We start from the raw sequence: 57242 nt of genomic DNA on the forward strand, positions 1-57242 counted from the left end.
ATCGCAGTGACCGTCCGGCCCGTGATGGTGAGCGCCGTCCGTTCAACAACGACCGTGGTGACCGTAAGCCCTTCGGTGATCGCAGTGACCGTCCGGCCCGTGATGGTGAGCGCCGTCCGTTCAACAACGACCGTGGTGACCGTAAGCCCTTCGGCGACCGCAATGACCGCGGTAACTCCTGGGAAGAGCGCCCGGCCAGGGTACCCAACGCCAAGGACATCCGCAGCTCAAACCGTCCTGACCGTGAGCGGTCTCCCGAGATCGATGAGGATGTCACCGGCAAGGAGCTCGACCGCGCCACGGGTCACCAGATCAAGACGCTCGAGGAGCAGAGCGCGGGCTGGGTCGCCAAGCACTTGGTCATGGCTGGCCGCCTGATCGACATTGAGCCCGAGTTGGCTTTCCAACACGCGTTGGCTGCAAGCCGTCGTGGCGGACGCCTTTCTGTTGTTCGTGAAGCCGTGGGCCTGACCGCTTATGCCGCGGGCCACTACGGGGAGGCGTTGCGTGAATTCCGTACGTACCGCCGCATCAGTGGATCCAACGTGCACCTGCCTGTGATGGCTGACTGCGAGCGAGGCCTCGGACGTCCGGACCGTGCGCTGGATATGGTTCGCTCTCCAGAAGCCCAGGACCTGGATGCTCCGGGCAAGGTGGAGCTCGCGATGGTGGCTGCCGGTGCCCGTGCGGATCTCAAGCAGTTTGATGCTGCTGTCACTGAGCTGGAGATCCCCCAGTTGGACATCAACAGGGCCTTCTCTTACAGCCCGCGGCTGTTCCGTGCCTACGCTGAAGCACTCAGCGCTGTGGGTCGCACGGAGGAAGCGGACAAGTGGGCCCGCCAGGCTTTGGTGGCTGAGAATGCTTTGGGCGTCGGCGACTTCGCTGAGCCGGAGATCCTTGACCTCGGGTGGGATGAGCAGGAAGAAGCAGCCGCGAGCAAGCCGCGCTTTGTCAAGTCGGCTCCGGAATCCGACGTCGTGAAGCCTGAGACCGAATCGGTTATTGCGGAAGCCGCAGCGGCTGACGTTGATCACGATGACGTTGAACTTGATGACGCCGAATCTGACTACTTCGAGTCGAACGACGCGGAGTCGGACATCGACTCCGCAGAAGACGACGCTGAGGAAGAAGAAGCAGAAGCCAAGGAAGAAGACGCCGCAAACCAAGGCACCGACTCCCAGCATGGCTGATTCACTCATCTCCTTCTTTGATGCCGTCCTCTCCGATCTGGATGGTGTGGTCTACGCAGGACCTCACGCCATCCCGGGGGCTGTGGAGTCGTTGCAGCGTCTCGAAACCGTCGGCGTGGGGCTTGGTTACGTCACCAATAACGCCTCACGCACCCCGGCCCAGGTCGCTGCGCACCTGCGTGAGCTCGGTGCGCCGGCAGAGGACCATCAAGTGGTCAGTTCCTCCCAGGCAGCAGGGGAGCTTCTGGCTTCCATGCTGCCTGCGGGGGCGCATGTGCTCATCACCGGCAGTGCGGCCCTGGCCCATGAAATCGAATTGGTGGGACTTAAGCCGGTACACAGTGCAGCTGAATCGCCGGTTGCGGTCGTCCAGGGATTCAACCCTGAGATCGGTTGGAAGGATCTCGCTGAGGCGTCCTATGTAGTGGCCGGTGGAGCCATGTGGTTTGCCACCAACACGGACATGTCCATCCCGCAGGCCCGCGGCATGGCACCTGGGAATGGAACGCTGGTTGCGGCCGTGGCGGCTGCCACGGGAAAGACTCCTTTGGTGGCGGGTAAACCTGAAGCGCCGCTTTTCCACGCCGCAGCAAAACGGTTGAACGCCGATCGTCCGCTGGTTGTGGGCGACCGTCTGGACACGGACATCCTGGGCGGGAATCGCGCGGGATTTGCGACGGCGGCCGTCCTCACCGGTGTGGACACCACCTACACCATCCTTGCGGCGCGGACCGACGAGCGCCCCACGTATCTTTTGGCCGACTTGGAGGGCCTTTACGCGCCCTATCCTGAGGTCACCAGCGACGACGGCACTTTCCGTTGCGGTGCAGCATCGGCAGTCGCCGGGGATGGGACCGTCACGGTCACCGGTGATGAGGGCGACCTTGACGCTTGGCGGGCGGCTTGTGCGGCATGGTGGGCCAGGCACCCCGACATCGCCGTTGCCCAGGCGCCGCAGGTGGAATGGCGAACTCACTAGACTGGTGCGATGACCGAGCCCATTAATCTACCGGCATCCGCGCCAGAAGCCCCGGAGGCGCCAGAAGCCCCGGAGAGCCTCGCGGGCCAAGACGGCCTCGTGCCGGAAAATATGGGGCAAGCGCGTCCGGAGGTCCAGTGGCCCGATGCAGCCAGCTCCACGGGGGACCCGCTGGTCGACAAGGCCCTCGACGTCCTGGACAACGTGCCTGCGACCTCCGTGGCAGAACACGGAGACCTGTACGCAGCCATCCATGACTCCTTGCTGGAGGCCCTGGACGCTGAACCCGGTCTCCCTGCCGCGCCACAAAGTACTCCCCGCCCGGAAGGCGACAGCTAGCGTATGGCACGACTCGACCAGGAACTCGTCACCCGTGGGTTGGCGAGGTCACGCACCCATGCAGCAAAGCTCATCAGCGATGGCAAAGTCAGCTCCGCGGGGACTGTCCTCGCCAAAGCCGCACTCCAGGTGGACTCGGCTACGGACTTGGACGTAGAGGCCCATCTTGAGGACATCTACGTCAGCCGCGCCGGGCATAAGCTGGCAGGCGCGCTGGAGGCGTTTCCCGCCGTCGTGGTCGCCGGAAAGCGGTGTCTCGACGCCGGCGCCTCCACAGGTGGCTTTACCGATGTCCTGCTGCGGCAGGGGGCGGCAAGTGTGGTGGCGGTGGACGTAGGACACGGCCAGTTGGTGCCACACCTGCGGGATGACCCGCGCGTGGACGTCCATGAGGGTATGAACGTCAGATACATGGCCCCGGAGCAGATCGGTGGGCTCGCAAACCTGACGGTTGCGGACCTGTCCTTCATATCGTTGACCCTTGTGGTGGCGCCGCTGGCTTACTGCACTGAACCCGGCGGGGACATGGTCCTGATGGTCAAGCCGCAATTCGAGGTGGGCAAGGAACGGCTGAGCCGAACCGGCGTGGTGTCATCGGACGATGAGCGACGCCGGGCCGTCGCCCAGGTTGCCCGGGCGGCGGTGGATGCAGGGCTCGTCCTGATGGACCTCGCGGCCAGTCCGCTGCCGGGCCAGGACGGAAATGTTGAATACTTCCTGTGGATGAAGCGCGGGATGTCCACGGTGTTGCCTATGATCGAAGAGCGGGACGGGGACGTTGCTGCATTGATCAAGAAATTCTGGCCAAACCACTAGAAAGCAGAACCCGATGAGCAGGCGTGTACTTGTCCTTGCCCACACAGGGCGGGAAGAATCGCTCCGCGCAGCGTGGGATGCCTGTACGCAACTGCATTCCTCCGGCTTGGTTCCTGTGCTGCAGAAGTCCGAACTTGCCGATATTGAACGGTTCTTCGGTGCGTTGGATACACCCATCGAGATCCTCAACGACCACGTCAACCTGGAGGACGTGGAGTTGGTGATGGTCCTGGGTGGGGACGGAACCATCCTGCGGGCCGCGGAACTCGTGCGTGAGGTGGACGTCCCGTTGTTGGGAGTGAACCTGGGGCACGTGGGCTTCCTGGCTGAAAGCGAGCGTGCCGACCTGGCACAAACAGTGGAATGGATCGCGAGTCGCCAGTACACGGTGGAAGAACGCATGACCATCGATGTCCAGGTGTGGGTCAAAGGACAGAAGATTTGGCACACGTGGGCGTTGAACGAGGCTGCCATTGAGAAGGCCAACCGTGAGCGCATGCTGGAAGTGGTCACGGAGGTGGACGAGCGTCCGTTGACCTCCTTCGGCTGTGATGGCGTGGTCCTCGCAACTCCCACGGGTTCCACCGCATACGCGTTCTCCTCGGGAGGGCCTGTGGTGTGGCCGGAGGTGGAAGCGCTGGTGATTGTTCCGATCAGTGCCCATGCCCTGTTCGCCAAGCCGCTGGTGGTATCGCCGAGGTCCAAGCTGGCCGTCGAAATCATGAACCGGACCGAAGCCATAGGTGTCCTTTGGTGCGATGGCCGGCGTTCCGTGGACCTGCCGCCCGGGGCACGTGTTGAAGTGACCCGTTCAGCCACGCCGGTGCGGTTGGCGCGCACCCACAAGACACCCTTTTCTGCGCGACTCGTCCGCAAGTTTGAACTCCCCATCCACGGTTGGCGTGGACCGGCTCCCCGGAGCGGGGAAGTCCACACGGGCCCGCTTCCGGTCATCCGGACCCTGTCACCGGCTCCGTTGCCCAGTCCTCGGGATGTAGAAGGTCCCCGGGACGGTGACCCTTCCGACCCCACGAATGCGAAGTGAACCATGCTTGAAGAACTCCGAATCCGTGACCTTGGCGTCATCACCGATGCCGCCCTGCCGCTGGGCCCTGGCCTGAGCGTTGTCACCGGCGAAACCGGTGCGGGCAAGACCATGGTGGTGACCGCCGTCGGGCTCCTTCTTGGTGCCCGATCAGATGCAGGTGCCGTCCGTAGTGGAGCCAAGTCGGCGTCCGCTGAAGCGGTCTTGAAGCTCGATCCGGCGCACAGCGCTGTTGAGCGCGCCAAGGAGGCAGGCGGTGAGGCTGAAGAGTTCGACGGCGTTGCTGAGCTCCTGCTGGCCCGTACCGTGGGTGCCGATGGGCGCAGTCGTGCCTACGTTGGCGGGCGCGCCGCGCCTGTGGGGGTCCTGGCTGAGTTGGGAGAGAGCCTGGTGGTGGTCCACGGGCAGTCGGACCAGATCCGGCTCAAGAGCGCCACTGCGCAGCGGCATGCCCTGGATCGGTTCGCCGGTGCGCCCCTTGCCAAGACGCTGGGGGAGTACCAGGAGCTGTACAACCACTGGAAGAACATCCAGTCCGAACTTGAAACGCTGCGCAGCGAAGCCCGGGAGCGGCTGCGGGAAGCTGAGTCCCTGGATGCGGCCCTGAAGGAAATCGACGAGGTGGATCCCCAGCCGGGGGAGGACGAAACACTCAAGGCCGAGGCGGTGAAGCTCGCCAACGTCGAAGAACTCCGATTGGCCGCAGCTGCAGCCCATGAGTCCCTCATCGCCGAGGAATTCGGGGACGCCGGCGACGCAACCACCATGGTGGATGCTGCCAAGAGGACACTGGAGCACGTTGCCGATCACGACGAAGAGCTGCGTTCCGCCGCTGCCCGGCTCGCGGAGGTCGGGTTCCTCCTCAACGACATTGCAACAGAGCTGTCCAGCTATCAGGCCGCCCTGGATACCGAAGGTCCGGAGCGGCTCTCCGAAATCGAGGAGCGCCGGGCCGCCCTTGCCAAGTTGATCCGCAAATACGCCCCCAGCATTGACGAAGTGCTGGAGTGGGCGGCGACCGCAAGGACCCGGCTGGACGAGCTTCAGGATGATTCCAGCCGCATCGAATCCCTGGATGCTGAGGTGGCTTCGACGGAAGCGACTCTTCGGAAGCAGGCCGCGGCTATCTCCAAGGCCCGCCTCAAAGCTGCCAAGGATCTCTCAGCCAGAGTCAGTGCTGAGCTCAAGGCGCTGGCCATGGCTGACGCCACGCTGGTCATTGAGGTCGATGGGAATGGATCGTTGGGCCCTTGGGGCACCGACGAGATCGCTTTCCTTCTCCAGCCGCACTCCGGGGCTCCGGCCCGGCCTCTGGGCAAGGGAGCCTCGGGCGGTGAACTGTCCCGGGTGATGTTGGCCATCGAGGTGGTTCTCGCCGCGGTGGATCCTGTGCCGACGTTCGTGTTCGATGAGGTGGACGCGGGCGTGGGTGGCCGGGCCGCCGTCGAAATCGGCCGGAGGCTGGCCATGCTTGCCCGGCACGTCCAGGTGCTGGTGGTAACTCACTTGCCGCAGGTTGCTGCCTTCGCCGATCAACACATCCGAGTGACAAAAACTTCCGTGCGCGGTGCTGACGGTAAGACAACCACCGGGTTCACCTCCAGCGACGTACAGTTACTGAGCGACGACGAGCGCGTCAAGGAGTTGGCCCGCATGCTGGCAGGGCAAGAGGATTCCGAATCGGCGCAGGCCCACGCCCAGGAGTTGCTGGACGACGCGAAGCTCCTGCCGCAGCGCGCATAGTGCTGTTGGCCGGAATGCGAGCACCATCACATCGGCACACTTAATCCCGCCCGGCTCTTGCTTGGAATGCGGTGGTGAGCAACTATTGACCATTTGGGGAATCCGAACAGACGCGTGGAAGGCGTAATTGATGATAAGCTCGAATTCCGTGGTGCAGCGATCAAATTCCCGTGTAAATTCCCGGTTCCCGGGCTCGTCCAAGACGACCAAACACATCTTCGTCACCGGTGGTGTGGCGTCCTCGCTCGGTAAGGGTCTGACGGCTTCCAGCCTCGGTCACCTGCTGCGGGCACGCGGTTTGTCTGTAACTATGCAGAAGCTCGATCCCTACTTGAATGTGGATCCGGGCACGATGAACCCCTTCCAGCACGGCGAAGTATTCGTCACGGACGACGGCGCCGAAACCGATCTCGACATCGGACACTACGAGCGCTTCCTCGATGAAAACCTCGAAGGTTCGGCCAACGTCACAACGGGCCAGATCTACTCCACCGTCATCGCCAAGGAACGCCGCGGCGAATACCTCGGAGACACCGTCCAGGTCATTCCCCACATCACCGATGAAATCAAGCGCCGCATGCGCCTGCCTGCCGAGGGCAAGAACGCTCCGGACGTCATCATCACCGAAATCGGTGGCACCGTGGGCGACATCGAATCGCAGCCGTTCCTTGAGTCGGCCCGCCAGGTCCGTCAGGATGTTGGCCGCAACAACGTCTTCTTCCTGCACGTGTCCCTGGTTCCGTACATCGGACCGTCCCAGGAACTGAAGACCAAGCCGACGCAGCACTCCGTGGCAGCCCTTCGCTCCATCGGCATCCAGCCTGAAGCGATCGTGATCCGCTCCGACCGCGAAGTGCCCGACGCCATGCGCGAGAAAATCGGCCGTATGTGCGACGTCGACATCGACGCCGTAGTCAACGCAGCTGACGCCCCCAGCATCTACGACATCCCCAAGACCCTGCACTCACAGGGCCTGGACTCCTACATCGTCCGCGCACTGGACCTGCCGTTCAAGGACGTTGACTGGAGCAAGTGGGACAAACTGCTCGAAGCAGTGCACAACCCCAAACACGAGGTCGAGGTTGCCCTGGTGGGCAAGTACATCGACCTCCCGGACGCGTACCTCTCGGTCACCGAGGCCCTTCGTGCCGGCGGTTTTGCCAACGAAGCCAAGGTCAAGATCCGCTGGGTCCCCTCCGACGAGTGCGAAACCCACGCCGGGGCTACCAAGGCCTTGGCCGGTGTGGACGCCATCTGCGTGCCGGGTGGCTTTGGTATCCGCGGCCTCGAAGGCAAGCTCGGCGCCTTGAAGTTCGCTCGTGAATCCAAGCTCCCGGTCCTTGGCTTGTGCCTCGGCCTGCAGTGCATGGTGATCGAGTACGCCCGCAACGTGGTTGGCCTCGAAGGTGCCTCCTCCAGCGAGTTCGAGCCCGACTCCAAGTACCCGGTCATCGCCACCATGGAAGAGCAGTTGGACATCGTGGAAGGCAAGGGAGACCTCGGCGGCACCATGCGCCTGGGCCTGTACGAAGCCAAGCTGGACGAGGGCTCGGTCATCGCCGAGACGTACGGCACCACCACGGTCAGCGAACGCCACCGTCACCGCTACGAGGTCAACAACAAGTACCGCGACCAGATCGCAGCAGAAGGCCTGGTGTTCTCCGGTACGTCGCCTGACGGCAAGCTGGTGGAGTATGTGGAACTTCCCCGCGAGGTCCACCCGTACTACGTGGCCACGCAGGCGCACCCGGAGCTCAGCTCGCGCCCCACGCGCCCTCACCCGCTGTTCGCAGGTTTGGTCAAGGCTGCCTTGGAGCGTCGCGAAGGTGCCCCCGTGGCCACCAAGACCGGTGCCCGCACGGTAGCTGCCAAGTAGACGCAAGTACTAACGAAGGACGGCGCGATGCCCGGTATTTCTGAAACCCCCCGCACATCAAGGCAGGTTTCGGACATGCCGAGCCCGCGCCGTCTTTTGTCTACCAGCAAGGTCTACGAAGGCCGTATCTGGGATGTTGTCAGCGACTCGTTCCAACTCAGCGATGGCACGGACACCCTTGTTCGTGACTACATTGACCACCCAGGCGCAGTAGCGGTGCTCCCCATGAACGTGGACGGTGAGATCCTGCTGCTGAAGCAATACCGGCATCCGGTCGGCATGGATCTGTGGGAAATCCCAGCCGGCCTTTTGGACGTCGAAGGAGAAGACTTCGTGGTGGGGGCGGCCCGGGAGTTGGCGGAGGAAGCTGACTTGGTCGCGGCTACGTGGAACGTCCTGGTGGACTTCTTCAACTCGCCCGGTTCGTCCAGCGAAGCAGTCCGGATCTATTTGGCGCGTGGCATCAGTGACGTTCCCGTGGCGGACCGCCACGTCCGCACCGATGAAGAGGCCGAAATTGAACTCCACTGGGTGCCGCTTGATGACGCCGTGAAGGCAGTGTTGGAAGGCCGCCTGCACAATCCGTCGGCGGTGCTGGGCATCCTGGCGGCCGCAGCTGCGAAAGCCGATGGGTTCACTGGGCTTCGTCCCGCCAATGCGCCGTGGCCGGCTCACCCGAGCCAGCGCTGAGCATGGCCGAGGCTGCCACCAGAACTCCCACTGGCATTGACCGCGCAGTAACCGACTACCTGCAGCATGTGGGTGTGGAGCGCGGCCTGGCAGCGAACACCCTTGCGGCGTACCGCCGGGATTTGTCGCGGTACTCCAACTTCCTCCAGGACCAGGGCGTGGAACGGCCCGGCGACATCACCCGGCATCATGTGACCGCCTTCGCCCAGGCGTTGTCGGATGGAAGCGATGGCGCCGCTGTGCTGGGTGTCCGCTCCGCTGCACGTACGGTGGTGGCGGTCCGCGGACTTCACAAGTTCTGGGCACTTGAAGGAACCACGACGGCGGACCCCGCCAGCGATGTCCACCCGCCCATGCCGGGCAAACGGCTTCCCAAGGCCATCAGCGTCGACGAGGTCACGCGGATCCTGGAAGCTGCCGGAGCCGACTCGCCCACAGGGCTCAGGGACCGTGCTCTCCTGGAATTCCTCTACTCCACAGGTGCCCGCATCAGCGAAGCCGTGGGGTTGGACGTCGATGACATTTCCCTCGAAGACACAGATGGGGATCCCGCGATCGTCAGGTTGTTCGGCAAGGGCTCCAAAGAGCGCTTGGTGCCCCTCGGCTCATACGGAGCCCGCGCCGTCGGAGCCTATGTTGTCCGAGGCAGGCCGCTGCTGGCATCCAAAGGCAAGGGAACACCGGCGCTGTTCCTCAACGCCCGCGGCGGTCGGATCAGCAGGCAGAGCGCCTGGACCATCCTCAAAGCGGCGGCTGAGAAAGCCAACATCACCAAGGACGTCTCGCCGCACACGCTCCGCCACTCCTTCGCCACTCATCTGCTGGAAGGCGGAGCTGACGTCAGGGTAGTGCAGGAACTGCTGGGGCATGCCTCCGTGACAACCACTCAGGTTTACACGTTGGTCACCGCAGACACCCTGCGCGAGGTCTATGCAGCGGCACACCCGAGGGCGCTGGGCTAAGAGGGCATTGGGCTAAGAGGGCGCTGACCCAAGCGTGTTCCGCGAACTACCCGAGCACGTCCAGCGTCAACTCCACGGCGTCCACGAACAGCGCCAACAGCGACGTCCCCAGGCCGGCCACCAGCAGGAGCCCCGGATGTGCCAGGCCCACCACAACGCGCTTGAGCCGGGGCCGTCCTTTGAGGAACTTCTTGGGAACCCTGGTCTTCACCGGCACCTGCCGCCAGCCGCGCAAGCGCCGCAGGAACCATGCACAACGCACAATGAAGGCCATCCAGAGGATGGAGAGCACCAGTGGAACGGCAGCCAGCATGAGGTTGAAGCCCAACGCCGTGACTTCCTTTTCGGAATCGCCGATCAGGGTTTGGACGGTGGTGGAGATTGAGGCGCTCATCACCACTGAGGCGGCCCACACCATGAACGCCGCCACGAGCGCCAGGAACCGTACAAAGAAGTGACCCAGTACTGTTGCGTCCACTGCCCTGAGATGGCTGCGGGGCGTGGCGTGCAGCACCGCCAGCGTGGAAATCAACGTGGGCAGTGCTGCCACGAGGACCAGCAGGTACCAGGTCCATCCGGCCAGGTCCACCACTTCGTCCAAAACGATCAGCCCGGCCCACACCACGGTCCAGGCCCACCCTGCGTAGAGGGGGTGTGCCACCAGCCAACGGGGTAGCCATGGGTCGCGTCCGGGCGTCGCTTTTGTGGCTGTTTCGGCAGCCGTGCTTCCGCCGGCGGACGGAGGAGCTGCAGCGTCATCGACGGCGGCCACATTGGCTGGCCGGTTACCCCCACCTTCAGTCATGGGCTCACTGTAGCAATGGCGGCAGTGGCAGGGGAGATCAGGTTAAGGTTGGCAGCATGACTGCAGCCCATGTGACTTTGTGCTTCCTCCTCCGTGACGGCGTGGACGGCGAGGATGTCCTCCTCGGAACCAAGAAGACCGGCTTCGGCAGGGGCAAGGTGGTGGGGGTCGGCGGGCACGTGGAGCCGGGGGAGACCGCCTCTGAGGCCGCATGCCGGGAGGTCATGGAGGAAATCAATGTGGTGGTTGCCGCAAAGGACCTGATTCCGGCAGGCACTGTTGACTTTGTGTTTCCGGCAAGGCCGGAGTGGAACATGGCCACCACTGTGTTCCTGACCCGTACGTGGGAGGGGGAACCTTCGGAAAGCGACGAGATCGCCCCCGACTGGTTCCCGGTGATGCACCTTCCCGTGGACCGGATGTGGGCCGACGCTGAACACTGGCTGCCGGCCATGATTGCCGGCCAGCGTATTGCGGTGCGGGTGGATTTGGCAGCAGATAACGAAAATGTGGCTGACGTCCACACCATCGATTGGGTGGACCAGCCGTAGCAGGAAACGTGGAAAAAACGACGCCGGGCCGGTCGCCTTTCGGTGACCGGCCCGGCGTCGTACGTCTCGTGGACTAACGGGAAACGTTAGGGAACGTGCCGTTCTTCCGGCCCGTTGTATTCGCTCAGGGGACGGATGAGGGAGTTGGAGGCTACCTGTTCCATGATGTGGGCGGTCCAGCCGGTGATGCGGCTGGCGACGAACAGCGGGGTGAACGTCTGGGTGTCGAAGCCCATCAGGTGGTATGTGGGGCCGGCGGGGTAGTCGAGGTTGGGCTTGATGGCCTTTGCCTCGTCCATGGCCTGCTCCAAGCCGTTGTACAGGCCCAGGAGTTCCGGCCGGCCGTAGTGCGCGATCATCTTGTCCAGAGCGGCTTTCATGGTGGGCACGCGGGAGTCGCCGTGCTTGTAGACGCGGTGCCCAAACCCCATGACCTTCTTCTTCTGGGCCAGGGCGTCTTCCATCCACGCCCGGGCCCGGGTGGCGGCTTCCTCCAGGGTCTCTTCGCTGCGGATGCCGATCTCATCGAAGGTGTGCATCACTGCCTCGTTCGCGCCGCCGTGCAGCGGGCCCTTGAGGGCGCCGATCGCGGCGGTCACCGCAGAGTGCAGGTCAGCGAGCGTGGAGGTGACGACGCGGGCGGTGAACGTCGAGGCGTTGAAAGAGTGCTCCGCGTACAGGATCATCGAGACGTTGAACGCCTCCACCACCTCGGGCACCTGCTCTTCGCCGAACGTCATCCAGAGGAAGTTTGCCGAGTAGTCCAGGTCCTCGCGCGGTTCCACGGGTTCCTGGCCGCGGCGGCGGCGTTGGTCATAGGCAACCACGGATGGCATGGCAGCCCAGAGGTCGATTGCCTTCTTCATGTTTGCTTCGGGTGATGAATCTTCAGCCAGTTCATGCCGGGCACCGAGCACGGATGCTGCCGTGCGGCACACGTCCATAGGATGCGCGGTGGTGGGCAAGGTATCCACCACTGACTTGACCACGGGGTCCAGCGCACGGCCAGCGCGTTCCCGGGCGGTGAATTCAGCAAGCTCTGTTTCGTTGGGCAGTTCGCCGTTCCACAGCAGGTAAGCGACTTCCTCGAAGCTGCATTTGGCGGCCAGTTCCTGGACCGGATACCCGCGGTAGAGCAGCGAGTTGGTGTCCGGGTTGACCTTCGAGACTGCGGTGTAGTCCACCACGACTCCGGCAAGGCCTTTTTTGATGTCAACAGCTGCCATGCTGCTCTCCTTCGTTCATAATGCAGGCGCTCCGGTGTTCCGGACTGCCTGCTTTCCCCTTGATTAATCCGGTGCCTAGCGGACGCCAGGAACCTGGAAGTTAAAAACGCCGGTATCGAATTGGTTATAGGCCTCGTAGTCGACGAGTTCGTAGAGGCGTGCACGCGTGAGCATGTTTTCCACTTCCGCCTCTTGGGTCCCCGCAGCCCTGATCGATTCCAGAGTACGCTCTGCAGCGCCCATGGCAATGCGGAGGAGGGTGACGGGGTAGATGACCATGTTCACGCCGACTCCTTGGAGTTGGTCCACGGTGAAGAGCTCGCTTTTGCCGAACTCGGTCATGTTGGCCAGGATGGGCACGTCCACTGCGTCGCGGATGGCTTGGAACTCGCTCAAATCACGCATGGCTTCGGGGAAGATCGCGTCGGCGCCGGCGTCCACCAGTGCTTTGGCACGGTCTTGTGCGGCCTGGATTCCTTCGACGGCGCGGATGTCGGTGCGGGCCATGATGAGGAAGTTCGGGTCGCGGCGGGCGTCTGCCGCAGCACGGATGCGTTTGGTGGCGGTGTCGATGTCCACGACGTTCTTGCCGTCCAGGTGGCCGCATCGTTTGGGGTTGAATTGGTCCTCGATGTGGCAGCCGGCCAGGCCCGCGTTCTCGAGTTCCTGGATGGTGCGGGCCACGTTCATGGGCTCGCCGAAGCCGGTGTCCGCGTCCACCAGGGAGGGCAGGTCCGTCATGCGGGCGATCTGTCCGGCCCGGGTGGCCACCTCCGTCAGGGTGGTCAAGCCGATGTCCGGGAGGCCGAGGTCGTTGGCCAGGACGGCGCCGGAGATGTAGACCCCGGCGAAGCCTTTTTCCTCGATTAGTCGTGCCGAGAGCGGGTTGAACGCTCCCGGGAACTGCTGCACAGTCCCGGAGGCCAGCAATTCCCGCAGCTTCAGCCGTTTCTGTTCCGGCGTGACTTTTGAGTACAGCATTTAGAACAGTCCCTTGGGTGCGTTGCTGAGGTCGATCACGCCGGGTGCTGCGGTGATGTTCAGCTGGTCCAGTTCGCCGTCACCGAGTTCGGTGACGCGTTCGACGGCGGCGAGGAACCTTTCGATTTCGGCTTCCTCCACCAGTCCGGCAGCGAGGGTGCGGAACTTGTTGATGTATTGCTCGCGGGCGAACGGCCGGGCTCCGAGCGGGTGGGCGTCGGCCACCGCGATGTCGTCGGTGATGACTGTGCCGTCGTTGAGGGTGATTTCAACAGTGCCGCCGAAGGCTTTCTCAGCGATGTCCAGGGAGTGGTACCGGCGGGTCCATTCAGGGTCTTCGACGGTGGTGACCTTGTGCCAGAGTTCCACGGTGTCCGGGCGGGCAGCGCGTTCGGGGGCGTAGGAGTCCACGTGGTGCCAGGCGCCGTCCTGCAGGGCGACGGTGAAGATGTACGGGATGGAGTGGTCCAGTGTTTCGCGGGACGCCGTGGGGGAGTACTTCTGGGGATCGTTCGCGCCGGAACCGATCACGTAGTGGGTGTGGTGGCTGGTCTTGATCAGCACGGACTTCACGTTGGCCGGGTCCGTGGTTTCCGGGTGCTCTTTGTTGAGCTTGCGGGCGAGGTCGATCCACGCCTGGGCCTGGTACTCGGCGGAGTGTTCCTTGGTATAGGTGTCCAGGATGGCGCGCTTGGCTTCACCGGGCAGGGGCAGCGGAACCTCGTAGGAGGCGTCCGGGCCGTCCAGCATCCAGGCGATCACGCCGTCTTCGCCTTCGTAGATCGGCACGGGTGAGGTCTGGCCGCGCATGGAGCGGTCCACGGCTTCGACGGCCATCTTGCCTGCGAAGGCCGGGGCGTGGGCCTTCCAAGTGGAGATTTCGCCCTTGCGGGACTGCCGGGTGGCGGTGGTGGTGTGCAGGGCCTGGCCCACGGACTGGAAGATCGTCTCCACATCCAGGCCAAGAAGGGTGCCGATGCCCGCGGCGGCGGAGGGTCCGAGGTGGGCCACGTGGTCGATCTTGTGCTTGTGCAGGCAAATGGCCTTGACCAGGTTCACCTGGATCTCGTAGCCGGTGGCGATGGCACGGACCAGGTCGGCGCCGCTGGAGCCGACGTGCTGGGCGACGGCGAGGATCGGCGGGATGTTATCTCCCGGGTGGGAGTAGTCCGCGGCCAGGAACGTGTCGTGGTAATCAAGTTCACGGACGGCCACTCCGTTGGCCCAGGCGGCCCACTCGGGGGAGACCTGATCGGTAATGCCGAACACGTGGGCGCCCTTGCCGTTGGCACTCGGGGAGTGGGTCAGTGCCTGCGCGCGGGCCGCGACGATCGGAGCGCGGTTCAACGAGGCGATGGCCACCGAGGCGTTGTCGATGATCCGGTTGATCACCATGTCAGTGACCTCGGGGGTGACGTCGACGGGGTCGGCGGCGACCACGGCGATCTTGTGCGCCAACTGCTCCGTGCGCGGGAGGTTCTCTTCGCTCTTGTAGACGTGGACGTGGTGGTTCTTAACCATGGTGCTCCTTCTAGTGAGGGGTGTGGGTGGCCTTGACGTGGGTGAGGCTGCGGTGCAGGTGGACTGTGGTGGCGGCTTCTGCCAGCCGGGGGTTGCCTGCGGCGATGGCCTCGGCAATGGCGGCATGCTCGGCGGCCGCGGCATGAAGCCGGGCGGTGTCGTCGGCTGCGAGGCGGCGGACTCTGACCAGATGGACGCGCAGGCCGCGCATGGCATTGGCCAGGTAAGAGTTGGAGATCGCGGCGTCAATGGCATCGTCCAGGCGGCTCACCAAGGCGTAGTACTCGTGCCGTGCGGGATCCTCGCTGCTGAGCAAATCAGGGGCCCGCAGCAATTGAGTGTGAAGCGCGGCGAACACCCCCGGCTCGCCTCGTTCGGCAGCGAGGGCGGCGGCCCTGACCTCCAAAGTTTCGCGAAGCTCGAACAGTTCGTCGATGCTGTCCAGCGAGATATCGGTGACGACGACGCCGCGGCCGCCTGCCGCCGTCGTCAATCCTTCCGCAGTGAGCCGGCTTAGGGCCTCCCGGACCGGTGTTCGGGACACACCGAGCCGTTCGGACTGCTCCACTTCCGCAAGGACGGTTCCCGGCCGAAGACGCCATTCAATGATGTCTTCACGGAGGGCGTTGTAGGCCCGATCACTGGCGCGCATATCCTCAGTGTATACACAGGACGGGCTTAGCGGCACTTAAAGGAACAAATATTCATCTTTTGTATACATTAAGTCTCTGCGACGTTGTACGCCAGGACGGGATCCCAGGGCGCAACTACTGCCTAAGCGCGGTTCCATCCATACTCGTTTTCCGGCCGGCCCGGGGTACCGTACCGGGGCGCCCTGGTGACCGTTCCGGCGTCGGCAAGGTATTCCAGATACCGGCGGGCGGTGACCCGGGACATGCCCAAGGCGTCCATGACTTCGCTGGCGGAGACTGCTTCATGCCGCGCCCGCATCAGGTCCTTCACCGCTTCCAGGGTGGACCCCGAAAGGCCTTTCGGCAGCGGCAGTTCCGTCGGCGCGCGAAGGCTGGCAAAGGCCTGGTCCACGTCGCTTTGGGAGGCTCCTGCCTTGGAGATTCCTGACATTGAACCGGCCAGCTGTTCACGGAATGCCCGGTAGCTGCTGAGCTTGTCCGCGAACGTTGCATACGTGAACGGCTTGATGAGGTACTGCACGACGCCGATGGAGACGGCGCTGCGCACGATGTTCAGTTCCCGGACGGCCGTGATGGCAATGATGTCGGCAAAAACTCCTGCAGACCTCATGCGGCGGGCCACATCGAGGCCGTGAAGGTCAGGGAGGTTCATGTCCAGGAGGACCAGGTCCACGGGGGAGCCCGACGCAGCGAACTCCCCGAGGATGCGCAGCGCCGACTGGCCGTCCGGGGCCGTGCCCACCAGTGAAAACCCGGCCAGACGGCCGACATAGACGGAGTGGGCGTCCGAAGCTATGGGCTCGTCCTCCACTACCAGGACACGGATGTCTGTCATGCCTTCTCTTCCTCGGGAACCGGCGCGGGCAGCACGACGTGGAATTGTGCTCCGCCGGGATTGCTGATGGTCATCGTACCGTTGAGCCGGTCCACGGCCTGGCGCACCAAGGCAAGGCCAACGCCTCGCCCGTGGGAACCGCGCGGATTCTTGTCCGGAGACTTCGTACTGAAGCCGTACTGAAGTACGTCATCAATGGACTCAGGATTGATGCCGCTCCCGGAGTCCCGGACCGTGAACTCGACGGCGGCAGGTCCGGCTTCCACGTCCAGCTCCACCTTCCGCGGGAAATCACCGGCCGCCGCAGCATCAATCGCATTGTCCAGCAGGTTGCCGAGAATGGTCACCAGGTCCTGGATCTCCAAGCCGCGCACACCGGAGCTCCCTGATGTCCGGACCTCCAACTCCACCCCGCGTTCGTGGGCTTCTGACGCCTTGCCCATCACCAACGCACTCATGACCGGCTCGTCCACCGATGCCACCATGTCGTCGGTGAGTTGCTGGCTGAGTTCAAGATCCTTGGTGGCAAAGTCCAAGGCCTGGGGTGTGCGGCCCAGTTCCAGCAGGGAGACGATCATGTGGAGCCGGTTTGCGTGTTCATGTGTCTGCGCGCGCAGCGCATCCGAGAGGGTTTTCATGGTCTGGAGTTCCGTGCCCAGGGATTCGATCTCGGTACGGTCGCGGATGGTGGCCACTGTGCCGTAGACGGCGGGTTTCTGTCGGCTGCGCTCAGGGACCGGCCCTACTGCAGGGGCCTGATTCACCACCAGGATCCGGGAGCCGGTCAGATGAATCTCGTCGTGTGCGGGTCTGCCCGATTCGAACAGCGCCCGCAGGCTGCCGTCGAAGGGAAGATCAGCGAGCTTCGGGGCATCGTCAGGGGAGCGGTCGGCGTCGGAAGGCTGCAGGCCCAGCAACTCGGCGGCTTGGTCGTTGTACATCACCGCCTTGCCGTGGGTATCGATCAGGATGACACCCTCACGTACCGAGTGCAGCACCGATTCGTAGTAGGCGAAAAGCTGAGCCAGCTGTTCCGGTCCCCAGCCTCGCGTCACCGATCTCAGATACCGCCCAAGGAGCCAGGAGGCCACGGACCCAAAGCTCAACACCACCAGGGCAATGCCGCCGATGACGCCCAGGCGCTCGGCCACATCCGTGTCTACTGTCCGGACGGTAACCCCCGCTGCCACGAGGGCTTTGACGGTCCCGTCAGCAGCTATGACCGGTGCGATGGTTCGGACCGACGGACCCAAGGTGCCCGCGGTGACCTCCGTGAACGTCTCGCCCCGCAGCGCGGGCTCAATCGTTCCGATGTAGGGCTTGCCGAGCTCCTCAACCCTTGGGTGCGTCCAGCGCGTCCTGTCGGGAGCCATGATGGTGATGAAATCGGCGTCAGCATCGTCCATGACCTCCAGCGCGTAAGGCTGCAATGCTGCTGTGGGCTCCGCAGCGGATGCCGCTTCCAGTACCAACGGATTGTCGGCAATGGATGTTGCCACGGCCAGCATTCGACCCCCGGCGTTGTCATAGGCCCTGTCCCGGGCCTCCACCACGGAAAAGGCTCCAAATACCGCCGTCAGGACCAGGACAAACAGCAGGTTTGCCACAAACAATCGGCGGGCGATGCTCCAGCTGTGAAACACGTGGACCTCCATGACCAATATGACCGCAACGGTGATGTGTGTCACCAACGGCTCAATGATGGATATCACACAAGGGCAGCGGAATGGACATCAGTGCAGGACCGCAGCGCCTTACACAGTATCCAAAGGAGAATCCCATGACCTCTCAACGAGGAGAGTCGGCAGTAGCTGCCAAAGCTGGACGCAAGGGGCTCGACAAGTCGCATTACTTGTACATCGCGGTCATTCTGGCCGTCGTACTCGGCGCCGTGATCGGCCTGGTGTTCCCCGAAGTTGGTAAGTCACTCAAGCCACTCGGCGATGGCTTTATCAAGCTCATCAAGATGATGATCGCCCCGGTCATTTTCTGCACCATTGTCCTGGGCATCGGCTCCATCGCCAAGGCTGCCACGGTTGGCAAGGTGGGCGGCCTCGCCCTCGGCTATTTCGTAGCCATGTCAACCTTCGCCCTGGGCATCGGCCTCGTCGTGGGCAACCTGATCCACCCGGGTGAAGGCCTCAAGCTGACCCCGTACGATCCCACCAAGAAAGCGGACACCAACAGCACCGTTGACTTCCTTCTTGGCATCATCCCCGGTGACATCCCGGTCCTGCCTACGCTGCTTGCTGCGATCCTGGTCGGGTTCGCCTTGCAGAAGATGGGCAAGCAGGGTGCTCCCATCCTTAACGCGATCGGACACGGCCAGCGCCTCGTCTTCCGCATCCTCATCATGATCATGTGGCTGGCTCCCGTTGGTGCGTTCGGTGCCATCGCCGCCGTCGTCGGCGCCACCGGTGCCCAGGCGATCCTCAGCATGTTCACCCTGATGCTTGCCTTCTACATCACCTGCGCACTGTTCATCGTGGTCATCCTCGGTACGCTGCTCCGCGCAGTGGCCGGCGTCAATATCTTCAGGCTCATGAAGTACCTGGCCCGCGAGTACCTCCTGATCTTCTCCACTTCCTCCTCCGAAGCTGCACTGCCCCGCCTGATCGCCAAGATGGAGCACCTGGGTGTGTCCAAGCCAGTGGTTGGCGTCACCGTTCCCACGGGCTACTCCTTCAACCTTGACGGCACGGCGATCTACTTGACCATGGCTTCGCTCTTCGTCGCCAACGCCATGGGCACCCCGCTGGATCTCGGCGCCCAGGTCTCCTTGTTGGTCTTCATGATCATCGCTTCAAAGGGTGCCGCCGGTGTCACGGGTGCCGGTCTTGCAACACTTGCCGCCGGTCTTCAGGCACACAAGCCGGAGCTCCTTGGTGGAGTCGGCATGATCGTGGGCATCGACCGCTTCATGTCGGAGGCCCGGGCCCTGACCAACTTCACTGGCAACGCAGTGGCGACCGTCCTGATCGGTACCTGGGTGAAGGAAATCGACAACGGCCAGGTAGAGCGCGTCCTCTCCGGCAGCGAGCCCTTCGATGAGCAGACCATGATCGCCCATGGCGGCGAAGAAGAGGCCGCTCCCGAGGCTGAAACCCGCGAAAAGGCAACCGTCTGACCCAAGCAGGGATCAACGCATCGCATCGCAGCCGAAGGCCGGCACCTCTCCAGGTGCCGGCCTTCGGCATGTGGCCGCCACTCAGCGGCTACGGGGCAACCTTCTACCTCAGCTAGAGGGTAAAGGCTCACGAACCGGACAAAGTCAAGTTCCCCAAATAACCGTGTCGGGCGCTGTAGCCTAGGTGGGTAGTAGCGCTGTAGCTGGGGGCCAGCGGCAGGGAAGATCGTCGTCGAAAGAGTGGTTAGATACGTGAGCATCGAACGGGGAACAGCTACGCTGGGAGGCACCGAGCTCGATCTGGAAGACGCCATCATGGGGCCAACAGGCCGCCCTTACCGCGAATTTCCGGAACCAGCTCCACTTGCTTCCCATGGCCCGGCAAGAGTCATCGCCATGGTCAACCAGAAGGGTGGCGTGGGTAAAACCACCTCCACCATCAATCTCGCTGCTGCGCTCGCCGAATATGGCCGGCGTGTCCTTCTGGTGGACTTTGATCCCCAGGGCGCCCTCTCCGCAGGTCTCGGCGCCAATCCGCACGAGCTCGACCTCACCGTGTACAACGTCCTGATGGACCGCAAGGTGAGTATCCGCGACGCCATCCAGCAAACCGGCGTCGAGGGAGTTGACCTTCTTCCCGCCAACATCGACCTCTCCGCCGCGGAAGTCCAACTCGTCAACGAGGTGGCACGCGAGCAGGTACTGGACCGCGCGCTCAAGAGCGTCGAGGACGATTACGACGTCGTCCTGATCGACTGCCAGCCGTCCCTGGGGCTGCTGACCGTCAACGCACTGACTGCCGCGCACGGCGTCATTATTCCGCTGATCTGTGAGTTCTTCGCCTTGCGGGCGGTGGCCCTTCTGGTGGAAACCATCGAAAAGGTCCAGGACCGACTCAACCCGCGGCTGCAGGTGGACGGCGTCCTGGCCACCATGTACGACGCCCGCACGCTGCACAGCCGCGAAGTCATTTCACGCCTCGTGGAAGCCTTCGGCGACAAAGTCTTCGAGACCGTTATCAAGCGCTCGATCAAGTTCGCGGATGCAACCGTGGCCGCCGAGCCCATCACCAGTTATGCGGGCAACCACATTGGCGCCGACGCCTACCGCCGGCTCGCCAAGGAACTGATCTCGCGCGGCGGCGCGCCCTAACCGACCGTGGGACCGTCTCTCGCTCCGGCTGCGGAAGCGGGCACTGCCGCTATTGCGGAAGCGCCCGACGCCGTTACCACCGAAGCCCGCAAACCCGGCTTTGAGGTACGGCTGGCCAACTTCACCGGCCCGTTCGATCTTTTGCTTGGCCTCATTTCCAAGCACAAGATGGACATCACTGAAGTGGCTTTGGCCACAGTCACCGATGAATTCATCAAGTACATCCGCCGGCTCCAGGAGTTGGGGGAGGACTGGGCGCTGGACGAAGCCAGTGAGTTCCTGGTCATCGCCGCTACGCTGCTGGATCTCAAGGCTGCGCGCCTTCTGCCCTCAGGCGAAGTCGAGGACGCTGAGGACATCGCGCTCCTTGAGGCCAGGGATCTGCTGTTCGCCCGCCTCCTGCAATACAAGGCCTTCAAGCAAATCGCCGGAATCCTCGGCGAAACGCTGGAACAGGAGGCGCGTCGTTACCCGCGCCAGGTTGCATTGGAAGGCCACTTCGCCGCGCTGCTGCCCGAACTCGTATGGCGCCATACACCGGAACAGTTCGCGGAACTTGCCGCCAAAGCGCTGAAACCCAAGGACTCCGCTCCTGCCGAGGTGGGCTTGGACCACCTGCACGCTCCGCCCGTAAGCGTCAAGGAGCAGGCCGAGATCATGGGCTACCGCTTGAAGCTGGGCGCACCTTTGTCCTTCCAGACGCTGATAGCCGACGCCGAAACCACGCTGGTGGTAGTGGCACGCTTCCTTGCGTTGTTGGAAATGTTCCGGGACCGTGTGGTGGCTTTTGAGCAGCCCGAACCCTTGGCGGAGTTGACCGTCCGCTGGACGGGCGACGACGACGGGTGGGACAGTTCCAGCCTGAGCGAAGAGTATGAGACCGGTGTGGTGCCGGACGGCAGGGAGAACAGCAGTGAATGAGCAGGAAACGGCACAGGATGGCTTGGCTGAGCTGGCAGCGATGCCCGGCGGCGCGCGGGCAGCCTTGGAGGCAGTGCTCATGGTCATTGACGAGCCCGCTACCTCGGAAGAGTTGGCCGCCGGACTCAACGTGACGGTATCCGTCGTCGAGGATTTGCTGCATGACCTGCAGCGGGAGTATAGCGGCTATACTGTTAAAGCCCCGGACGTGGATGCTGTCGGCTTTGCCGATGCCAGCACTGCACCCCGGGGTTTTGAATTGCGGAATGTCGCCGGAGGGTGGCGCATCTATTCACGGTCGGATTTCGCCGACATCGTGGGCAGGTTCGTGCTCGAAGGGCAGACCACCAGGCTCACTCAAGCAGCGCTTGAAACTCTGGCGGTCATTGCCTACCGGCAACCGGTCTCCAGGGCCCGGGTGTCTGCCATTCGCGGCGTCAACGTCGATTCTGTGGTCCGGACCCTCACTCAACGGGGTTTGATCGAGGACTCCGGAAACGATCCTGAATCCGGGGCTGTCCTGTACAGGACAACCTCGTACTTCCTGGAACGGATGGGCATCGGCTCAGTGGCTGAACTGCCACAGCTTTCACCGCACCTTCCAGGTCTGGAAGGGATTGACGAGTATTACGACGCCAGCCGGATGTAGCCACAGGCCGCGCCCGGCACCGCAAGAGAACTTCATATGGATTCACGGCACCTTCAGGGTGCACAGCGACAAGGGGCAGACGATGTCTGCCCGGCTGGCTAGTGTTGATTGCAGCACGGAAGCCGGCCATTACTACACAAGGACGGGTCATGACACAGGCGGGACGCCAGAGTTCACCACGTAACAGTTCGGGACGCAACAGTTCTGGACGCAATGAGGCCAAGGGTGGCGCAGGTCGCCCCAACGCCGGCGGCTTCCCTGGCCGCGGCGGCAGCGCCGGCGCTGGAAAGCGCAACTTCACCCAGGGCGAGGGCCGCCCTTTCAAGGCTCCGAAGCCGCGCGAAGCGGCACCTTTCGATTCTGACAACCCCACAACTGCGGGCGATTTCGACCGCGGCCAGGCAGCCAGGCCCGCGAAGCCCTTCCGTAAGCCCGGCTCCAACAAGCCCGGCTTTGGCAAGGCACCTGGTACGCCGGGCGCATTGAAGCCCAAGGCCAAGCCGGCCAGGCAGTACGGTTCCAAGGCATTCGGCAGCGAACGTTTCGGCCAGAACCTGGGACCCATCCGCAAGCCGGGCCGCAACCGCGGTCCGCGCCAGGAAGTCCCGCAGTCGGACCTTCACGATGTTGACGGCGTACGCCTGCAGAAGGTCATGGCCCAAGCCGGCGTGGCTTCGCGCCGCGTCTGTGAGGAAATGATCCTCGAGGGACGCGTCGAGGTTGATGGCGTAGTGACCACCGAGCTTGGCATGCGCGTGGACCCCACGGCTGCCGTGATCCACGTCGATGGCATCCGGATCCAGCTCGACGAAACCCTCGTCTACATGGTCTTCAACAAACCCAAGGGCGTCGTCTCCACCATGGAGGACCCCGAAGGCCGTCCCTGCATCAGCGACTTCCTCAAGAACAACAAGAACAAGGGCGAACGCCTGTTCCACGTTGGCCGTCTCGACGTTGCCACTGAGGGGCTGCTGCTGCTGACGAACGACGGCGAACTCGCCAACCGCTTGACGCACCCTTCCTATGAGGTACCCAAGACGTACCTCGTCCAGGTGCGTGGTCCGTTCCCACAGGGCGTGGGCGCGAAGCTGAAGAACGGCGTCGAGCTCGAAGACGGTGTTGCCGCAGTGGATTCGTTTCGGTTGGTGGACTCCACCCCGGGGCACGTCCTCATCGAGGTTGTGCTCCACTCAGGTAAGAACCGCATTGTGCGCCGTATGTTTGACGCCGTCGGGTTCCCTGTGGAGCGTCTTGTCCGCGTCAAGGTCGGCCCCATTGGTTTGGGCGACCAGCGCCAGGGCAGCATCCGCAACCTCGGCAGGCAGGAAGTCGGACACCTCCTGGCATCTGTGGGGCTCTAGGGCATGTCGGCATTCGGTACGCACGGCCGGGGCCATCTTGATGGCCCGGTCGTCGTTCTCGGTACAGGCCTGCTGGGGGCCAGCATTGGCCTCGGCCTGCGCGGCCGCGGCGTTCCGGTCTTCCTGTCCGATCCTTCGCCCACCAATCAGGCGGTCGCTGTGGATATCGGAGCGGGACGGCCGTTGGGCGAGTTGGGCGAAGAACCCCAGCTGGTAGTTGTCGCGGCTCCGCCGGACGTTACCGCCGACGTCGTGCAGAAGGCCTTGGCGGACTACCCGTCCGCCGTCGTGGTTGACATCGCGAGCGTGAAAGCGACCATTCAGGCGCAGCTGCGCGAGCGTGGTGTGGACCTGACCCGCTATGTGGGGACGCATCCGATGGCCGGCCGTGAGAAGTCAGGTCCAGTTGCTGCACGGGGTGAGCTTTTCACCTCCATGCCGTGGGTAGTTTGCCCGTCCGAGGAAACCTCGGATGGGGCGGTTCAGGCTGCCCGCTCGCTGGCCGGGGATCTTGGGGGCATCGTCTCCCAGTTCACGGCGGACGAGCACGATGAAGCTGTGGCACTGGTATCGCATTTGCCCCAGATCATGTCTTCCCTGCTGGCCAGCCGGCTGCAAGGCACGCCCCTGCATGCCCTTTCCCTGGCGGGCAACGGGCTTCGCGACACCACCCGCATCGCCGCCAGCGATCCCACCCTTTGGGTGCAGATCCTGGGCGGCAATGCGGAGAAGGTGGTTTCCATCCTGCACGGCGTCCGCGAAGACCTGAACCGCTTGATCGGAACGCTTGAAGAGCCGCTGGCGCCCGGCGCCCGGCTGGATCTTGCGCAGTTGATCAGTGAAGGCAATGCAGGGCAGGCGAGGATCCCGGGCAAGCACGGCGGACCTCCTCAGGCCTACTCGTGGCTCACCATCCTGGTGGACGACAAACCGGGCCAGATCGCTCACCTCCTCACGGAGATCGGCGAGATTGGCGTGAACCTCGAGGACCTCCGGCTTGATCACTCCTCGGGACAAAACGTGGGCATGGTGGAGCTCTCCGTGCTTCCCAGCAAGCACGACCTCCTTGTTGAAGCTTTGACTGACCGTGGATGGCGGGTACTCCAGTAATGACGCGTGAATTTTTTGGACCGGAGACGGTAGCCCGCCCGGGCAAGCCGCTGGTGATTGCCATCGACGGCCCTTCCGGATCGGGTAAATCCAGCGTCAGCAAGGAAGTTGCCCGGCGCTTGAAGCTGGCTTACCTGGATACGGGCGCCATGTACCGGGCCCTGACCTGGTACTGCCTCAAAACAGGCGTTGACCTTCAAGACGGCGCAGCAGTGGAGCAGGCTTCCAAGGCCATGCCTTTGGAGATCAGCACAAGCACCGCTACGGAGTATGTGGCAGTGGATGGCACCGACGTCACGGACGAAATCCGGGATCCCTTGATCTCCTCGTCCGTCAGCGCTGTTGCTACTACGCTCGGTGCCCGCACCGAGCTCATCCGCCGCCAACGCGAGCTGATCGACCAGCACCACCACCGCATGGTGGTCGAAGGCCGCGACATCACCACCGTCGTCGTGCCCAATGCCGAGGTCCGCATGCTCCTGACGGCCAGCGAGGAAGCCAGGCTTCGGCGCCGGGGTATTCAGCTGGGTGGCACCCAGAGCAAAGAACAGTTGGCAGCCCAGGTCATCCAGCGTGACGCCAAGGACTCCACGGTGGTGAACTTCACCCAGGCGGCTGACGGTGTGGTGACGCTCGATTCCTCGGACCTGAACTTTGAGGAAACAGTGGAGACCGCCTTGGCGATCGTCAGCAAGGTGATCTATGGCGACTAAGGAACAAGGACACGGGCTTCCCGCTCCGTGGACCAAAGTGTGGAGCCGCCCCGTCGGGTGGTTCCTCGATCACGTCATTTACCGGACCGTCGTGACGGGCAAGGGCAACATTCCTGCCGGCGGACCGGTGATTTTCGCTGCGAACCACATCAGCTTCCTTGATGGTCCCGTGATGTTCGGCGCCTCCCCGCGGTCCATGCACATCCTCGTCAAGAAGGAGATGTTCAGGGGTTTCCTTGGATCTGTCCTGCGGGGATCCGGACAGATTCCGGTGGACCGTACGGGGGACCGCGCCGCCCTGCACCTCGGCAAGCAACTGCTCGACGACGGCCGCTGTGTCGGGATTCTTCCGGAAGGCACGCGGGGGAGCGGTGCAGCCGAAAGCATCAGCAACGGGGTTGCCTGGCTTGCCATCAACTCCGGAGCAACAGTCATACCGGTCGCCATCCTCGGAACCCGCCAGGGCGACGAGCACCGCGACCATATCCCCAAACCACGCCGCAAGCTCCACGTGAGCTTCGGCGAACCCATTACGGTGAAGCGCCGGAAGGGCGAACCGGGGCGTGCTTCAATGGACAGGGCGGCTGCGGAAATCCGTGAAGCCCTGGCCGATCACGTCCAGGATGCCATCCGGGCCACAGGCCAGGGCCTTCCCCAGGATCCTGCGCCCGGAGAATCCACTCCGCAGCACCGCCATACAGCAGTAGCCGGGACGCCGGCAGACCACCCCTAAGGAAAGTGCAATGAGCGATACGACTCAAAAATCCGGCCTCCACGGAGCCGGCGACGACGAATACACGCCCACCGGCACCGACCAGGTGGCTGAAAACCTGGCTGCCCTGGACGATGACGAGGCCGAGCTCCGCGCGGCCACCCTCCGGGCCGGCTTGGACGACTACGATCTCGACGACGAAGATGCCGCACTTCTCAGCGGCGAATACGGCGACGAAGGCGACGAAGGTCCCCTCAAGCTGGACCCGGTCCTGGCCATCATCGGCCGCCCGAACGTGGGTAAGTCCACGTTGGTCAACCGCATCCTGGGCCGCCGCGAAGCCGTTGTCGAGGACACCCCGGGTGTTACCCGCGACCGCGTGATGTACTCGGCCCGCTGGAATGGCCGCAACTTCACCTTGGTTGACACCGGTGGATGGGAGCACGATGCCAAGGGCATCCATGCCCGCGTAGCCGAGCAGGCCGAGATGGCTGTTGAGCTTGCTGACGCCGTTCTCTTCGTGGTGGATTCCGCCGTTGGCGCCACGGCCACGGACGAAGGCGTCATGAAGATGCTCCGCAAGAGCAAGAAGCCGGTCATCATGGTGGCCAACAAGGTGGACGACTTCGCGCAGGAAGCTGACTCCGCAACGCTGTGGGGCCTGGGCTTCGGCGAACCGTACCCGGTGTCGGCACTGCACGGACGTGGCGTCGCCGACCTCCTGGACCACGTCATGGATACCCTTCCCGAGTTCTCCCTGGTGGAAGGCGTCGAGCGCTCCGGCGGTCCGCGCCGTATCGCCTTGATCGGCCGCCCGAACGTTGGCAAGTCCTCGCTGCTGAACAAGCTCGCAGGCTCCGAGCGCGTCGTTGTAGATCCGCTGGCCGGTACAACGCGTGATCCTGTGGACGAATTCATCGAACTTGGCGACCGCACCTGGCGTTTCGTGGACACCGCAGGTATCCGCCGCCGCCAGCACATGGCCCAGGGCGCTGATTTCTATGCTTCCCTGCGTACGCAGGCCGCGCTCGAAAAGGCGGAGGTCGCCGTCGTGCTTCTTGCGGTCGACGAGGTCCTCAGCGAGCAGGATGTCCGCATCCTCCAGCTGGCGATCGAATCCGGCCGTGCACTGGTCCTCGCCTTCAACAAGTGGGACCTCCTGGACGACGAACGCCGCCGCTACCTGGAGCGCGAGATCGAGCAGGACCTGGCGCACGTTGAGTGGGCGCCCCGCGTCAATATCTCGGCCAAGACCGGCTGGCACAAGGACCGTCTGGTTCCTGCCCTGGACATTGCACTGGAGAGCTGGGACCGCCGCATCCCCACGGGGCGCCTCAATGCGTTCCTGGGCGAGCTCGTCGCTGCGCACCCGCACCCGGTCCGTGGTGGCAAGCAGCCCCGCATCCTCTTCGGCACCCAGGCTTCCAGCCGCCCGCCGAAGTTCGTGCTCTTCACCACCGGGTTCCTGGATCCCGGATACCGTCGCTTCATCACGCGTCGCCTCCGCGAAACATTCGGCTTCGAGGGCACGCCCATCGAGGTCAACATGCGCGTTCGCGAGAAGCGTGGCAAGAAGCGCTAAGTGAGACGGGCATCACAGCCGAGTTTGGCTGTGATGGCGTCTCCGACCTCCAACTTCGTGTAAGCTTTTGGAGGTGGTTCGGCCGGACTGCTTAGGTGGGACTCTTCGGAGGAAAACTTAGGCGGAGAACGGTGGAACCAGCGGGCTGTAGCGCAGCTTGGTAGCGCACTTGACTGGGGGTCAAGGGGTCGCAGGTTCAAATCCTGTCAGCCCGACAATGAAGGACCGGAATCACGCGGAAACGCGGGATTCCGGTCCTTTTTTGTTTCCGGCTTTGTTCGTTTCACCCGGCGTTCAGCGGCGGGTGAAACGAACGAGGCCGGGGAAAAGGCTAAACCCTTTGCAGCGCGCCGAGTGCCCGCACCAGTGGTTCAAGCTCCGGGACGGATTCGGCGGCCTCAAGGGCGGAGGCCAGCGTCTCATCATGCACAGGCTTGGCGGCCTCGAGCAGTTTCTGGCCGGTCACTGTGAGCTCGGTGTAGATGCCACGGCGGTCGTCGGCGCACAGGATCCGTGTGAGGAGGCCGCGGTCCTCCAGTCGGTTGACCAGGCGGGTGGTGGCACTGCTGGACAGGGCGGTGGCGCGGGCCAGCTGCTGCATCCGCATATGCCAGCCGTCTTGTCGGCTCAGGGCATCCAGCACCGTGTACTCCACTACCGACAGGTCACTTGAGGCCTGGAGTGCCTTTTCCAGTTCCGCCTCGATGCTTCCGTGCAGGGCGGCAAGGGTCCGCCAACCCTGTGCCCGTACTTCTACGGCGTCATCCTTGATGCCCATTTTTGCTGTGCTCCTGCCTTGATGTCGTGTAGATCGAGACGCCGTAAACTAGTTGCTTGCGCAAGTATCTAGCGTGTGCAACTATATATAGAGCGTCTGCAACTATATTCTACGGTTCCTGGCGGCGCACTTCCACTTCACGCGGGAACCAAACCATCTAAGGAGCTCCACATGCCCGCAGGGTTGATTGCCCTTGCCCTCGGCGGATTCGGCATCGGACTGACCGAGTTCGTGATCATGGGCCTCTTGCCCGATGTTGCCGCCGATTTCCAGGTCAGCGAGGCTTCGGCCGGTTGGTTCATCTCCGGCTATGCCCTCAGCGTCACCGTGGGTGCCCTCCTGGTCACCGCCGCCGTCACCCGGCTGCCGCGCAAGCCCGTTCTCATCGGCCTCCTCGTCTTGTTCATCGCGGGTAACTTCCTGTCCGCAATCGCCGACAGTTATACGTCAATGCTCCTGGGGCGCATAGTGGCCGCGCTCTGCCATGGCGCGTTCTTCGGCATCGGTTCGGTGGTGGCGGCCAGCCTGGTTCCGCCCCACAAGAAGGCCGGGGCCATCGCCATCATGTTTACGGGCCTCACCGCCGCGAATGTCCTGGGGGTGCCGTTCGGAACCTTGCTCGGCCAGAACTTTGGCTGGCGTTCAACGTTTTGGGCTATCACCATCATTGGTGTGATCGCCCTGGTGGGTATCGCGGTCATGGTTCCCAAGGCCTCCACTGAGCCCACCAAGGGACTGCGCAGTGAACTCGGTGCCTTCAAGTCCGGCCAGGTGTGGCTTTCGATTGCCGTGACCGTTCTCGGATTCGGCGGCATGTTCGGCGCCTTCACGTACATCGCGTTCACGTTGACAGAAGTATCCGGATTCGAGTCCGGGGCTGTGCCATGGCTCCTGGTGCTCTTCGGCGGCGGCCTCTTTGCCGGCAACTTCCTGGGCGGCAAAGCTGCCGACAAGGCCCTCGACACCTCGCTCATTGCCATCCTCGCCGGACTGGTCGTGGTGCTGGTCTTCTTTGCACTCACAGCGTCCAGCAGTATTGCCACACTGGTATCCCTTGCGCTGATGGGCGGCTTCGGGTTCGCCACGGTTCCAGGTCTCCAGATGCGCGTCATGCACTTTGCGTCCACTGCACCTACGTTGGCGTCCGGCGCAAACATCGGTGCGTTTAACCTGGGCAACGCCCTCGGGGCGTGGTTGGGCGGCGTGACCATCACCGCTGGCCTGGGCTACACCTCGCCCATCTGGGCCGGTGCCGGCATAACAGTCGCTGCGTTGCTGGTGATGGTCTTCGCTGCCGCGGCCGCCAAGCGTGGGCGAGTTGCGTTGGCTGCTGCAACGCCCGACGTCGAGCGCGAGCCCCGCGAGGCCACCGTCGCCTGAGGTTTGCCGGAAGCAAAAGAAGCCCGCCACGGATTGTTCCGTGGCGGGCTTCGTGTTCTGTGGGTGGGTCTACGCGCTGGGCGCAGGGCCCTGCGTCTCTGTTGCAGCGGTCTTCGCGGCCTTGATGCGTTGGTTCTCCGCTTGCTTCAGGGCCTTCATTTGCTTGCCCCGCCGCCGCCAAAGAGCCCACAGGACTGTGACGGCGATGAATACCACCACTGCGGCAATGGCAGAAACGGCAGTCCAGGTTGTAAAGAAGCCGGCGTCCACGCTCAAAGTCCGCTGGCCCGCATGGGCTGATTCCGTGGTGCCAAAGGCAATGCCGGCCGTCAGGAGGTTCGGGGTGGCGATGGCAACTGCTACCAAAAGAATGGCGATCTTCCACGGCCAGGCGACTGCCTTCCGGGTGGCCTGCCAAGCCACAAGCAGTGGAATGAAGGTGAAAACAAAACCATAGAACATGCCTACCAGGACACTGGCTCCGAGATCCCGCTTGATCTGCCCGGCAATGACATCGGACCACCAGCGGGGGAGAATGGCCCCCAGAATAAAGTAGGCAGCCACAGCGACAAGCAATGCCACCAGGATCAGGATTATTTTGACGCCCCAATTGCGCTTTTTCTGAGCTGGTACTTGTGCTTGTTCAGTCATGGGTCAATCATGGCAGAGACCCCCCTTGGGCGCAGGGGAAATGTGCCTATACTTTCAGCGGTGGCCACCAGCACAGGCCGCCGTCGAGGTTCGTCATTGTCCCGATGAAAGGCCACCCGTGAGCAATATTCCAGAAGAACTTTCCTATACCGCGGAGCACGAGTGGGTTACCGCTCCCGATGCCGAAGGTGTTGTGCGGATTGGTATTACCGACTTTGCGCAGGACGCACTGGGCGACGTCGTCTACGCCCAAATGCCTGAGCCCGGGACAAAAGTCACCGGAAATGAGGTGGTGGGGGAAGTTGAGTCCACCAAGAGCGTCAGCGACATTTACGCTCCCGTGAGCGGCGAGGTCATTAATCGCAATGACGCTTTGGACACCGATCCTGCGCTGATTAACTCGGATCCTTACGGCGAAGGGTGGCTCATGGAGGTCAAGCTCGCAGAAGCAGATGCAGTGGATTCCCTGCTCAGTGCATCAGAGTACGAACAACAGGTAGGCTAAAGTTATCTGGCCCGCCAGGCTGAATTTCCTTAGCAGGAAAAGCGCGACGGCGGGCCAGCAACCGATTTGCCCGGCGGTACCGGGATGCGGAAGTGGCTGGCAGGTATGTGAACTGCCGGCAGATGAGGAGGAAATTCCATGGTTGGCGGCGAACAGAACCAAGCCAATGTCGGGAACGGCGCGGAGGAACAGCCTACGTCGGAGACCACCTCCATCAGCATCACGCCAACGTGGGACGAGCCAAGCATCGCCCCCAAGTTGGCCCCTGAAGAGCGCGCATCCGTGGAAGCACTTCCGCCCAACTCGGCTTTGCTCATTGCCCATAGCGGGCCAAACGCCGGAGCACGGTTCCTTCTGGATGCGGATACCACCACTGCGGGCCGGCACCCGGACGCGGACATCTTCCTGGACGACGTCACGGTGTCCCGCAAGCACGTCCAGTTCCTTCGCACGGCATCAGGCTTCGAACTGGTGGACATGGGCAGCCTTAACGGAACGTACGTCAACCACGACCGCGTTGACCGTGTACACCTGAAGAGCGGCAACGAGGTACAGATCGGCAAGTTCCGGTTGACCTACTACCTGAGCCCTGTCCGCGCAGCAGGCCAAGTCTGACGGGGAACCTGCCTGTGGCTATCGCCCAGCCGGACCGCCGCGGACCGCAGGTCCTGAACATTGGGGAAGTCCTCGCCCAGTTGAGTGACGACTTCCCGGGCATGACTGCGTCCAAGATCCGTTTCCTGGAGGAAAAGGGGCTCATCAATCCCAAGAGGACCGCTGCCGGCTACAGACAGTATTCGGACAGCGACGTCGAGCGCCTCCGTTTCGTCCTTGCGCTGCAGCGCGATCAGTACCTTCCGCTGAAAGTCATCAAGGATTACCTGGATGCCATTGATCGCGGAGAGCGCCCGGAGAATCTGCCACCGGGCATGACTGTGGCGCCTCAAGCTGTCTCGGCCGGAATGGCTGCCGAGATGCAGGGGCGGGCGCGGGCATTGACCGAGGAGCAGCTGCGCTCTGAGTCAGGTGCGAGTGTGCCCTTGCTGGAATCACTCCTGAGCTTTGGGCTGATCAGCCACATCGGCGGGCGCTTCGATGAACACGCCCTCCAAGTGGCGCGGGCCTGCGTGCAATTGGAAGGACACGGCCTCGAACCGCGGCACCTTCGTCCTTTCCAGGCTGCGGCAGACCGTGAGTTCGGCTTGGTGGAGCGGGTCGTAGCGCCTCTGACATCCCGCCGCGACGCCGCATCCCAGGCCCGCGCGGCTGAAGCTGCCCGTGAGATCAGTGAGCTTTGCCTTACCCTTCACAGGGCGCTCGTCCATGATCGCATCTCCCGGATGGACAGTTGATGATCGAAGTCGAAATCGTGGGCGTCCGCATTGAATTGCCGTCCAACCAGCCTTTGGTGCTTCTTCGCGAACTCAATGGCGAACGGCATGTGCCTATCTGGATCGGGACCCCTGAGGCCAGTGCCATCGCCTTGGCCCAACAGGGCGTGGTGCCGCCCCGCCCCATGACTCATGACCTCCTGGTGGACGTCGTGGAATCGCTGGGGCATTCCATCATCAGCGTCAACATCGTTGCTGTTGAGGACAACATCTTCTATGGACAACTGCAGTTCGACGACGGCACTGTGGTCAGTTCCCGGGCTTCGGACGCCCTGGCGCTGGCGCTCCGGGCCAAGTGTCGTATTTGGTGTGCGGACGCCGTGATGGAAGAAGCCGGCGTCAGGATTACCGAACACGACGAAGGTGAGGACTCCGAACCGGATCCCAGCGTGGACGAAGAACGGGAAATGCGCCGTTTTCGTGAGTTCCTGGACGACGTGGAACCCGAAGACTTCGAAGGCTGAGACACCCTAAGCCTAAAGTTGAGGGTGAAAGTTTCGACACGACTGGAAATTGGGGCCGAGGTCTTTGACCTCGGCCCTCGACGGGCCTAACGTCGAAGATATCAAGTTCCCGTTGCATACACTGCCTGCGCAAGTCACACTGGAAGGTGCGGACTTGTGGGAATTACACTGCTGCATTTCAGTGTTGTGCCAGAGTATGCACCGTCCCCAAGGGAACTGAGAACAAGGAGGTCACGTGAGTCCGAAAGGCGAAGCAGGCGAGCTGAAGCAGGCCTCGACCGGCATTGCTGCGCCCGCATCCGGCGCCCAAGGTTTACTCTTCACAGAGGACCTTCCTGTGCTGGACGAGGACGCGGGCTACCGCGGTCCCACTGCATGCAAAGCCGCAGGTATCACGTACCGCCAACTCGATTACTGGGCCCGTACGGGTCTGGTGGAGCCGGCTGTACGCGGCGCGGCCGGATCAGGGTCCCAGCGGCTCTACGGATTCCGCGACATCCTGGTTCTTAAAGTGGTCAAGCGACTCCTTGATACAGGTGTTTCCCTGCAGCAGATCCGAACCGCCGTGGAGCACCTCCGCGAGCGGGGCGTTGAGGACCTTGCGCAGATCACGCTGATGAGCGATGGCGCGAGTGTCTACGAATGTACCTCGGCTGACGAAGTCATTGACCTCGTCCAAGGTGGACAAGGCGTCTTCGGCATCGCTGTTGGGCGCGTATGGCGGGAAGTAGAGGGAAGCCTGGCCGCGCTTCCGAGTGAGCACGCCGTGGAGCAGTCCTTTCCCGACGACGAACTGAGCAAGCGCCGCGTGGCCCGCCGCATCAGCTAGACACCGGCACGCCGCAGCGAAAACTTAAAGAGAAAAAGCCTCTTCCCTTGAGGGAGGAGGCTTTTTCTGTTGCCGAAACTCTGCAGTTGTTCGGCCGTTCTGCTTCTCTTAGCGCTGGCGGCGGTCCCGCAAGGAAGGTTGTCCCGCCAGGAGGCTCTCCAGAAGCGCATCGAACAGCTTGGCGGAGTTCTTGGCCGAATCTCCGGGCCAGTGGTGCACAGCGTGGGCTGCACCCTGGATTTGCTGCCAATTCGCCTGTTCGGGAATGTGGGGAGTCAGCAGCAAGTCACCAAACATGGACTCCATCTCAGACAGGCGGAAGGTGTGCTCTGCGGACCCTGTCCGCACCCGGTTGGCTACGATGCCGGCGGGTGCCAGATGTGGAGCGAACTCCTGCCGGAAGAGTTGAATGGCCCTCATGGTGCGTTCGGTACCGGCAACGGAAAACAGCCCGGGCTCAGCCACAAGGACCACCCGGTCACTGGCGCTCCACGCCATGCGGGTTAACCCGTTGAGGGACGGCGGGCAGTCCACCAGGACCAGTTCGTAGTTGGTGGTGCCGGCCAGTACTGCTGACAGTCTGCGGAGGTCGCGCCGTCCCAGGTCCGGGCGGTCATAGATTCCAGTGAACGCCGACCCTACTGCGACATCAAGGGTGCCGCCGCTGGAACCGTTGGAGACCCAGCTGCTGCCCGCCACGTTTTCCTGGAGCCGGGCCTTACGGGGGCTTTTCAGCATCCGGCCGATATCCAGCTGTGCGCCCGGTTGGACACCCAGTGCCGTGGTGGCGTCGGCGTGGGGATCGAGATCGACCACCAGGGTAGGAATGCCGGCGGCAAGGGCCGCGGACGCCAGACCGGTGGTCACGGACGTCTTTCCCACTCCACCTTTGAGGCTGCTGATGCTGACTACTTGCACTTGAAAACCCAAAACCTAACGCCGGTTGCCGTATCGCGCTGATTCGGCTCCGGAAGCGCCGGAGCCGGGGCTTGCCGAAGCCCCCTCAACATCATATGGTGCATCGCGGCCGAATCCCGCTTTCTACGCGCCCGGCCGCGGGAGACAAGGCAGGCACTAGCATGCCGTCGGATCGCGCGCACGCATATACAGCCCAGATGACGATTCCTTTGTGATGGTTGCCACAAAGATTTGTGTTTGATGCTGGCGGCACTACACACTGTGACCACCGACCGATCCACCCGCAATGATGCAGGAGAAGTATGTTTTCGAAAATTCTGGTGGCCAATCGCGGCGAAATCGCGATCAGGGCGTTTCGCGCTGGTTACGAACTGGGCGCCAAGACCGTAGCCGTCTTTCCGCACGAGGACCGTAACTCGATCCACCGGCAGAAGGCCGACGAAGCTTACCTGATCGGCGAGGTGGGCCATCCCGTCCGCGCCTACCTTGACGTGGAGGAGGTTGTCCGCGTCGCCAAGGAAGCCGGCGCAGACGCCATCTACCCCGGCTATGGCTTCCTCTCGGAGAACCCGGACCTCGCCCGTGCTGCCAAGGCAGCAGGAATTACCTTTGTGGGTCCGCCCGCAGAGGTGCTGGAACTGGCCGGCAACAAGGTTGCAGCACTGGAAGCAGCCCGCAAGGCCGGCGTGCCCGTCTTGAAGTCGAGCAAGCCGTCCAAGGATCTTGACGAGCTCATCGCGGCCGCGGACGTCGTTGGGTTCCCCATCTTCGCCAAGGCTGTCGCCGGTGGTGGTGGCCGCGGTATGCGCCGTGTGGAGACGCGCGAAGCCCTCCCCGAGGCCTTGCAGTCCGCCATGCGTGAGGCCGACGCCGCGTTCGGCGATCCCACCATGTTCCTTGAGCAGGCTGTGTTGCGTCCCCGCCACATCGAAGTGCAGATCCTGGCTGACGCCGAGGGCAATGTCATGCACCTCTTCGAACGTGACTGTTCACTGCAGCGCCGCCACCAGAAGGTGGTGGAAATCGCTCCTGCGCCGAACCTGGATGAGAACATCCGCCAGGCGCTCTACCGCGATGCCGTTGCTTTCGCGAAGGCCCTCAATTACGTCAACGCGGGAACCGTGGAGTTCCTCGTGGACACCGAGGGTGAGCGCGCCGGCCAGCACGTATTCATCGAAATGAACCCCCGTATCCAGGTGGAGCACACTGTCACCGAGGAAATCACGGATGTGGACCTCGTGCAGGCGCAGATGCGCATCGCTTCGGGTGAGACCCTGGCGGACCTTGGACTGAGCCAGGAGACCGTTTCCATCAAGGGCGCCGCGCTGCAGTGCCGCATCACCACGGAGGACCCCGCCAACGGGTTCCGTCCGGACGTCGGAAAGATCACGGGTTACCGCTCTGCCGGCGGTGCCGGTGTCAGGCTCGACGGCGGTACCGTTTACTCGGGTGCCGAGATCAGCCCGCACTTTGACTCCATGCTGGTCAAACTGACCTGCCGTGGCCGGGACTACCCGGCAGCAGTGGCCCGTGCCCGCCGCGGCCTCGCAGAGTTCCGTATTCGCGGCGTGTCCACCAACATCCCCTTCCTGCAGGCTGTCCTTGCGGATCCGGACTTCAACGCCGGCAACGTGGCCACTGACTTCATTGACAAGCGCCCGGAGCTGCTGAAGTCGCACATCTCCGCCGACCGTGGCACCAAGCTGCTCACCTGGTTGGCCGAGGTGACTGTGAACAAGCCGAACGGTGAGCTCACGGTCCACTCGGACCCGGCCAGCAAGCTGCCGGCGATCGAGGGGCCGGTGCCTACCTCAGGTTCGCGCCAGAAGCTGATGGAACTCGGGCCCGAGGGCTTCGCCAAGGCACTTCGCGAGCAGCAGGCCCTGGCCGTCACGGACACGACCTTCCGTGATGCCCACCAATCGCTCCTGGCCACCCGTGTCCGCACCCGTGACCTCGTTGCGGCCGGACCGGCGGTTACTGCCCTGATGCCGGAACTCCTTTCCGTGGAAGCCTGGGGCGGTGCCACGTACGACGTCGCCCTGCGCTTCCTCGGTGAGGACCCCTGGGACCGTCTGGCTGCTTTGCGTCAGGCACTTCCCAATACCTGCCTCCAGATGCTCCTCCGCGGGCGCAACACCGTTGGCTACACTCCCTACCCTGAGGAAGTGACTGAGGCTTTCGTTAATGAAGCAGCAGCCACCGGCATCGATATCTTCCGTATCTTCGATGCCCTCAACGACGTCAACCAGATGGCTCCGGCCATCCGGGCAGTGCGGGCCACCGGAACCGCCGTTGCAGAAGTGGCGCTCTGCTACACGGGCAACCTCCTTGATCCCAACGAGGACCTGTACACCCTTGACTACTACCTGGACCTCGCCCAGAAGATCGTCGACGCCGGTGCACACATCCTTGCCATCAAGGACATGGCAGGCTTGCTGCGTCCGGCTGCAGCCACAAAGCTGGTCACGGCGTTGCGCGAGCGCTTCGACCTGCCGGTACATCTCCACACGCACGACACCGCCGGCGGGCAGCTCGCGACCCTCCTGGCCGCCGTCGAAGCCGGTGTGGATGCTGTTGACGTCGCAGCTGCCTCCCTTGCCGGGACCACCAGCCAGCCTGCCGCTTCCGCCTTGGTGGCAGCCTTGGCCAACACCCCGCGCGACACCGGCCTCAGCCTGACCAACGTCGGCGCCATGGAGCCTTACTGGGAAGCTGTCCGCCGCGTTTACGCGCCCTTCGAATCAGGACTTCCGGGCCCCACAGGCCGTGTCTACCAGCACGAAATCCCGGGCGGCCAGCTGTCCAACCTTCGCCAGCAGGCTATCGCCCTGGGGCTGGGGGAGCAGTTCGAAGCCATTGAGGACATGTACACCGCTGCCGACCGCATTCTGGGCCGGCTGGTCAAGGTGACGCCTTCTTCCAAGGTGGTGGGAGACCTTGCCCTGCACCTGGTTGGCCTGAACGCCGATCCCGCGGACTTCAATGAGAACCCGCAGAACTACGACATCCCGGACTCCGTCATCGGTTTCCTGTCCGGCGAACTTGGAAATCCTCCCGGAGGCTGGCCCGAGCCGTTCCGTACCAAGGCACTCCAAGGCCGCAGCGTCAAGGTCCGCGATGTGGACATCAGCGCCGAAGACAGCGCTGCGCTCAAGGGTGATTCCAAGACGCGCCAGCACACGCTGAACCGTTTGCTCTTCGCGGGCCCCACCAAGGACTACCTGAAGAGCGTGGAGACCTACGGCAACATTTCCGTGCTGGACACCCGGGACTACCTCTACGGTTTCCAGCAGGGCTCAGAGCATGTGATCGAGTTGGAGAAGGGTGTCCGCCTTATTGCCCAGCTTGAGGCCGTGTCCGAAGCCGATGAGAAGGGCATGCGCACGGTGATGTGTACGCTCAACGGCCAGTCCCGTCCGGTGGTTGTCCGTGACCGTTCGGTGGTCAGCAACGTCAAGGCAGCAGAGAAGGCCGACGCTGCCCAGCCCGGCCAGGTTGCAGCCCCGTTCGCAGGTGCCGTGACTGTCACGGTCAAGGCGGGCGACGTCGTCAACGCCGGCGATACCGTGGCCACCATTGAGGCCATGAAGATGGAAGCATCCATCACGACGCCGGTAGCCGGCACGGTCTCACGCCTGGCTATTTCGTCGGTGGAGCAGGTCCAGGGTGGCGACTTGCTGCTGGTGATCGGCTAGCAATCCGCCCATAAAAGTACCCCGTCCGGAAACGTCCGGACGGGGTACTTTTTTGTTGTGGATTTCTACGACGCGCGCGGAGCCGAGTACATTTCCTCGATCACGGCGTCGAAGTCCTTCATGACCTGTGCCCGCTTGACCTTGAGGGACGGCGTGAGGTGCCCTGAGGCTTCGGTGAAGTCCGCCGGGACAATCCGGAACGACTTGATGGCCTCTGCCTGGGACACTGACTGGTTGGCCTTGCTGATGAGTTCCTGGACCGCAGCTTTTACTACTGCGTGGTCTGCGGCCTGGCCCAGCGTGGTGCTTGATGGCAGCCCGTGGCGTTCCAACCAGCCGGGGAGGGCTTCCTCATCCAGGGTGACCAGGGCACCGATGAACGGGCGGTTGTCTCCCACCACCAAAACCTGGGAGACCAGTGCATCAGCGCGGATCTGGTCTTCAAGCAACGCAGGAACCACGTTCTTGCCCCCGGCAGTCACAATGATCTCCTTCTTGCGGCCGGTGATCTTGAGGAATCCGTTGCTGTCCAGCTCACCGATATCGCCGGTGCGGAACCAGCCGTCGGCGAAGGTTTCTGCCGTGAGGTCTTCGCGCTTGTAGTAGCCCCGCATGACGCAGACACCCTTGGTGAGGATTTCGCCGTCGTCGGCTATCTTGACGGAGTTTCCGGGCAAGGGGGCGCCCACGGTGCCAATCCTGATCATGGAGGGCGTATTGACGGAGATCGGCGCTGTGGTTTCGGTGAGACCGTAACCTTCCAGGATCTGCAGGCCGATGCCCTGGAAGAAGTGGCCAAGTCGCTCACCCAGCGGGCCGCCGCCGGACACAGCATGGGCCACCTGCCCACCCATGGCCGCGCGGAGCTTGCCGTAAACGAGTTTGTCGAACACTGCGTGCTTGATCTTCAAGCCGAGGCCCAGGGAACCTGACTCGCGGGCCTTGGAGTAGGCGATCGCGGTGTCCACTGCGCGGTGGAAGATGGCTCCCTTGCCTCCGTCTTCGGCCTTGGTCAGCGCCGAGTTGTACACCTTTTCGAAGACGCGGGGGACAGCGAGGATGAACGTCGGTTGGAAGCTTTGGAGGTCGGCCAGCAGGTTCTTGATGTCCGGGGTGTGGGCTACCTGGACGCCGCCGGCCACTGCAAGCACGGAGATGAACCGTGCAAAGACGTGGGCCAGCGGCAGGAACATGATGGTCTTTCCCGACTCATTGATGATCTCGGGAAGGGACGCGCGGGCATTCTCGGAGAGCTCCACAAAGTTGCCGTGGGTCAATTCGCAGCCCTTGGGCCTGCCGGTGGTGCCAGAGGTGTAGATGATGGTGGCGAGATCGGCCAGGCCAGCGGAGGAACGGCGGGACTCGAGTTCGTCGTCGGGCACCCCTGCACCGGCTGCCCGCAGGGCATCCAGCCCCGCACCCTCAAGCTGCCAAACGTGGGCCACAGAGCTGATGTCCTCGGCTGCCACTGCCTGGCGTATGACGTCCTCGTGGTGTGCTGCTTCGCCGAAGGCTGCCACGGCACCTGAGTCTCCCAGGTTCCAGGCCACCTGGGAGGGAGATGACGTTTCGTAGATCGGCACCGAGACTGCACCGGCGAACCAGATGGCGAAGTCCACCAAGGACCATTCGTATCGCGTCCGGGACATGATGCCCACCCGGTCGCCGGTGGCCACGCCGCTGGCAATCAGGCCCTTTGCCAGGGCCCTGACGTCAGCGAGGAAGTCCTTGGCCCGGATGTCCTGCCACTGCCCATTGCTGTCCAGCTTGGAGAACAACGCTGGGTTTGACGCCTTTTCAGCCTCCCGGATCACGAAGTCCGTGATGTTGGTTTCCGGGGCGATATTGACGAGGGGAGGAACACTGATTTCACGCACGGTAGCTCCTTTGATATCCACGGGCCACGAGGGGCTGCTTTCACTCTAGTATGCCCGCTCGCGGAGGTGTGTCCTATTTCACCTACTGGCGAGTAACTTTACGGATGTGCCGTCATTTCAAGCAACTCGGGGCCTCTCCGACCCGCCGATGCAGGGGCCCGCAGTCCAGCGGAATATGATGATGGGATGCCCGCACTACGGTCCACTTTTCGTGCCAGACCCAAGCCACCGGCCTCAGCATGGAAGGACGTGCCGTGGGCTGCCCGCCGCAGCCATTTGGGCCGTCGCGGCCTGGCGATTGGAATAGACATCGGCGGCACCAAAGTTGCGGCCGGAGTGGTGGACGCCGAAGGGCGGGTCCTCGCCGAAGCCCGCAGATCCACTCCCGGTGCCGACCCCCGGGCCGTGGAACAGACCATCGTGGAGCTGGTGGATGAACTCAGCGCTGAACACCGCGTGGCCTCCGTCGGAATCGGCGCAGCGGGATGGATGGATCTCGACGGCGGGACGGTGCTGTTCAGCCCGCACCTTGCCTGGCGCAATGAGCCCCTCCGGGCCAGCCTGCAGAAGCTGCTGCGGCGTCCGGTCCTCCTGACGAACGACGCCGATGCCGCCGCCTGGGCTGAATGGCGCTTCGGTGCCGGCCAGGGTGAGAGCCGGCTGGTGTGCGTGACGCTGGGTACGGGCATTGGCGGAGCCATGGTCATGGATGGCCGGGTGGAACGTGGACGTTACGGCGTTGCCGGCGAATTCGGGCACCAGATTATCTTTCCCGGCGGACACCGTTGTGAATGCGGGAACCGCGGGTGCTGGGAGCAGTACGCGTCCGGCAACGCCTTGGGTCGCGAGGCCCGCCAACTTGTCCGGACCAACTCACCGGACGGCCGGGCCCTTTTGGAAAAGGCCGGTGGAACGGCAGACAACCTCACAGGGGCAGCCGTTACGGCGTTGGCACTGGAAGGTGATGCGACCTCCCGCGAACTCCTGGCAGATCAAGGCGAATGGCTGGGATTGGGACTGGCCAACCTGGCCGCTGCCCTTGACCCCGGGATGTTCGTGATCGGCGGGGGACTCTGCGATGCCGGGGAATTGCTGGCCGGCCCGGCCCGGGAGTCGTTTGCGAAGAACCTCACCGGCAGGGGGTTCCGGCCCATGGCGGGGATTGAGCTCGCGGCCCTTGGTCCACGTGCCGGCATGATCGGCGCCGCGGACCTTTCACGTGTCAGCGGACGTGCCCACAGCTAAGCCGTTCGCCGCAGAGGGGGGCGTCGGCACTTAGATGCGGGCGCCGTCGTCGTCCTCATTCTTTTCCTGCGGAAGCCGCATGATGAGGAACACCACCGACGCCACAAAAGCGGCAACAATTCCCAGGATCGCAACAAGGGGAGCGGACCGCCAGAACATTGCGGTGAAGAGCAAGGCGATGGGTCCTCCCACTGCACCAACCCACGCCAGCATGGTCAAGGGCTCCGTGCCGGCAAGACTCGGAGGCTCCTCGGGAACGAAGGCGTCATCGTCGTCGTCCTCGACCTCGAAGTCACGTGGTCCCAAGGGGCGGCCGGCACCTTCGGAAGATTCGGGAACCGCGGCCGCTTCAGCGGGCGGTGTGGACAATCCCAAGGGGTCGAAATCCCTGAAGGCCTTGCTGGATTCACGCGGGGGCCTCCCGGCGTCGCCGGGAACCGGGTCCAGGGGACCTGTCGACGGCGGGTTCCCGGCTTCGGAGGTTCCTGTCCCCTCCAACCGGGCCACCAAGTCCAGCCACACGGCGTCGTCGTCCTTGTTGGCGCTCTGATCGGCAGAGTTGGCATCAGGCCTGTTCATGGGCTGTGTCCTTTTCGGGGGAGGGCCCGTGTCCGGCCAGGGTCGCTACGGTTTGTTGAATGAATTCCACGGTACCCGCGAAGATCTCCGGGGCATCGTTGTCAAGAGTCGCCACGTGGTAGCTGTTGTTGAGGTACCTGACGTCCACCGGTGCGTTGACCCGGGCGCGCAGGAAAGCCAGGCTCGCCTCCGAAATCACGTTGTCCACTGTGGATTTGTAGACCTGGACAGGGGAGTGGATGCGGGGCAGGATCGCGGCCGTGTCCTTGTACATCTTCTTCAATTGGTGCGCTGCGGCAACAGGTGTGCGGGCGTAGGCGCCTTCATTCTGGTCCGGTTTGAGGATGTCGTTGGCAATGGCCGGCGTTGTCTTCACCACATACTTAAGAGCAGCGACGATGACCGCCCGTGGATCATCGAGGACCAAACCGGGGTTGACCACCACGGTTCCTGCCACAGGGCGCGTCGCCGCGATGCGCAGCGCCAAAGTGCCGCCCATGGACAGGCCGGTGCTGAAGACGTAGTCGCATTCGGCGGCCAGTTCAAGGTAGGCGTCATCCACTGCGCGGTGCCACTCCTGCCAGGAACGCGTCGCCATGTCCTGCCACGTGGTGCCGTGACCGGGCAGCAAGGGCAGCCTGACCGCATATCCGGCTGCGGCCAGGTGCTCGGCCCACGGCCTGACGCTGTGCGGACTGCCGGTAAAACCGTGGGACATGACGACACCGACGCGGGGGCCTATCCCGTTCCAACTGCTGAGGAACGGCGAGAAATCCGGAAGCATTTTCATGATGACTCTGAGGCTACTCTGTCCCCGGCGTGCTGACGGAAAAACGAGGCTGATTGTTCGAAAATGGTGGGCGCATCGACATCCAGTGTGGCCACGTGGCCGCTGTGCGGAAGCGTCACCACTTTCAAGCGGGAGGACGCAATGTGGCGCTCAATGGCGGCTACGGAACTCGGTGGTATGACACCGTCCACTGAGGACTTGAACACTAATGCCGGAGCCTGCACCGTGGGCAATCCCCGGGTCGCTGCGCGGAAGAGCTTCTTGAGTTCGTGCACTGATTTCAGGGGCGTCTTGGAATAATCGCCGGTCTCAGCCGTGGCCGGGGCCGGCGAGTCCTCCACTATGGGTGTGGTGGTGCGCATGACGTACTTGAGGGCGCCCACATACCTCACGCGCCGGTCATAGAAGCTGAGGCCCGGATTGACCAGGACCAGTCCTGGAACATCATGCAGTGAGGCTACCCGAAGGGCCAGTGCGCCTCCCATGGACAGTCCCGCGACAAAACAGCTCTCGGTCCGAGCGGCGAGGTCCAGATAGCTTTGCTCAAAAGTCCGGTACCAGTCCTGCCAACGTGTGGTCGCGAGATCCTGCCAACTGGTGCCGTGGCCGGGCAGGAGAGGTACGGAAACAGCAAATCCCTGGGAGGCCAAGTACTCAGCCCAGGGGAGCATGCTCAGCGGACTGCCGGTGAATCCGTGGCAGATGGCCACTCCGGTGCTGGCATTGGGGCCGTGCCCGGCATGGTGGAAGGCAAGCGGCGCTGCAGGTGTGTGGCGTTCCGTCATGTGTCCCATCGTGTCACTGTTCCGGACATTTCTCACTGGAGTAGGGTTGCAGTTGAGTGCCGGCCGGGTTGCCGGAAGCATGCCAACCGTCGGCCGTGGGAGGACAACCGTGTTCTATTGGGTCATGAAAAGGATCTTCCTGGGTCCAATCCTCAAACTCCTGTTCAGGCCATGGGTCAAGGGCCTGGACAACGTCCCTGAAAGCGGCGCCGCAATCCTGGCGTCCAACCACCTGTCTTTTTCGGACTCCATCTTCCTGCCTCTGATGGTGCACCGGCCGGTGATCTTCCTGGCCAAGTCCGAGTACTTCACCGGCAAAGGCTTCAAGGGGCGGCTAACGGCGCTGTTCTTCAGGCTGAGCAACCAGCTCCCCATGGACCGTTCCGGAGGGGCGGCGTCCGAGATGTCGTTGCAGGCCGGCAAGGATGTCCTCGCCTCCGGGGGCCTGCTGGGAATTTACCCTGAAGGCACCCGCAGCCCTGACGCCCGGCTCTACCGCGGCAAGGTGGGTGTAGCGCGGCTCGCACTGCAAACGCGGGTCCCGGTGGTGCCGGTCGCCATGATCGGGACGGAGAAAGTCCAGCCCATCGGTAAGCGGCTGCCCAGCATCCGCCGGGTTGGCATCATCTTTGGACAACCCCTGGACTTCAGCCGCTACTACGGCCTAGAGGACGACCGCCTGGTCCAGCGGGCTGTGACGGACGAAATCATGTACGCCTTGATGCGTCTCTCCGGCCAGGAATACGTTGATGAGTACGCCGCCGTGGTCAAGGCCCAGCTGGCCGGCAAGGGCCCGGAGCCTGTCCACCAGCTCGAGGTGACGGAGGAGGCCACCGAAGACATTGCGGAGGACAGGGATGAACCGGGGGCCGGCGGGGACGGGGCGTCACGGAAACTGTGACGCGGGCGGCAGCATCGGTTACGGCCACTGTCCCGCAACCTTGCCGGAGGCTACTACTCTTGAAGGGTGACTGAGCTAACCGCGAACACCGCATCCCCCACAGCAGATCCCCTCGCCAGCACCGCCCAAAGCGGGGCTGCGAACTATCCCGGGCTCGACGCCTGGCGGGACCTGCCGATTTCCCAGCAGCCCACTTGGTCCGACGCCGGCGTTTTCGAGGCTTCCGTCAAGGAACTTTCCGTGGTGCCGCCGCTGGTTTTCGCCGGGGAAGTGGACGTTCTCCGCGAGCGTCTGGCCGCTGCGGCACAGGGCAAGGCCTTCCTCCTGCAGGGCGGCGACTGCGCCGAGACGTTTGAGGCCGCCACCGCGGACAAGATCAGCGCCCGCGTCAAGACCATCCTGCAGATGGCGGTGGTGCTCACCTATGGTGCTGCCATGCCCGTCATCAAGATGGGCCGCATGGCAGGCCAGTTTGCCAAGCCGCGCTCGTCCAATGACGAGACCCGCGACGGCGTGACGCTTCCGGCCTACCGCGGCGACATCGTCAATGGCTACGACTTCACCCCGGAGTCCCGCGCCCATGACGCAGGCCGCATGCTGAAGGCTTACCACACCTCTGCTTCCACACTGAACCTCATCCGTGCGTTCACCCAGGGTGGCTTCGCGGACTTGCGGCTCGTTCACCAGTGGAACAAGGGCTTCACAGAAAACCCGGCGCACGCCCGCTATGAATCGCTGGCACGCGATATTGACCGTGCCATCAGCTTCATGGACTCCTGCGGTGCCGACTTCGAGGCCCTGAAGCGGGTCGAGTTCTTTGCCAGCCACGAAGCGTTGCTGCTCGACTACGAGCGTGCCCTGACCCGCATCGATTCACGCACCGGCCTGCCTTATGACACGTCTTCACACTTCCTGTGGATCGGCGAGCGGACCCGTGAACTGGACCATGCCCATGTCGATTTCCTCTCCCGTGTCCGGAACCCGATCGGCGTCAAGCTTGGCCCCACCACCAGCGGTGACGATGCTTTGCGCCTGATCGACAAACTGGACCCCAACCGCGAACCGGGCCGCCTGACGTTCATCACGCGCATGGGCGCCACCAACATCCGCGAGAAGCTGCCCGCCGTCGTCGAGCGCGTCACGGCCTCGGGTGCGCAGGTGCTGTGGGTCACCGATCCCATGCACGGCAACACCGTCACGTCGCCGAACGGCTACAAGACGCGCAACTTCGACGACGTCATTGATGAGGTCCGCGGCTTCTTCGAGGTCCACCATTCGTTGGGTACTGTCCCCGGCGGCCTTCACGTCGAAATGACCGGTGACGACGTCGCCGAGTGCTTGGGCGGTGCCGATCCCATCGACCAGGACGCTTTCCTGGACCGTTACGAGTCAGTGTGCGATCCCCGCCTGAACCACATGCAGTCCCTCGAGATGGCCTTCCTGGTGGCAGGAGCCCTCTCCAAGCAGTAGGCAATGCATCAAAAAGGCGCGGCCCGGATTCATCCGGGCCGCGCCTTTTTCATGTATTCAGGTAACTGTAGTGGAATGCTAGACGACAGTCAGCGTGACAACGGAGTCTTCCGGCACTTCAGTATTGACGGGGCTTTGGTCACGGACGGTTCCGAAGAATCCGCCGAGGATCTTGTTGATCTCGACCTTGAACCCAAGCTTCTTCAACTCCCTTTCAGCTTCGTCGGCCTGTTTGCCAATGAAGCTGGGAACCTTCACCATCTTGGGCCCCTTGGATACGGTCAGCGTCACGGACCCGCCTCGGATGAGAGTGCCGTTGGCCGGGGCCTGGGAGACCACGGCGCCCTTGGGGACCGACTTGTCGTTGACGGTCTCCGGAGCTATCACTGCTTTGAGCCCGGCGTCCTGGAGGGCCTTGACTGCGGCGTCCTGCGCCATGCCGCGGACGTCCGGCACTGGAATCGGCTGCGGACCCTTGGAAACCACCAGCGCCACGGGGGTCCCGTGCCGCACTTCTTTGCCCTTGGCTGGGTCCTGGGAAATCACGACGCCGGCAGGAACCTTCTCGTCAAAGGCTTCGGTGACGTTCCCCAGGGCCATTTCAGCGGCATTGAGTGCCGTCTTGGCCTCGTCCAGGGTGCCGCCGGTCAATCCCGGCAGCGCGAAGAGCTGGGCCCCTTTGGAGACGAAAAGGGTGATGGGCTGGAACTTCCGCACCTCAGCACCGGATTCCGGCTCCGTTCCGACCGCGAGTCCGGCAAGGATGTCGTCGTCGAAGACATCGCGTGGCTCCGATTGGAAACCCGCAGTACGGAGAAGCTGCTGTGCCTCCGCGACGGTCTTGTTCTTGACGTCGGGTACGGTCCCGGGTGAGCCCGGCCCCATGCCGAAGAACCACCCGGCGGCTGCCGCGAGCATCGCCAGAATGATGATCACGACGGTCCAGATCACACCACGGCGGCGGGGATTGCCTTCCCTGAGGGGGCGGACAGGGGTCGCCGCAGCGCGTGCGCGGTCCTTGGTCTGTTGCCTTTCGAGCCTCTTCAGCTCACGCTTGCCGGGCTGGCGAAGATCCTGGTCAGCGTCCATGCCTGCCGCTGCCTGGGAGTGCTGAAGGGCAGAACCGCCGGCGGCCATGATGGTGGTCGGGTTGCTCTGGTGGCTGATGAACTCGGTGGGTGAGGCAGTGGTTGCCAGCGCTTCCGTGGGATTCCCGGCGCCGCTACCGGTCGCGGTGGTTGCGGGCGCGGCAGGGTAGGGGGCGGGTCCTGGGTTTTGCCGGTGGTCCAACTGCTCGTCGGTCAGTGTGGTTCGGATGTGGCGGAGTTCGGCCAGGAGGGCAGTGCCGTCCACGGGCCTGTTTTCTGCATCGGCTGCCGTGCACCACTGCACCAGTTCGTCAAGGTCTTCGGCCAGTCCGGGAACAACGTCCGAGGGGCGGCCCACCACTGCGTTGACGTGCTGGTAGGCCACCTGGATGGGGGAGTCGCCGGCGTAGGGCTGCTTGCCGGTCAGCATTTCGTACAGCATGATGCCCGCCGAGTAGATGTCGCTGCGGGCATCTGCGGGTTGCCCGAGTACCAGTTCGGGTGCCAGATAGGCCACGGTGCCGATCAGGGCGCCGGTACTGGTGTTGGCTGAGACCGCCCGGGCCAGGCCAAAATCGCCCACCTTGATCCTGCCGTCGTCGGCGATCAGGACGTTCTCGGGTTTGATATCCCGGTGGATCAAGCCGGAGCCGTGGGCGGCGGCCAGTCCTTCTATCACGGGATCAATCAGTGCCAAGGCAAGCCTCGGCGCCAGGACGCCTTGCTCGGTGAGGACGTCGCGGAGGGTGTGGCCCTTGACGTATTCCATGACCAGGTAAGCGATGTGTCCGTCTTCGCCTTGGTCCAGGACGCCCACAATGTGGGGGTGGGAAAGGCTGGCGGCGGCTTTTGCTTCGCGGCTCAGCCGCTGCAGGAAGGTGGGATCGTTTGCCAGGTGTGGGTGCAGGACTTTGAGGGCCACGTCGCGCTCAAGGCGCTGGTCCGTGGCCAGGTAGACGGTGGACATTCCGCCCTTGGCGAGGCGGGAACGGACCAGGTAGCGGCCGTCCACCATAGTCCCAATGAAGTGGTCCTGCGTTGGTTCTTGCACCATACGATCCTAAACGAGGCAGGGAAGGGGCCCGAATCCACATTGGTTTGGCCAATGGGATCCGGGCCCCTTCAGAGGTGCTGCTGAAGCCTAGCCGAACGTGCGCTGGCGGGCCTTGATCGATTCGACGTAACGCTTGGTGTCGTCGTACATGCCGTACTTACTGACTGAGTACTGGCCCTGGTAGTAACCGGCAATCGCGGTGTCCAGGTCCTTGCTCGTGGCAATCAGTGCGCGGATGATCGCGACACCTGCTGTGGCGTTGTCGTACGGGTCCAAAAGGTTCAGCTTGCGACCCACCAGGTCCGAGGCCCACTGGCCGGACGACGGAATGACCTGCATGGTGCCGATGGCGTTGGCAGGTGATACCGCCCGCTGGTCAAAGCCGGATTCCTGTTCCGCGAAAGCAAGTGCCAGGGAGGGGCTGACACCCATGCGCCTGGCCGTATCTGCCACGATGCTCTTCATTTCGGCCCGGCTGGGCACCGGCGACGCATTGAGGAGGGCCTTGTTCTCGTTGGCCGAGCTCACCACAGCCGCCGGGTAGGTGAAGCCCAGGAAGGTGCTGGGAACCAGCGGCTTGGTCTCACCGGCCGGCTGAAGTCCGGGGCCTGGGATGCTGAGCTTCTGGCCCGGGTAGATGACCGTGGTGGCAGAGACCTTGTTGGCGGTCATCAGCGCGCTCAGGGAGACGCCGTGGCGTGAGGCGATGGAGCTGAGGGTATCGCCGGCCTTGATGGTGTAGGAACCTGTGCTGGCCAAGGGGGCAGGCGAGGGCGCAGGGGCCGGCGCGGGAGCAGCGGGCGTGGAGGGTGCGGAACCGCCGCTGATCTTGATCTTCTGGCCCGGATAGATGATGGAGCTTCCATTGAGGTTGTTCCAGCTGAAAATGCTGGACAGGGGCACGCCATGCTTGGCGGCAATCGCGCCCAGGGTGTCACCGGAGACCACTGTGTAGATGGTGGCGTTGCTTGGGGCGCTCGGAGCCGCCGGCGCGGAGGGCTGGGCCGGCGCGGGCGTGGCCGCGCCCGTGAGTTTGATGGTCTGGCCCGGGTAGATCAACGTGGTGGCCGCGAGCTTGTTCAACTGGAGGACCGCAGCGGTGTCCAGATTGAAGCGGCGGGCGATCGCGCTGATGGTGTCGCCACGAACGATCGTGTACGTATCCGGAACCGAAGGGGCCATGGGGCGCAAAGCTGCGGGCAGCGTGGCCGCAACAGCCTGTGCGGGAATGACGGTGCCGGCATTGACGGCTTGCGCCTTCATTGCTGCAGCAAGCGTGGCCGGGACTTTGCGGGGCTGGGGTGCCGGGGAAGCCATGGTGGGCTGGGCCAGGGCAAGCGAGGACAAGACCACGGCGGGAAGCGCAGCCGTGGTTGCCGCGATGACCGGCAGGCTCATGGTTCGTTTCGGCGAGCGGGGCGTCGTCATGAAAGTGTCCTCATCTCAACAGCGGGTGTTGGGTGGCGCTGTTGTCAGTGTTGCCAATGTTACTGATGTTATCAATGGTGCAAGTGTGATCAGTGTGAATCTCTCACACTTATTCAATCGACACAACAATTCCTGTCGTTCGGGATTATGGGGACGGAATTATTGCCAATGAAATGGCGATTTAAAGCCGTTTGCCGGAAACCGCCGTCGAACCCGGCTAGGCGCCGGGCAGTGTGGCATGGCAACCTTGTTCCGTGAGTAATGTAGAAAGCCTTGTTTCCGACTGGCTCCCGCTGCCGGATGTCTCCGAGCTGCTGGAAGTTTCCATCACCAAAGTCCACGGACTTTTGGATGAACGTGCACTGGTAGCCATCAGGCGGGGAGAACGGAATATCCGCTCAGTCCCGGCCTTGTTTATCCAGGATGGGCATGTTGTTGACAGCTTGAAGGGAACCATTGCGGTTCTCAGCGATGCCGGCTACAACGACGAAGAGTTGATCATCTGGCTCTTCACCCCGGATGAATCACTCCGCGGCCGTCCCATCGACGCCCTGCGTGAGGGACGAAAAACGGAAATCAGGCGTCGCGCCCAGTCTCTGGCCTGGTAATAGTGCCGCCCCGGCTGGAGAAGTCCGCCGGGAACTGAATTAAAACGACGACGACGGCGGGTTCCCCCGCCGTCGTCGCGTCATGTCCTTTCGGAGCCGGTCCCCACCCGCTGAACCGCCCTGAAGATGCCGGGCGCTATGCTGCCCGGCTGACGGCGGCCTCGGCCAATTGCCTCAATGCTGTGAGCGGTACGTCATCGAGTGGCAGGCGTTCCAGCGCTTCAAAGGCCTGGTCGCTCAGCGCGGCAATTCGGGATTCCGTGGCATCCAGAGCGCCGCAATGCACCATGATGCGGCGGATACGAGCTACATCGTCGTCGCCCAGGTCCGGATTACCCAGCATTCGATCAAGGTATTCCGCTTCCTCGGCGGTCGCCTGGTTCAAGGCAAATCCAACAAGGACAGTGCGCTTGCCTTCCAACAAATCATCGCCTGCCGGTTTGCCGGTGGTCTCGGGATCGCCAAAGACTCCAAGGACATCGTCCCGCATTTGGAAAGCCTCACCGAGGGGCAAGGAAAACTCCGAGTACTTCTTCAGCAGCCCCGAAGGGGCGCCGGCAAGTGCTCCGCCCAATGCCAGCGGATGTTCCGTGGAGTACTTCGCTGATTTGTAGCGGATGATCGATTGTGCGCGATCCACCGAGCCGGCCCGGTCGCGAACAGGGCCGGCCACCTCCTCAAGGATGTCGAGGTACTGGCCGGCCATGACCTCGGCCCTCATGACATTGAAAATGCGGCGCGCGGGGGTTCCCGCCGCGGCCCTGATGCCGATTTCGGTAAAAGACTCCTCGCTGAAGGACAAGCAGAGGTCTCCCGTCAGAATGGCGGCGGCATCCCCAAAACGCCCGCTGTCCAGAGCCCAGCCATTCATCTCATGGAGTTGGCTGAAGCGTTTGTGCACGCTGGGTCCACCGCGGCGGGTATCGGATCGGTCAATAATGTCGTCGTGGATCAGGGCCGCTGCCTGGAACAGTTCCAGCGCGCAACCGGCAGTAACGATGTCAGGGTCTCCGGAGTGTCCGCCTGCGCCCCTCCAGCCCCAGTAGCACATCAGTGCACGAAGGCGTTTGCCGCCAGTGACGAGGTTGGAAATTGATCCGATCAGAGGTTCGACGTCCGGGGACACCGTAGCCATGACTTCCTGTTGCTCTGACAGGAAGTCTCCCAGCTTGCCCGCAACGCCGCTGATGAATTCCGTCTGTTCGGACGCCACTTGGGAAAATGCCGTCACTTGATGGACCCGGACGCCACGTTGGCGCCAACGGTGAAGGTGGACACGCCTTCCTTCTGCCGTATTGACACGTTCACGGTCTCGCCGTCGCCCCTGATGAAGTCCAGTGAGGTGACGTTGCCCACGGCTTCAGGGCCAGGAACAAGCTTAAAACCCTGCGCTTCCAGGGACGTCTTGTAGTAGTCCACCACGCCCTCCGGCGGGGCCTTGACGGTTCCGACCAGCGCGACAGTGGCCAGCGAGGTGCCCTTGTCAAAGCTGCTGGAACGGACGGAAGTCTTGGGCATGACGGGGATCAGCTGCTCAGGGAAGCCCGGAACAAGGGCGTTTACCGTTGCCGTTGCGCCGGGCGCCGGGGTGGCCGGCTCCGTCGCCGTTGCAGTCTCCGGCGCGGAGGCGGAGGCGGACCCTGAGGCGCCTGACGTGGACGGTGACGCCTGGGATGAAGAATCCGTGGGGGAGGGGGCGGCCGAGCCTCCAGGCGACGGTGTGCATGCCGAGGCCGCTACGGCGAGACTTGCTGCGAGCAGGGCAAACCCTCGCGATCGAGGAGTTCCAAAGAGCTTCACAGGGTATCCTTCCGGGGGCTGAGCCTGACAGTGCCTCCAGTTTAGTCAGTGGCCGGGCATAGTATTGCCGATGTGAGGCAGGAAGCATTCGGCAGCGGCCCAGGGGCTGGCCATGAACCCTCCCGCAGCGCTGGTGATGCCCTGCGGGAACTGAGGCGAACCAGCATACTCCACGTCGACATGGACGCGTTCTTCGTCTCCGTTGAACTCCGCAGCCGCCCCGATCTTCGGGGAAAACCCGTCATTGTCGGATTTCCCGCCGAACGGTCAGTGGTGCTCTCTGCTTCCTACGAGGCCCGGGCCACCGGAGTGAAGTCCGCGATGCCGATGTCCATAGCCATGAGACGCTGTCCCTCCGCTGTGATCATCAACCCGCGGCACACGGTGTATTACGAAGTGTCCGGCCAGATCATGGAGATCTTTGCCTCCATTACGGATCTGGTGGAACCCCTCAGCGTCGACGAAGCCTTCCTCGATGTTGGCGGCGCGATTCGCCGGCTCGGTCCGCCCTTGGACATCGGCCACCTCATTCGGCGACGGGTCCAATCGGAACTTGGCATTACGGCATCCGTGGGAATTGCAAGCACCAAATTCGTGGCCAAGATCGCGTCCACCCGGTGCAAGCCCGACGGCATCCTTCAGATCAACGCCGAGGACACCCTTGGGTATCTCCACAGCCTCCCTGTCAACGCATTGTGGGGCGTGGGTGGAAAGACCGGTGAAGTGCTTGCCCGGCTCGGCATACGCACCGTGGCAGATGTGGCTGCCACCCCCTTGGCCTCCTTGAAAAAGGTCCTGGGGGCCAGCGGCGAACACGTCCACCGACTCTCCATGGGGGTCGATCCGCGACCGGTGACCCCCACAAGGCTGGAGAAGAGCATCGGAGCGGAGGAAACGTTCTCCAACGACACCGGAGATGATGCCCTCTTGCACAAGGAACTGCTGCGCCTTTCGCACCGAACGGCGGGCCGGTTGCGGAGTTCAGGCATGCTGGCCAGGACCGTCGCCTTGAAGCTGAGGTACTCGGACTTTTCGACCGTCACGAGGAGCCGGACCGTCCACGCCCCGGTGGACAGCGCCCAGATGATCTACCAAGTGGCTGTGCAACTGCTGGAGTCCCTGGGCCCGCGGTCCATGAGTGTCCGCCTCGTAGGGGTACGGGCCGAGCAGCTCGAGCCTGCCGGACAGACGTCCCTGCAGCTGAGCCTGGATCGCCGGGACGACAATTGGAGGGCAGCGGAGCAGGCATTGGACCGCGTTTCTGAACGTTTCGGTTCCAAGACGCTTCTCCCTGCGAGGCTCCTGGAACCGGGAAAGCCCCCCACGGGTACGTGATCAGCTGTGAGCTTGGTCCCGCTGGGCCCCAGGCGTCTTTCAGAACGGCGTCGGACAAACTATCCTATTTATTACAGAGATTTAGATCGTCTGGACAAACTGTTTCCTGAACAGTCGGCCCTGAGATGCCCGCTGAACCACGAGGGAATTTTGGGAACGATTTTCTTGGTCCGATCGTTGTGGGAAACAGACGCACAGAAAGCGTTATGTCCAGACGCTGGCTGACTAAAGGAGGTCGCGATGCCCCTCTCGGAGCACGAACAGAAGCTGCTTGAGCAACTGGAAAAGCAACTTCATGAGGACGATCCGAAGTTTGCCAGCACCATGGGCTCGGATCCCATTCGCAGTTGGTCAACCCGGCATGTGATTATCGGCGTGCTCGGCGCCATTGCCGGCATCCTCCTCCTGCTCGTGGGAGTGTCGATGCAGGCGATACCTGTGGGTGTCTTCGGCTTCGTCGTCATGGGTGCTGGCGTTTACTTCGCCACGCTGCGCGGAGCAGCCTTTGGCAAAGCCGGCAAAGGCAAGCCCGCAAAGGGCAAACCCAAGAGTTCGTTCATGAGCAGCCTGGAAGAGCGCTGGGACGAGCGGCGCCGCGACGATTCCTAAGCGTTCGTTCCACTTTCCACCGGCTGTGCCGGCCACCCTGCTTCACGCACGTCCCTGACGCTTCATCGGGGATATCGAAAGACCCGCAAACTGCGGGTCTTTTTGCGTTGTACGCCCAGCATGGGCATTTGCTTGGAGGTGTGAGTCCTCTGAAGGAGAAGGTGGTTTAACTTCTAGCCAATGGCAACTGCGTCATCGTGAGGTGGGGTGGGAAGGAAGCCGGAGGCAAATCCCTGCACCGAGGGACACGAACCGCATAGAAGGCATGCTGGTTGGGGTAAGCCAGCAACGGATGGTGAAGCCCGTTCCACCGAAACGGCCAGTGTGTAAATGCGGCGGCGGCAGGGTGAAAGTGAATGTTCTTATCTGGGGAGATCTGTCCCAGTGCGTCACTTGTTTGTTGGGTGGAGCGGTGCGGCTCTAAGGGCCGTCACTGATGGGGCAGGAGTCAGCTGAGGTCATAGTACCGGCGGGAATCTTCATGATTGCCGGGAAGGGCTGAACGCTGGGAATTGATGGTTTGAAGCGGTGCTTCTCGTGTGTTCCACAAGAATCGCAGCCAACCCACGGGAGTGGTGGGACAGAGAGTGAAGGAGCGAACGGTGAATCCGGGATGGCCCCTGTCTGTGCGTAGTGAGGACCCGGCGGGTATCGGGGAGAACATCAGGGATGCATCGGACCGGTGGGAGGAAGTATTCTCCCGACGGAATCTGATGATCGCGTTGAAGCGTGTTGAGCGTAACCGGGGTGCTGCCGGTGCTGACGGGTTGCGCACGGAGGAACTCCGTGCGTGGTGCTTAGGGCACTGGGCAGAAACGCGGGAGGCGTTGGACGCGGGTACTTATGCGCCGGGCCCGGTTCGTCAGGTGATGATTCCCAAATCTGACGGCGGGGAACGGAAGCTGGGGGTACCGTCCGTGCTGGATCGTTTGATCCAGCAGGCAGTCGCGCAAGTCCTGTCTCCGGTCTTTGATCCGGGGTTCGTGCCGGTCTCGTATGGGTTCCGGCCGGCAAGAGCGCTCACGATGCGGTGAAGGTTGCCAGGACGGTGATCGGTCAAGGGTATCGGTGGGTGGTCGAGGTTGATCTGGATGCGTTCTTTGACCGGGTGAACCACGACGTGCTGATGGCCAGGGTTGCGCGGAAAGTGAAAGACAAGCGGCTCTTGAAGCTGATTCGGCGCTATCTCGAAGCGAGAATCATGGCTGATGGGGTGCGGCAACCGACGCAGGAGGGAACCCCGCAGGGGTCACCTTTGTCGCCGTTGCTGTCGAACATCATGCTGGACGATTTTGATCAGGAGTTCTGGGCTCGGGGGCACCGCTTCGTGCGGTATGCCGATGACATCAGGGTCTTTGTGAAGTCCAAGAGAGCCGCGGAACGGGTGCTGGACCAGGGCACGAAAGTTCTGGAGAAGGACCTGAAATTGAGGGTCAACCGGCAGAAGTCCACGATCAACCCGGCAAACGTAGCTACATTGCTGGGTTTCGGGTTCTACTTCGTCAAGGGCGGGGTGAAGACCCGGATCGCTCCGAAGGCGTTCAAACGCATGAAGGACCGCATCAGGGAACTGACCTCGCGCAAATGGAGCATCTCCATGGCTGACCGCATCCAACAACTGAACCGCTACATCCGGGGATGGATGGGCTACTTCCGGCTGTCACAGACACCGAAGAAGTTCGCCGCCCTCGATAAATGGTTCAGACGAAGGATGCGCCAAATCCGCTGGAAGGAATGGAAACTCCCGCGAACTCGGGTGGCAAATCTGCGGCGTCTTGGGATCAGGCCGGACCTGGCCTACCAATGGGGCAACAGCAGCCGAGCCTACTGGCGGGTCGCGAAGTCGCCCATTCTTCACAGAGCCCTGCCAGCCGAGTACTGGGCAGGGCACGGCCTCATTTTCTTTCGCGCTGCGTGGGATCGCTTTCAAACGACCTAGCGAACCGCCGTATGCGAGGCCCGCACGTACGGTGGTGTGAGAGGTGGGACGGGAAACCCGTCCCACCTACTCGATTAACCACGTGTGGGGGCAGTCCTCCACTTCCCACCCCCGGACCCACTTTCCACCACTAAACACCGGCAAACTGCGTCGATGTCCGGAGTGAATGCCTGGACCCCCTTCTGCACACCGACGCGCCGAACCGCTGGGGCGATCACCCCTCCACTTCCCGCCACGGGCCTGAAAGCCGCGCCATTTCGGTCATCTTAAAACTCAAGGTGGTGGAGAAACGCCCCATACTGCGTTGACTGTGGGGCTTTGTGGAGTAAAGTGGAGCGCATAAGAGGGTAGTGGCAGTGTTGGGAATGAACGGGCACCTTAACTGAGGGGCGGTGGGGCCAGATGTTTCTGGGCACTCACTCGCCGCGTCTCGATGAAAAGGGCAGGATCATCCTTCCCGCAAAGTTCCGTGAGGAGCTTGCGGAGGGGCTGGTCCTCACCAGGGGCCAGGAACGCTGCATCTACGTCTTCAGCCAGAAAGAATTCGAACGTATTCACGAATCGATGCGGGAGGCGCCACTGTCTTCCAAGCAGGCCCGTGACTACATTCGCGTTTTCCTGTCTGGAGCCTCTGATGAAGTACCTGACAAGCAGGGGCGCGTGACGATTCCGCCGGCGCTCCGGGCGTATGCAGGCCTCGGTAGGGAACTGGCCGTGATCGGTGCCGGTACCCGGGCGGAGATCTGGGATGCCGATGCCTGGAATGAGTACCTCAACGAGAAGGAAGCAGCCTTCTCGGAAACGGATGACGACAATCTGCCCGGATTCATCTAGCCGGTCGGAGGAAGCAGCATTACCGCTTCTTGAATGGGATCTCCAGCCGCCCATCGAACAGTCTTCCTGGCTCAACTTCCCCTGAGCCAGGCCGGCCGAACGATAGGCGCGGATGGGGATCCGATTCAAGAAACAACAGGCAAGCGATTGAGGAAAGAGGAGGCAGCGTGGAAGAGCAGGACGCGGCAAAGCCCACATCGGAGCGCCACGTACCCGTCCTCAAAGACCGCTGCATCAATCTGCTCGCCCCCGGCTTCGAAGCTGCCATGAAACGTGGAGCGACCCCGGTTGCCATTGACGCGACCCTGGGTATGGGAGGTCACTCCGAAGCCATGTTGCAGCGTTTTCCGGACCTGCACCTGGTCGGCATTGACCGCGACGAGGAAGCCCTTGCCTTGGCCGGCGCACGCCTGGAGCCCTTTTCGAACCGGACGGACCTGGTTCACGCCGTCTATGACGAAATCGAAGACGTCCTGGCAGATCTGGGGATCCCGGAGGTCCACGGCATCCTCATGGATCTGGGCGTGTCATCGCTGCAGCTGGATGAGCGCGAGCGTGGTTTCGCCTACTCCTACGACGCCCCCCTGGACATGCGGATGGACACCAGCCGCGGCCAGACGGCTGCCGATGTAGTCAACAACTACAGCGAAGACGAGCTGGTACGGATTATTCGTAAATGGGGCGAAGAGAAGTTTGCCGGGCGTATCGCCAACAGGATCGTGAATTCACGAACAGAGAAGCCTT

Annotated in this window: 52 protein-coding genes, 1 tRNA gene and 1 pseudogene (1 of these 54 running past the window's edge); 36 read left to right on the forward strand and 18 right to left on the reverse strand. The window is 63.0% G+C overall.

Annotated elements, in window-relative coordinates:
- The 9 genes and pseudogenes from RQH14_RS17235 to xerD all read left to right on the forward strand — a co-directional run.
- Positions 1 to 1193 (forward strand): annotated as a pseudogene (locus RQH14_RS17235) (hypothetical protein); the annotation flags it as partial.
- Positions 1186 to 2172 carry an HAD-IIA family hydrolase gene (locus RQH14_RS17240; protein ID WP_311214372.1) on the forward strand — a complete coding sequence of 329 codons (987 nt, stop codon included), beginning with the start codon at positions 1186 to 1188 and terminating at the stop codon, positions 2170 to 2172. The pseudogene RQH14_RS17235 and the gene RQH14_RS17240, both read left to right, overlap by 8 nt.
- A gap of 9 nt (positions 2173 to 2181) precedes the next feature.
- Positions 2182 to 2511, forward strand: a complete 330-nt coding sequence (locus tag RQH14_RS17245; RefSeq protein WP_311214373.1) for a hypothetical protein — start codon at positions 2182 to 2184, stop codon at positions 2509 to 2511.
- A gap of 3 nt (positions 2512 to 2514) precedes the next feature.
- Complete coding sequence (locus tag RQH14_RS17250) at positions 2515 to 3327, forward strand: TlyA family RNA methyltransferase (RefSeq protein ID WP_311214374.1); 813 nt, start codon at positions 2515 to 2517, stop codon at positions 3325 to 3327.
- A 13-nt stretch (positions 3328 to 3340) separates the two neighbouring features.
- Complete coding sequence (locus RQH14_RS17255; protein WP_311214375.1) at positions 3341 to 4372, forward strand: NAD kinase; 1032 nt, start codon at positions 3341 to 3343, stop codon at positions 4370 to 4372.
- Positions 4373 to 4375: 3 nt separating this feature from the next.
- The gene (gene recN / locus RQH14_RS17260) at positions 4376 to 6115 is read left to right on the forward strand and encodes a DNA repair protein RecN (RefSeq protein WP_311214376.1); all 1740 of its coding nucleotides are present in this window, start codon (positions 4376 to 4378) and stop codon (positions 6113 to 6115) included.
- 130 nt (positions 6116 to 6245) lie between these two features.
- Positions 6246 to 7991, forward strand: coding sequence for a CTP synthase (locus tag RQH14_RS17265; RefSeq protein ID WP_207597079.1), 1746 nt, complete (start codon positions 6246 to 6248; stop codon positions 7989 to 7991).
- 27 nt (positions 7992 to 8018) lie between these two features.
- Complete coding sequence (locus RQH14_RS17270) at positions 8019 to 8681, forward strand: NUDIX hydrolase (RefSeq protein ID WP_207597080.1); 663 nt, start codon at positions 8019 to 8021, stop codon at positions 8679 to 8681.
- Between the two features lie 2 nt (positions 8682 to 8683).
- Positions 8684 to 9643, forward strand: coding sequence for a site-specific tyrosine recombinase XerD (gene xerD, locus RQH14_RS17275; protein ID WP_311214444.1), 960 nt, complete (start codon positions 8684 to 8686; stop codon positions 9641 to 9643).
- Between the two features lie 46 nt (positions 9644 to 9689).
- On the opposite strand, the gene RQH14_RS17280 is transcribed toward xerD, so the two are convergent.
- Positions 9690 to 10448, reverse strand: coding sequence for a hypothetical protein (locus tag RQH14_RS17280; protein ID WP_311214377.1), 759 nt, complete (start codon positions 10446 to 10448; stop codon positions 9690 to 9692).
- Positions 10449 to 10504: 56 nt separating this feature from the next.
- On the opposite strand from RQH14_RS17280, the gene RQH14_RS17285 reads away from it, so the two are divergent.
- Positions 10505 to 10999 carry an NUDIX domain-containing protein gene (locus tag RQH14_RS17285; RefSeq protein WP_311214378.1) on the forward strand — a complete coding sequence of 165 codons (495 nt, stop codon included), beginning with the start codon at positions 10505 to 10507 and terminating at the stop codon, positions 10997 to 10999.
- 86 nt (positions 11000 to 11085) lie between these two features.
- Here the strand turns inward: RQH14_RS17285 and RQH14_RS17290 are convergent, their stop codons facing one another.
- The 6 genes from RQH14_RS17290 to RQH14_RS17315 form a co-directional block, all read right to left on the reverse strand.
- Positions 11086 to 12225 (reverse strand): bifunctional 2-methylcitrate synthase/citrate synthase, encoded by a 1140-nt coding sequence (locus RQH14_RS17290; RefSeq protein WP_311214379.1) that lies wholly within the window; start codon positions 12223 to 12225, stop codon positions 11086 to 11088.
- Positions 12226 to 12300: 75 nt separating this feature from the next.
- Complete coding sequence (prpB, locus tag RQH14_RS17295; protein ID WP_311214380.1) at positions 12301 to 13206, reverse strand: methylisocitrate lyase; 906 nt, start codon at positions 13204 to 13206, stop codon at positions 12301 to 12303.
- The gene (locus RQH14_RS17300) at positions 13207 to 14727 is read right to left on the reverse strand and encodes an MmgE/PrpD family protein (protein ID WP_311214381.1); all 1521 of its coding nucleotides are present in this window, start codon (positions 14725 to 14727) and stop codon (positions 13207 to 13209) included. It abuts the gene before it with no gap.
- 10 nt (positions 14728 to 14737) lie between these two features.
- Complete coding sequence (locus RQH14_RS17305) at positions 14738 to 15379, reverse strand: GntR family transcriptional regulator (protein WP_311214382.1); 642 nt, start codon at positions 15377 to 15379, stop codon at positions 14738 to 14740.
- A 122-nt stretch (positions 15380 to 15501) separates the two neighbouring features.
- Positions 15502 to 16215 carry a response regulator gene (locus RQH14_RS17310; RefSeq protein ID WP_311214383.1) on the reverse strand — a complete coding sequence of 238 codons (714 nt, stop codon included), beginning with the start codon at positions 16213 to 16215 and terminating at the stop codon, positions 15502 to 15504.
- Positions 16212 to 17858: a sensor histidine kinase gene (locus RQH14_RS17315; protein ID WP_311214445.1), complete on the reverse strand. Its 1647-nt coding sequence runs from the start codon at positions 17856 to 17858 to the stop codon at positions 16212 to 16214. The genes RQH14_RS17310 and RQH14_RS17315 overlap by 4 nt, the downstream gene beginning before the upstream one ends.
- Before the next feature lie 137 nt (positions 17859 to 17995).
- Between RQH14_RS17315 and RQH14_RS17320 the strand changes: the two genes are divergently transcribed.
- The 10 genes from RQH14_RS17320 to RQH14_RS17365 all read left to right on the forward strand — a co-directional run bounded on the left by RQH14_RS17320 (position 17996) and on the right by RQH14_RS17365 (position 27757).
- Positions 17996 to 19342, forward strand: coding sequence for a cation:dicarboxylate symporter family transporter (locus RQH14_RS17320; protein ID WP_311214384.1), 1347 nt, complete (start codon positions 17996 to 17998; stop codon positions 19340 to 19342).
- A 252-nt stretch (positions 19343 to 19594) separates the two neighbouring features.
- Positions 19595 to 20494 carry a ParA family protein gene (locus RQH14_RS17325; protein ID WP_089594468.1) on the forward strand — a complete coding sequence of 300 codons (900 nt, stop codon included), beginning with the start codon at positions 19595 to 19597 and terminating at the stop codon, positions 20492 to 20494.
- 6 nt (positions 20495 to 20500) lie between these two features.
- Complete coding sequence (locus RQH14_RS17330) at positions 20501 to 21415, forward strand: ScpA family protein (RefSeq protein ID WP_311214385.1); 915 nt, start codon at positions 20501 to 20503, stop codon at positions 21413 to 21415.
- A 40-nt stretch (positions 21416 to 21455) separates the two neighbouring features.
- Entirely contained in the window at positions 21456 to 22064 is a 609-nt protein-coding gene (locus tag RQH14_RS17335) for an SMC-Scp complex subunit ScpB (RefSeq protein WP_311214446.1), read from the forward strand.
- A gap of 149 nt (positions 22065 to 22213) precedes the next feature.
- Entirely contained in the window at positions 22214 to 23425 is a 1212-nt protein-coding gene (locus RQH14_RS17340; RefSeq protein ID WP_311214386.1) for a pseudouridine synthase, read from the forward strand.
- A 3-nt stretch (positions 23426 to 23428) separates the two neighbouring features.
- Entirely contained in the window at positions 23429 to 24535 is a 1107-nt protein-coding gene (locus RQH14_RS17345; RefSeq protein WP_311214387.1) for a prephenate dehydrogenase, read from the forward strand.
- Positions 24535 to 25248 carry a (d)CMP kinase gene (gene cmk / locus RQH14_RS17350; RefSeq protein ID WP_089594473.1) on the forward strand — a complete coding sequence of 238 codons (714 nt, stop codon included), beginning with the start codon at positions 24535 to 24537 and terminating at the stop codon, positions 25246 to 25248. The genes RQH14_RS17345 and cmk overlap by 1 nt, the downstream gene beginning before the upstream one ends.
- Positions 25238 to 25981: a lysophospholipid acyltransferase family protein gene (locus RQH14_RS17355; RefSeq protein WP_311214388.1), complete on the forward strand. Its 744-nt coding sequence runs from the start codon at positions 25238 to 25240 to the stop codon at positions 25979 to 25981. Before cmk ends, RQH14_RS17355 begins: the two co-directional genes overlap by 11 nt.
- Positions 25982 to 25991: 10 nt before the next feature.
- Complete coding sequence (der, locus tag RQH14_RS17360) at positions 25992 to 27542, forward strand: ribosome biogenesis GTPase Der (protein WP_089594474.1); 1551 nt, start codon at positions 25992 to 25994, stop codon at positions 27540 to 27542.
- Between the two features lie 141 nt (positions 27543 to 27683).
- Positions 27684 to 27757: transfer RNA gene (locus tag RQH14_RS17365), tRNA-Pro, on the forward strand.
- 116 nt (positions 27758 to 27873) lie between these two features.
- Here RQH14_RS17365 and RQH14_RS17370 read toward each other — a convergent pair.
- Positions 27874 to 28320: a MarR family transcriptional regulator gene (locus tag RQH14_RS17370; RefSeq protein ID WP_311214389.1), complete on the reverse strand. Its 447-nt coding sequence runs from the start codon at positions 28318 to 28320 to the stop codon at positions 27874 to 27876.
- A 171-nt stretch (positions 28321 to 28491) separates the two neighbouring features.
- Here RQH14_RS17370 and RQH14_RS17375 point away from each other — a divergent pair, with 171 nt between their 5' ends.
- Complete coding sequence (locus RQH14_RS17375; protein ID WP_311214390.1) at positions 28492 to 29700, forward strand: MFS transporter; 1209 nt, start codon at positions 28492 to 28494, stop codon at positions 29698 to 29700.
- Positions 29701 to 29769: 69 nt separating this feature from the next.
- On the opposite strand, the gene RQH14_RS17380 is transcribed toward RQH14_RS17375, so the two are convergent.
- Positions 29770 to 30351 (reverse strand): hypothetical protein, encoded by a 582-nt coding sequence (locus tag RQH14_RS17380; protein ID WP_311214391.1) that lies wholly within the window; start codon positions 30349 to 30351, stop codon positions 29770 to 29772.
- A gap of 118 nt (positions 30352 to 30469) precedes the next feature.
- Here RQH14_RS17380 and gcvH point away from each other — a divergent pair, with 118 nt between their 5' ends.
- The 5 genes from gcvH to RQH14_RS17405 all read left to right on the forward strand — a co-directional run bounded on the left by gcvH (position 30470) and on the right by RQH14_RS17405 (position 33540).
- Entirely contained in the window at positions 30470 to 30856 is a 387-nt protein-coding gene (gcvH, locus tag RQH14_RS17385; protein WP_311214392.1) for a glycine cleavage system protein GcvH, read from the forward strand.
- 138 nt (positions 30857 to 30994) lie between these two features.
- A complete protein-coding gene (locus RQH14_RS17390; protein ID WP_089594479.1) occupies positions 30995 to 31471 on the forward strand; it encodes an FHA domain-containing protein in 477 nt (158 codons plus the stop codon).
- 20 nt (positions 31472 to 31491) lie between these two features.
- Complete coding sequence (locus RQH14_RS17395; RefSeq protein ID WP_311214447.1) at positions 31492 to 32208, forward strand: MerR family transcriptional regulator; 717 nt, start codon at positions 31492 to 31494, stop codon at positions 32206 to 32208.
- On the forward strand, positions 32208 to 32711 hold the full coding sequence (locus RQH14_RS17400; protein ID WP_026548570.1) for a bifunctional nuclease family protein: 504 nt from the start codon (positions 32208 to 32210) through the stop codon (positions 32709 to 32711). Before RQH14_RS17395 ends, RQH14_RS17400 begins: the two co-directional genes overlap by 1 nt.
- Positions 32712 to 32946: 235 nt before the next feature.
- A complete protein-coding gene (locus tag RQH14_RS17405; protein ID WP_089594480.1) occupies positions 32947 to 33540 on the forward strand; it encodes a MerR family transcriptional regulator in 594 nt (197 codons plus the stop codon).
- Positions 33541 to 33648: 108 nt separating this feature from the next.
- Here the strand turns inward: RQH14_RS17405 and RQH14_RS17410 are convergent, their stop codons facing one another.
- Complete coding sequence (locus RQH14_RS17410; protein WP_311214393.1) at positions 33649 to 34458, reverse strand: ParA family protein; 810 nt, start codon at positions 34456 to 34458, stop codon at positions 33649 to 33651.
- A gap of 302 nt (positions 34459 to 34760) precedes the next feature.
- On the opposite strand from RQH14_RS17410, the gene RQH14_RS17415 reads away from it, so the two are divergent.
- Positions 34761 to 38156, forward strand: a complete 3396-nt coding sequence (locus tag RQH14_RS17415; RefSeq protein ID WP_311214394.1) for a pyruvate carboxylase — start codon at positions 34761 to 34763, stop codon at positions 38154 to 38156.
- Between the two features lie 65 nt (positions 38157 to 38221).
- On the opposite strand, the gene RQH14_RS17420 is transcribed toward RQH14_RS17415, so the two are convergent.
- The gene (locus RQH14_RS17420; RefSeq protein ID WP_311214395.1) at positions 38222 to 40033 is read right to left on the reverse strand and encodes a long-chain fatty acid--CoA ligase; all 1812 of its coding nucleotides are present in this window, start codon (positions 40031 to 40033) and stop codon (positions 38222 to 38224) included.
- A gap of 186 nt (positions 40034 to 40219) precedes the next feature.
- Here RQH14_RS17420 and RQH14_RS17425 point away from each other — a divergent pair, with 186 nt between their 5' ends.
- Positions 40220 to 41278 (forward strand): ROK family protein, encoded by a 1059-nt coding sequence (locus RQH14_RS17425; RefSeq protein ID WP_311214396.1) that lies wholly within the window; start codon positions 40220 to 40222, stop codon positions 41276 to 41278.
- A 30-nt stretch (positions 41279 to 41308) separates the two neighbouring features.
- Here RQH14_RS17425 and RQH14_RS17430 read toward each other — a convergent pair whose 3' ends face one another.
- The 3 genes from RQH14_RS17430 to RQH14_RS17440 are packed head-to-tail and all read right to left on the reverse strand — an operon-like array spanning position 41309 to position 43432.
- Positions 41309 to 41857 carry a hypothetical protein gene (locus tag RQH14_RS17430; RefSeq protein WP_311214397.1) on the reverse strand — a complete coding sequence of 183 codons (549 nt, stop codon included), beginning with the start codon at positions 41855 to 41857 and terminating at the stop codon, positions 41309 to 41311.
- Positions 41844 to 42647: an alpha/beta fold hydrolase gene (locus RQH14_RS17435; protein WP_311214398.1), complete on the reverse strand. Its 804-nt coding sequence runs from the start codon at positions 42645 to 42647 to the stop codon at positions 41844 to 41846. The genes RQH14_RS17430 and RQH14_RS17435 overlap by 14 nt, the downstream gene beginning before the upstream one ends.
- Positions 42644 to 43432, reverse strand: coding sequence for an alpha/beta fold hydrolase (locus RQH14_RS17440; RefSeq protein WP_311214399.1), 789 nt, complete (start codon positions 43430 to 43432; stop codon positions 42644 to 42646). Before RQH14_RS17440 ends, RQH14_RS17435 begins: the two co-directional genes overlap by 4 nt.
- 109 nt (positions 43433 to 43541) lie before the next feature.
- Here RQH14_RS17440 and RQH14_RS17445 point away from each other — a divergent pair, with 109 nt between their 5' ends.
- Positions 43542 to 44333 carry a lysophospholipid acyltransferase family protein gene (locus RQH14_RS17445; protein ID WP_311214400.1) on the forward strand — a complete coding sequence of 264 codons (792 nt, stop codon included), beginning with the start codon at positions 43542 to 43544 and terminating at the stop codon, positions 44331 to 44333.
- A 66-nt stretch (positions 44334 to 44399) separates the two neighbouring features.
- Complete coding sequence (locus tag RQH14_RS17450; RefSeq protein ID WP_311214401.1) at positions 44400 to 45803, forward strand: class II 3-deoxy-7-phosphoheptulonate synthase; 1404 nt, start codon at positions 44400 to 44402, stop codon at positions 45801 to 45803.
- A gap of 78 nt (positions 45804 to 45881) precedes the next feature.
- On the opposite strand, the gene pknB is transcribed toward RQH14_RS17450, so the two are convergent.
- The gene (gene pknB, locus RQH14_RS17455; RefSeq protein ID WP_311214402.1) at positions 45882 to 47945 is read right to left on the reverse strand and encodes a Stk1 family PASTA domain-containing Ser/Thr kinase; all 2064 of its coding nucleotides are present in this window, start codon (positions 47943 to 47945) and stop codon (positions 45882 to 45884) included.
- Positions 47946 to 48032: 87 nt separating this feature from the next.
- Positions 48033 to 49373 carry a LysM peptidoglycan-binding domain-containing protein gene (locus tag RQH14_RS17460; RefSeq protein ID WP_311214403.1) on the reverse strand — a complete coding sequence of 447 codons (1341 nt, stop codon included), beginning with the start codon at positions 49371 to 49373 and terminating at the stop codon, positions 48033 to 48035.
- A 254-nt stretch (positions 49374 to 49627) separates the two neighbouring features.
- On the opposite strand from RQH14_RS17460, the gene RQH14_RS17465 reads away from it, so the two are divergent.
- The gene (locus RQH14_RS17465; RefSeq protein WP_311214404.1) at positions 49628 to 49981 is read left to right on the forward strand and encodes an Rv2175c family DNA-binding protein; all 354 of its coding nucleotides are present in this window, start codon (positions 49628 to 49630) and stop codon (positions 49979 to 49981) included.
- Positions 49982 to 50117: 136 nt separating this feature from the next.
- Here RQH14_RS17465 and RQH14_RS17470 read toward each other — a convergent pair whose 3' ends face one another.
- The gene (locus RQH14_RS17470) at positions 50118 to 51212 is read right to left on the reverse strand and encodes a polyprenyl synthetase family protein (RefSeq protein WP_311214405.1); all 1095 of its coding nucleotides are present in this window, start codon (positions 51210 to 51212) and stop codon (positions 50118 to 50120) included.
- Complete coding sequence (locus RQH14_RS17475) at positions 51209 to 51781, reverse strand: hypothetical protein (RefSeq protein ID WP_311214406.1); 573 nt, start codon at positions 51779 to 51781, stop codon at positions 51209 to 51211. The genes RQH14_RS17470 and RQH14_RS17475 overlap by 4 nt, the downstream gene beginning before the upstream one ends.
- A 72-nt stretch (positions 51782 to 51853) precedes the next feature.
- On the opposite strand from RQH14_RS17475, the gene dinB reads away from it, so the two are divergent.
- The 5 genes from dinB to rsmH all read left to right on the forward strand — a co-directional run.
- Positions 51854 to 53116, forward strand: coding sequence for a DNA polymerase IV (gene dinB / locus RQH14_RS17480; RefSeq protein ID WP_311214407.1), 1263 nt, complete (start codon positions 51854 to 51856; stop codon positions 53114 to 53116).
- A 240-nt stretch (positions 53117 to 53356) separates the two neighbouring features.
- Complete coding sequence (locus RQH14_RS17485) at positions 53357 to 53725, forward strand: DUF3040 domain-containing protein (RefSeq protein WP_311214408.1); 369 nt, start codon at positions 53357 to 53359, stop codon at positions 53723 to 53725.
- Between the two features lie 1048 nt (positions 53726 to 54773).
- The gene (locus RQH14_RS17490) at positions 54774 to 55664 is read left to right on the forward strand and encodes a reverse transcriptase domain-containing protein (protein ID WP_311214448.1); all 891 of its coding nucleotides are present in this window, start codon (positions 54774 to 54776) and stop codon (positions 55662 to 55664) included.
- 402 nt (positions 55665 to 56066) lie between these two features.
- A complete protein-coding gene (gene mraZ / locus RQH14_RS17495) occupies positions 56067 to 56498 on the forward strand; it encodes a division/cell wall cluster transcriptional repressor MraZ (protein WP_018779285.1) in 432 nt (143 codons plus the stop codon).
- Positions 56499 to 56665: 167 nt separating this feature from the next.
- Positions 56666 to 57242: the 5' portion of a 16S rRNA (cytosine(1402)-N(4))-methyltransferase RsmH gene (gene rsmH / locus RQH14_RS17500; protein WP_311214409.1), read on the forward strand. The gene runs 422 nt beyond the window's last position; the window shows 577 of its 999 coding nt (coding positions 1–577); its start codon is at positions 56666 to 56668; its stop codon lies off the right edge, out of view.

It is taken from the genome of Arthrobacter sp. WCS2018Hpa-7 (assembly GCF_031843805.1).
GTDB lineage: Bacteria > Actinomycetota > Actinomycetes > Actinomycetales > Micrococcaceae > Arthrobacter.

Excerpts from the sequence above, each read along its gene's own strand:
- RQH14_RS17240 (WP_311214372.1), top strand. The coding sequence starts at position 1,186 with ATGGCTGATTCACTCATCTCCTTCTTTGATGCCGTCCTCTCCGATCTG.
- RQH14_RS17245 (WP_311214373.1), top strand. The coding sequence starts at position 2,182 with ATGACCGAGCCCATTAATCTACCGGCATCCGCGCCAGAAGCCCCGGAG.
- RQH14_RS17250 (WP_311214374.1), top strand. The coding sequence starts at position 2,515 with ATGGCACGACTCGACCAGGAACTCGTCACCCGTGGGTTGGCGAGGTCA.
- RQH14_RS17255 (WP_311214375.1), top strand. The coding sequence starts at position 3,341 with ATGAGCAGGCGTGTACTTGTCCTTGCCCACACAGGGCGGGAAGAATCG.
- recN (WP_311214376.1), top strand. The coding sequence starts at position 4,376 with ATGCTTGAAGAACTCCGAATCCGTGACCTTGGCGTCATCACCGATGCC.
- RQH14_RS17265 (WP_207597079.1), top strand. The coding sequence starts at position 6,246 with ATGATAAGCTCGAATTCCGTGGTGCAGCGATCAAATTCCCGTGTAAAT.
- RQH14_RS17270 (WP_207597080.1), top strand. The coding sequence starts at position 8,019 with ATGCCCGGTATTTCTGAAACCCCCCGCACATCAAGGCAGGTTTCGGAC.
- xerD (WP_311214444.1), top strand. The coding sequence starts at position 8,684 with ATGGCCGAGGCTGCCACCAGAACTCCCACTGGCATTGACCGCGCAGTA.
- RQH14_RS17280 (WP_311214377.1), bottom strand. The coding sequence starts at position 10,448 with ATGACTGAAGGTGGGGGTAACCGGCCAGCCAATGTGGCCGCCGTCGAT.
- RQH14_RS17285 (WP_311214378.1), top strand. The coding sequence starts at position 10,505 with ATGACTGCAGCCCATGTGACTTTGTGCTTCCTCCTCCGTGACGGCGTG.
- RQH14_RS17290 (WP_311214379.1), bottom strand. The coding sequence starts at position 12,225 with ATGGCAGCTGTTGACATCAAAAAAGGCCTTGCCGGAGTCGTGGTGGAC.
- prpB (WP_311214380.1), bottom strand. The coding sequence starts at position 13,206 with ATGCTGTACTCAAAAGTCACGCCGGAACAGAAACGGCTGAAGCTGCGG.
- RQH14_RS17300 (WP_311214381.1), bottom strand. The coding sequence starts at position 14,727 with ATGGTTAAGAACCACCACGTCCACGTCTACAAGAGCGAAGAGAACCTC.
- RQH14_RS17305 (WP_311214382.1), bottom strand. The coding sequence starts at position 15,379 with ATGCGCGCCAGTGATCGGGCCTACAACGCCCTCCGTGAAGACATCATT.
- RQH14_RS17310 (WP_311214383.1), bottom strand. The coding sequence starts at position 16,215 with ATGACAGACATCCGTGTCCTGGTAGTGGAGGACGAGCCCATAGCTTCG.
- RQH14_RS17320 (WP_311214384.1), top strand. The coding sequence starts at position 17,996 with ATGACCTCTCAACGAGGAGAGTCGGCAGTAGCTGCCAAAGCTGGACGC.
- RQH14_RS17335 (WP_311214446.1), top strand. The coding sequence starts at position 21,456 with ATGCCCGGCGGCGCGCGGGCAGCCTTGGAGGCAGTGCTCATGGTCATT.
- RQH14_RS17340 (WP_311214386.1), top strand. The coding sequence starts at position 22,214 with ATGACACAGGCGGGACGCCAGAGTTCACCACGTAACAGTTCGGGACGC.
- RQH14_RS17345 (WP_311214387.1), top strand. The coding sequence starts at position 23,429 with ATGTCGGCATTCGGTACGCACGGCCGGGGCCATCTTGATGGCCCGGTC.
- cmk (WP_089594473.1), top strand. The coding sequence starts at position 24,535 with ATGACGCGTGAATTTTTTGGACCGGAGACGGTAGCCCGCCCGGGCAAG.
- RQH14_RS17355 (WP_311214388.1), top strand. The coding sequence starts at position 25,238 with ATGGCGACTAAGGAACAAGGACACGGGCTTCCCGCTCCGTGGACCAAA.
- der (WP_089594474.1), top strand. The coding sequence starts at position 25,992 with ATGAGCGATACGACTCAAAAATCCGGCCTCCACGGAGCCGGCGACGAC.
- RQH14_RS17370 (WP_311214389.1), bottom strand. The coding sequence starts at position 28,320 with ATGGGCATCAAGGATGACGCCGTAGAAGTACGGGCACAGGGTTGGCGG.
- RQH14_RS17375 (WP_311214390.1), top strand. The coding sequence starts at position 28,492 with ATGCCCGCAGGGTTGATTGCCCTTGCCCTCGGCGGATTCGGCATCGGA.
- RQH14_RS17380 (WP_311214391.1), bottom strand. The coding sequence starts at position 30,351 with ATGACTGAACAAGCACAAGTACCAGCTCAGAAAAAGCGCAATTGGGGC.
- RQH14_RS17390 (WP_089594479.1), top strand. The coding sequence starts at position 30,995 with ATGGTTGGCGGCGAACAGAACCAAGCCAATGTCGGGAACGGCGCGGAG.
- RQH14_RS17400 (WP_026548570.1), top strand. The coding sequence starts at position 32,208 with ATGATCGAAGTCGAAATCGTGGGCGTCCGCATTGAATTGCCGTCCAAC.
- RQH14_RS17415 (WP_311214394.1), top strand. The coding sequence starts at position 34,761 with ATGTTTTCGAAAATTCTGGTGGCCAATCGCGGCGAAATCGCGATCAGG.
- RQH14_RS17425 (WP_311214396.1), top strand. The coding sequence starts at position 40,220 with ATGCCCGCACTACGGTCCACTTTTCGTGCCAGACCCAAGCCACCGGCC.
- RQH14_RS17430 (WP_311214397.1), bottom strand. The coding sequence starts at position 41,857 with ATGAACAGGCCTGATGCCAACTCTGCCGATCAGAGCGCCAACAAGGAC.
- RQH14_RS17435 (WP_311214398.1), bottom strand. The coding sequence starts at position 42,647 with ATGAAAATGCTTCCGGATTTCTCGCCGTTCCTCAGCAGTTGGAACGGG.
- RQH14_RS17440 (WP_311214399.1), bottom strand. The coding sequence starts at position 43,432 with ATGACGGAACGCCACACACCTGCAGCGCCGCTTGCCTTCCACCATGCC.
- pknB (WP_311214402.1), bottom strand. The coding sequence starts at position 47,945 with ATGGTGCAAGAACCAACGCAGGACCACTTCATTGGGACTATGGTGGAC.
- RQH14_RS17460 (WP_311214403.1), bottom strand. The coding sequence starts at position 49,373 with ATGACGACGCCCCGCTCGCCGAAACGAACCATGAGCCTGCCGGTCATC.
- RQH14_RS17485 (WP_311214408.1), top strand. The coding sequence starts at position 53,357 with ATGCCCCTCTCGGAGCACGAACAGAAGCTGCTTGAGCAACTGGAAAAG.
- mraZ (WP_018779285.1), top strand. The coding sequence starts at position 56,067 with ATGTTTCTGGGCACTCACTCGCCGCGTCTCGATGAAAAGGGCAGGATC.